This window comes from Streptomyces hoynatensis, assembly GCF_003626535.1.
Lineage (GTDB): Bacteria > Actinomycetota > Actinomycetes > Streptomycetales > Streptomycetaceae > Streptomyces > Streptomyces hoynatensis.
This window is the reverse complement of the sequence record NZ_RBAL01000008.1, coordinates 230687-287461: the sequence shown is the minus strand read 5'-3', so window position 1 is coordinate 287461 and position 56775 is coordinate 230687. Positions and strand designations below refer to the sequence as shown.

General features: G+C 74.9%; 48 protein-coding genes (2 of these 48 only partly in view). 23 read left to right on the top strand and 25 right to left on the bottom strand.

What is annotated here, in order from left to right:
* From D7294_RS16450 to D7294_RS16440, 3 genes are all read right to left on the bottom strand, one after another.
* On the bottom strand, nt 1-1937 hold the 5' portion of the coding sequence (locus D7294_RS16450) for a putative bifunctional diguanylate cyclase/phosphodiesterase (RefSeq protein WP_422070710.1). 229 nt of this gene lie to the left of the window's left edge; only the first 1937 of its 2166 coding nucleotides appear in the window; it begins with the start codon at nt 1935-1937; the stop codon falls past the left edge of the window.
* Complete coding sequence (locus D7294_RS16445; RefSeq protein ID WP_120680332.1) at nt 1934-2746, bottom strand: SAM-dependent methyltransferase; 813 nt, start codon at nt 2744-2746, stop codon at nt 1934-1936. Before D7294_RS16445 ends, D7294_RS16450 begins: the two co-directional genes overlap by 4 nt.
* Nucleotides 2747-2951: 205 nt before the next feature.
* Nucleotides 2952-4325: a transglycosylase family protein gene (locus D7294_RS16440; RefSeq protein WP_120680330.1), complete on the bottom strand. Its 1374-nt coding sequence runs from the start codon at nt 4323-4325 to the stop codon at nt 2952-2954.
* A gap of 199 nt (nt 4326-4524) precedes the next feature.
* Between D7294_RS16440 and D7294_RS31960 the strand changes: the two genes are divergently transcribed.
* Together D7294_RS31960 and D7294_RS16435 are read left to right on the top strand one after the other, a co-directional pair.
* A complete protein-coding gene (locus D7294_RS31960; RefSeq protein WP_158674639.1) occupies nt 4525-4701 on the top strand; it encodes a hypothetical protein in 177 nt (58 codons plus the stop codon).
* Nucleotides 4702-4869: 168 nt separating this feature from the next.
* Entirely contained in the window at nt 4870-7530 is a 2661-nt protein-coding gene (locus D7294_RS16435) for a class III lanthionine synthetase LanKC N-terminal domain-containing protein (protein ID WP_120680328.1), read from the top strand.
* Between the two features lie 89 nt (nt 7531-7619).
* Here D7294_RS16435 and D7294_RS16430 read toward each other — a convergent pair whose 3' ends face one another.
* On the bottom strand, nt 7620-8552 hold the full coding sequence (locus D7294_RS16430; RefSeq protein WP_120680326.1) for a phosphatase PAP2 family protein: 933 nt from the start codon (nt 8550-8552) through the stop codon (nt 7620-7622).
* Between the two features lie 511 nt (nt 8553-9063).
* On the opposite strand from D7294_RS16430, the gene D7294_RS16425 reads away from it, so the two are divergent.
* The 6 genes from D7294_RS16425 to D7294_RS16400 all read left to right on the top strand — a co-directional run bounded on the left by D7294_RS16425 (nt 9064) and on the right by D7294_RS16400 (nt 16980).
* Nucleotides 9064-10251, top strand: coding sequence for an ROK family transcriptional regulator (locus tag D7294_RS16425; protein WP_120680431.1), 1188 nt, complete (start codon nt 9064-9066; stop codon nt 10249-10251).
* Between the two features lie 736 nt (nt 10252-10987).
* Nucleotides 10988-12517, top strand: coding sequence for a sugar ABC transporter ATP-binding protein (locus tag D7294_RS16420; protein ID WP_120680324.1), 1530 nt, complete (start codon nt 10988-10990; stop codon nt 12515-12517).
* Nucleotides 12514-13566, top strand: a complete 1053-nt coding sequence (locus D7294_RS16415; RefSeq protein WP_120680322.1) for an ABC transporter permease — start codon at nt 12514-12516, stop codon at nt 13564-13566. Before D7294_RS16420 ends, D7294_RS16415 begins: the two co-directional genes overlap by 4 nt.
* Before the next feature lie 129 nt (nt 13567-13695).
* Nucleotides 13696-14760, top strand: coding sequence for a substrate-binding domain-containing protein (locus D7294_RS16410; RefSeq protein WP_120680320.1), 1065 nt, complete (start codon nt 13696-13698; stop codon nt 14758-14760).
* A gap of 28 nt (nt 14761-14788) precedes the next feature.
* A complete protein-coding gene (locus D7294_RS16405) occupies nt 14789-15973 on the top strand; it encodes a Gfo/Idh/MocA family protein (RefSeq protein ID WP_120680319.1) in 1185 nt (394 codons plus the stop codon).
* A gap of 5 nt (nt 15974-15978) precedes the next feature.
* Nucleotides 15979-16980, top strand: coding sequence for a sugar phosphate isomerase/epimerase family protein (locus D7294_RS16400; RefSeq protein ID WP_120680429.1), 1002 nt, complete (start codon nt 15979-15981; stop codon nt 16978-16980).
* Between the two features lie 50 nt (nt 16981-17030).
* On the opposite strand, the gene D7294_RS16395 is transcribed toward D7294_RS16400, so the two are convergent.
* Nucleotides 17031-17537, bottom strand: coding sequence for a gluconokinase (locus D7294_RS16395; RefSeq protein WP_120680317.1), 507 nt, complete (start codon nt 17535-17537; stop codon nt 17031-17033).
* A gap of 489 nt (nt 17538-18026) precedes the next feature.
* Between D7294_RS16395 and D7294_RS16385 the strand changes: the two genes are divergently transcribed.
* The 4 genes from D7294_RS16385 to D7294_RS16370 all read left to right on the top strand — a co-directional run bounded on the left by D7294_RS16385 (nt 18027) and on the right by D7294_RS16370 (nt 22617).
* Nucleotides 18027-19190 (top strand): MBL fold metallo-hydrolase, encoded by a 1164-nt coding sequence (locus tag D7294_RS16385; protein ID WP_120680427.1) that lies wholly within the window; start codon nt 18027-18029, stop codon nt 19188-19190.
* A gap of 109 nt (nt 19191-19299) precedes the next feature.
* Nucleotides 19300-20637 carry an L-fuconate dehydratase gene (locus D7294_RS16380; protein ID WP_120680313.1) on the top strand — a complete coding sequence of 446 codons (1338 nt, stop codon included), beginning with the start codon at nt 19300-19302 and terminating at the stop codon, nt 20635-20637.
* Between the two features lie 100 nt (nt 20638-20737).
* Nucleotides 20738-21763 carry an aldo/keto reductase gene (locus tag D7294_RS16375; protein ID WP_120680311.1) on the top strand — a complete coding sequence of 342 codons (1026 nt, stop codon included), beginning with the start codon at nt 20738-20740 and terminating at the stop codon, nt 21761-21763.
* Complete coding sequence (locus D7294_RS16370) at nt 21760-22617, top strand: amidohydrolase family protein (RefSeq protein ID WP_241562406.1); 858 nt, start codon at nt 21760-21762, stop codon at nt 22615-22617. The genes D7294_RS16375 and D7294_RS16370 overlap by 4 nt, the downstream gene beginning before the upstream one ends.
* On the opposite strand, the gene D7294_RS16365 is transcribed toward D7294_RS16370, so the two are convergent.
* The 9 genes from D7294_RS16365 to D7294_RS16330 all read right to left on the bottom strand — a co-directional run bounded on the left by D7294_RS16365 (nt 22606) and on the right by D7294_RS16330 (nt 32442).
* Nucleotides 22606-22950: a DUF3140 domain-containing protein gene (locus D7294_RS16365; protein ID WP_120680309.1), complete on the bottom strand. Its 345-nt coding sequence runs from the start codon at nt 22948-22950 to the stop codon at nt 22606-22608. The two genes, D7294_RS16370 and D7294_RS16365, sit on opposite strands and share 12 nt — an antisense overlap.
* Nucleotides 22951-23156: 206 nt before the next feature.
* Entirely contained in the window at nt 23157-23906 is a 750-nt protein-coding gene (locus tag D7294_RS16360) for an HhH-GDP family DNA glycosylase (protein WP_241562405.1), read from the bottom strand.
* A 22-nt stretch (nt 23907-23928) separates the two neighbouring features.
* Complete coding sequence (locus D7294_RS31955; RefSeq protein WP_158674638.1) at nt 23929-24072, bottom strand: hypothetical protein; 144 nt, start codon at nt 24070-24072, stop codon at nt 23929-23931.
* Between the two features lie 431 nt (nt 24073-24503).
* Nucleotides 24504-26792 carry an alpha-xylosidase gene (gene yicI, locus D7294_RS16355; RefSeq protein WP_120680307.1) on the bottom strand — a complete coding sequence of 763 codons (2289 nt, stop codon included), beginning with the start codon at nt 26790-26792 and terminating at the stop codon, nt 24504-24506.
* Nucleotides 26789-28306, bottom strand: coding sequence for a GH1 family beta-glucosidase (locus tag D7294_RS16350; RefSeq protein ID WP_120680305.1), 1518 nt, complete (start codon nt 28304-28306; stop codon nt 26789-26791). Before D7294_RS16350 ends, yicI begins: the two co-directional genes overlap by 4 nt.
* Nucleotides 28307-28340: 34 nt before the next feature.
* Nucleotides 28341-29165 (bottom strand): carbohydrate ABC transporter permease, encoded by an 825-nt coding sequence (locus D7294_RS16345; protein WP_120680303.1) that lies wholly within the window; start codon nt 29163-29165, stop codon nt 28341-28343.
* Nucleotides 29162-30118 carry a carbohydrate ABC transporter permease gene (locus D7294_RS16340; protein ID WP_120680301.1) on the bottom strand — a complete coding sequence of 319 codons (957 nt, stop codon included), beginning with the start codon at nt 30116-30118 and terminating at the stop codon, nt 29162-29164. Before D7294_RS16340 ends, D7294_RS16345 begins: the two co-directional genes overlap by 4 nt.
* 7 nt (nt 30119-30125) lie before the next feature.
* Nucleotides 30126-31364 (bottom strand): sugar ABC transporter substrate-binding protein, encoded by a 1239-nt coding sequence (locus D7294_RS16335; protein ID WP_120680299.1) that lies wholly within the window; start codon nt 31362-31364, stop codon nt 30126-30128.
* Between the two features lie 28 nt (nt 31365-31392).
* The gene (locus D7294_RS16330; RefSeq protein ID WP_120680297.1) at nt 31393-32442 is read right to left on the bottom strand and encodes a LacI family DNA-binding transcriptional regulator; all 1050 of its coding nucleotides are present in this window, start codon (nt 32440-32442) and stop codon (nt 31393-31395) included.
* 574 nt (nt 32443-33016) lie between these two features.
* Here D7294_RS16330 and D7294_RS16325 point away from each other — a divergent pair.
* Nucleotides 33017-34267 (top strand): YeeE/YedE family protein, encoded by a 1251-nt coding sequence (locus D7294_RS16325; RefSeq protein WP_120680295.1) that lies wholly within the window; start codon nt 33017-33019, stop codon nt 34265-34267.
* Nucleotides 34268-34383: 116 nt separating this feature from the next.
* Here D7294_RS16325 and D7294_RS16320 read toward each other — a convergent pair whose 3' ends face one another.
* On the bottom strand, nt 34384-35184 hold the full coding sequence (locus tag D7294_RS16320; protein ID WP_120680293.1) for an alpha/beta fold hydrolase: 801 nt from the start codon (nt 35182-35184) through the stop codon (nt 34384-34386).
* Nucleotides 35185-35321: 137 nt separating this feature from the next.
* On the opposite strand from D7294_RS16320, the gene D7294_RS16315 reads away from it, so the two are divergent.
* The gene (locus D7294_RS16315; protein WP_120680291.1) at nt 35322-35915 is read left to right on the top strand and encodes a TetR/AcrR family transcriptional regulator; all 594 of its coding nucleotides are present in this window, start codon (nt 35322-35324) and stop codon (nt 35913-35915) included.
* Nucleotides 35916-36021: 106 nt separating this feature from the next.
* On the opposite strand, the gene D7294_RS16310 is transcribed toward D7294_RS16315, so the two are convergent.
* Nucleotides 36022-36597, bottom strand: coding sequence for a TetR/AcrR family transcriptional regulator (locus tag D7294_RS16310; protein WP_120680289.1), 576 nt, complete (start codon nt 36595-36597; stop codon nt 36022-36024).
* A gap of 194 nt (nt 36598-36791) precedes the next feature.
* On the opposite strand from D7294_RS16310, the gene D7294_RS16305 reads away from it, so the two are divergent.
* A complete protein-coding gene (locus D7294_RS16305) occupies nt 36792-38249 on the top strand; it encodes an MFS transporter (protein ID WP_241562404.1) in 1458 nt (485 codons plus the stop codon).
* A gap of 58 nt (nt 38250-38307) precedes the next feature.
* On the opposite strand, the gene bioD is transcribed toward D7294_RS16305, so the two are convergent.
* The 3 genes from bioD to bioB form a co-directional block, all read right to left on the bottom strand.
* Nucleotides 38308-39030, bottom strand: a complete 723-nt coding sequence (bioD, locus tag D7294_RS16300) for a dethiobiotin synthase (protein WP_120680287.1) — start codon at nt 39028-39030, stop codon at nt 38308-38310.
* A gap of 125 nt (nt 39031-39155) precedes the next feature.
* Complete coding sequence (locus D7294_RS16295) at nt 39156-40463, bottom strand: adenosylmethionine--8-amino-7-oxononanoate transaminase (protein WP_120680285.1); 1308 nt, start codon at nt 40461-40463, stop codon at nt 39156-39158.
* On the bottom strand, nt 40456-41517 hold the full coding sequence (bioB, locus tag D7294_RS16290) for a biotin synthase BioB (protein ID WP_120680283.1): 1062 nt from the start codon (nt 41515-41517) through the stop codon (nt 40456-40458). Before bioB ends, D7294_RS16295 begins: the two co-directional genes overlap by 8 nt.
* Nucleotides 41518-41751: 234 nt before the next feature.
* Here bioB and D7294_RS16285 point away from each other — a divergent pair, with 234 nt between their 5' ends.
* A complete protein-coding gene (locus D7294_RS16285; protein ID WP_120680281.1) occupies nt 41752-42969 on the top strand; it encodes an 8-amino-7-oxononanoate synthase in 1218 nt (405 codons plus the stop codon).
* Between the two features lie 138 nt (nt 42970-43107).
* Nucleotides 43108-43890, top strand: coding sequence for an SAM-dependent methyltransferase (locus tag D7294_RS16280; RefSeq protein ID WP_120680419.1), 783 nt, complete (start codon nt 43108-43110; stop codon nt 43888-43890).
* A 20-nt stretch (nt 43891-43910) separates the two neighbouring features.
* Here D7294_RS16280 and D7294_RS16275 read toward each other — a convergent pair whose 3' ends face one another.
* On the bottom strand, nt 43911-44798 hold the full coding sequence (locus tag D7294_RS16275) for an LLM class F420-dependent oxidoreductase (RefSeq protein WP_120680279.1): 888 nt from the start codon (nt 44796-44798) through the stop codon (nt 43911-43913).
* Between the two features lie 511 nt (nt 44799-45309).
* Between D7294_RS16275 and rho the strand changes: the two genes are divergently transcribed.
* Complete coding sequence (gene rho, locus D7294_RS16270; protein ID WP_120680277.1) at nt 45310-46530, top strand: transcription termination factor Rho; 1221 nt, start codon at nt 45310-45312, stop codon at nt 46528-46530.
* 33 nt (nt 46531-46563) lie between these two features.
* Here rho and ligD read toward each other — a convergent pair whose 3' ends face one another.
* The gene (gene ligD / locus D7294_RS16265) at nt 46564-47580 is read right to left on the bottom strand and encodes a non-homologous end-joining DNA ligase (RefSeq protein ID WP_241562419.1); all 1017 of its coding nucleotides are present in this window, start codon (nt 47578-47580) and stop codon (nt 46564-46566) included.
* A gap of 164 nt (nt 47581-47744) precedes the next feature.
* Here ligD and D7294_RS16260 point away from each other — a divergent pair, with 164 nt between their 5' ends.
* Together D7294_RS16260 and D7294_RS16255 are read left to right on the top strand one after the other, a co-directional pair.
* On the top strand, nt 47745-48812 hold the full coding sequence (locus D7294_RS16260) for an ATP-dependent DNA ligase (protein ID WP_120680273.1): 1068 nt from the start codon (nt 47745-47747) through the stop codon (nt 48810-48812).
* 168 nt (nt 48813-48980) lie between these two features.
* Nucleotides 48981-50021, top strand: coding sequence for an amidohydrolase family protein (locus D7294_RS16255; RefSeq protein ID WP_120680271.1), 1041 nt, complete (start codon nt 48981-48983; stop codon nt 50019-50021).
* Between the two features lie 42 nt (nt 50022-50063).
* Here D7294_RS16255 and D7294_RS16250 read toward each other — a convergent pair whose 3' ends face one another.
* Nucleotides 50064-50471, bottom strand: a complete 408-nt coding sequence (locus tag D7294_RS16250) for an HIT family protein (protein ID WP_120680269.1) — start codon at nt 50469-50471, stop codon at nt 50064-50066.
* 53 nt (nt 50472-50524) lie between these two features.
* Between D7294_RS16250 and D7294_RS16245 the strand changes: the two genes are divergently transcribed.
* The 3 genes from D7294_RS16245 (at nt 50525) to D7294_RS16235 (ending at nt 53486) form a co-directional block, all read left to right on the top strand.
* Nucleotides 50525-51631: an NAD(P)-binding domain-containing protein gene (locus D7294_RS16245; RefSeq protein ID WP_120680267.1), complete on the top strand. Its 1107-nt coding sequence runs from the start codon at nt 50525-50527 to the stop codon at nt 51629-51631.
* Nucleotides 51632-51931: 300 nt separating this feature from the next.
* The gene (locus D7294_RS16240) at nt 51932-52750 is read left to right on the top strand and encodes an SAM-dependent methyltransferase (protein WP_174248360.1); all 819 of its coding nucleotides are present in this window, start codon (nt 51932-51934) and stop codon (nt 52748-52750) included.
* A gap of 196 nt (nt 52751-52946) precedes the next feature.
* Nucleotides 52947-53486: an NUDIX domain-containing protein gene (locus D7294_RS16235; protein WP_241562403.1), complete on the top strand. Its 540-nt coding sequence runs from the start codon at nt 52947-52949 to the stop codon at nt 53484-53486.
* Between the two features lie 12 nt (nt 53487-53498).
* On the opposite strand, the gene D7294_RS16230 is transcribed toward D7294_RS16235, so the two are convergent.
* The 3 genes from D7294_RS16230 to D7294_RS16220 form a co-directional block, all read right to left on the bottom strand.
* Nucleotides 53499-54599, bottom strand: coding sequence for a type III polyketide synthase (locus D7294_RS16230; protein WP_120680261.1), 1101 nt, complete (start codon nt 54597-54599; stop codon nt 53499-53501).
* 80 nt (nt 54600-54679) lie between these two features.
* Nucleotides 54680-55915 (bottom strand): cytochrome P450, encoded by a 1236-nt coding sequence (locus D7294_RS16225; RefSeq protein ID WP_120680259.1) that lies wholly within the window; start codon nt 55913-55915, stop codon nt 54680-54682.
* 184 nt (nt 55916-56099) lie between these two features.
* On the bottom strand, nt 56100-56775 hold the 3' portion of the coding sequence (locus tag D7294_RS16220) for an ROK family transcriptional regulator (RefSeq protein ID WP_120680257.1). It continues 611 nt past the right edge of the window; only the last 676 of its 1287 coding nucleotides appear in the window; its start codon lies beyond the right edge, outside the window; it ends in the stop codon at nt 56100-56102.

Genomic DNA, 56775 nt, shown 5'->3' with positions numbered 1-56775 from the left:
AGCTTCAGGGTGCTGGCCGGCAGCCGCCGCAGGTTCGCGAGGTTCGAGTACCCGGTGCCGAAGTCGTCCAGGGCGATGCCCACGCCGAGTTCGGCGAGCTGGCGCAGCGGCCGCAGCTCGTTCTCGTCGGCCCTGATCATCGCCGTCTCGGTCACCTCCAGGCACAGCGAACTCGGCGGCAGCCCGGCCTCCTCCAGCACCGCCACCGTGTCCTCGACCAGCTCCGGGTGGTGCAGCTGGCGCGGCGAGAGGTTGACGTTCACCTTCAGTGGCCGCGCCCCGCCGATGCCGCGGACCTGCCACTGGCAGGCCTGCCGCACGGCCTCCTGGAGCACCCAGCGGCCCAGCGGCACGATCAGCCCGGTGTGCTCGGCGAGCGGGATGAACCGGTCGGGGCCGAGCACCCCGTGCCGCGGATGGCTCCAGCGCACCAGCGCCTCCGCGCCCTCCAGGCTCCCGTCCTGCATCTTCACCAGCGGCTGGTACTCGATGAAGAACTCGCAGCCCTTCAGCGCGGCGGGCAGGTGGTGGGTCAGGTGGTGGCGGCTGATGGCCCTGGCGTCGGAGTCGGGGTCGGCCAGGGCGTAGCGGTTGCCGCCCTCCGCCTTCGCCCGGTACATCGTGATGTCGGCGCTGCGCAGCACCTCGGCCGCGGTCAGGTGGCGCGTGGGGCCCTCCACCACGCCGATGCTCGCCCTGACCATCAGCTCGCGCCCGCCCACCTCCACCGGGGTGGCCAGCGCGTCAAGCGCCCGCTCGGCCAGCTCGGTGACGGCCTTCGGCGAGGGCGGGTCGACGACCAGGGCCACGAACTCGTCGCCGCCGATCCTGGCCAGCATCTGCCCCGGGCCCGAGGCGCAGCCGTGGAGCCGCTCGGACACCGCGATCAGCAACTGGTCGCCGACGGCGTGCCCAAGGCTGTCGTTGACCGCCTTGAACCCGTCGAGGTCCAGGTAGCACAGGCCGAGCCTGGCGCAGCCGGAGCCGGGGGCGAGGGCCTGCTCGAGGCGCTCGAAGAACAGGGAGCGGTTGGGCAGGTCGGTCAGCGCGTCGTGCGTGGCCTGGTAGCGCAGCCGCAGGTTGAGCAGGCGCCGCTCGGAGACGTCCTCCATCATGGCCAGCATGTAGCGGGGCTTGCCCTCGGCGTCGCGCAGCAGGGACACCGTCAGGTTCGTCCACAGCACGGTGCCGTCGGTGCGGCCGTACGCCTTCTCCACCTGGAAGTGCTCCCGCTCCCCGCGCATCAGCTCCCGCTGCATGCGCCACATGTCGGGGGAGTCCTCCGGGTGCGTCCAGTCCAGCAGGTTGCGGCTGCGGACGTGGTGGTCCGAGCCGCCGAACATCTGGGTCAGGGCGTGGTTGGTGTCCAGGATGTTCCCGGCCATGTCGGCGATGCCGATGCCGAGCGCCGCGTCCTTGAACACGGCCCGGAAGCGGGTCTCGCTCTCGTGCAGGGCGCGCGCGATCTCGGTCTGGGCCGCGAGCGCGGCCCTGGACATCGCCTCCTGCTCGGTCCTGGTGCGCTCCTGCAGCGCCTTGGCGAAGCCGGCCGAGATCGTGTGCTGGAGGCGGGTGCAGCGGATGCGGCCCTCCTCGACGGGGAGTTCGGCGGCGTCCGCGCAGTACAGCAGCAGATAGGCGTCGATGACGCCGAGGATGCGCGGCAGCGAGTCGGCCGCCGTGCAGTGGGCGGCCACCAGCTCGGCGCCCACCTCCCGCCCGGGAGCGGGGTCGAAGGGCCTGGAGTGCAGCGCCTCGGTGAGCCGTACGGTCAGCCGCAGCAGCAGGTCCTCGAACTCCTGGCGGGTCATGGAGGTCGCGGTCGCCGGGTAGACCGCGCGGCACCAGATCCGCGCGAAACGCGCCATTCCGTCGGGCGGTTCCGCGCAGCCTTCGGTGCCGGGCGGGGCGGAGCGCCCCGAGGGCGAGGGTGTCACGCTTTGAGTCCTACTCCCGCGTAGCCTGCGTACACGATGGGGTCCTCCTCGTCGAGCGGCCCGTCAGGGCGCCAGTCCGGCATCGCCACCAGCCCCGGGTCGACCAGGTCGAAGCCGTCGAAGAAGCGGGCGACCTCCTCCCCGGAGCGCATCACCAGCGTGTTGCCGCCGCTGCGGTAGAGCTCCGAGAGGCCCGCGCCCTGTTCCGGGGTCGCGGGCGAATCCTCGGTGGAGGCGTGGCTGAGGACGAGGAGGCTGCCCGGGGCCAGCGCGTCGCGCAGCTCCGCGAGCCTCTCGTGCGGCTTGTCCTCGTCGTGGAAGAAGTGCAGCACGGCCACCAGCAGCAGCGCGACCGGCCGGCCGAGGTCGAGCAGCCGCCCGGTCTCCTCGCTGTCGAGGATGCCCGCCGGGTCGTTGAAGTCGGCCGCGAGGACGCCGGCGCGCGGCACGTCGGCGAGCACCGCCTTGCTGTGCGCGACGGCCACCGGATCGTTGTCCACGTACAGGACGCGGGCCTCGGCACTGGCCGCCTGCGCCACCTCGTGCACATTTCCGAAGGTGGGAATGCCGGAGCCGATGTCCAGGAATTGGGTCACTCCGCGCTCCACCGCGTACCGGACGGCGCGGCGCATGAAGGCACGATTCGCCTGAGCGATCTTGGGCAGTCCGGGAAGCAGCCCGATCGCCTTGCGGGCCGCCTCGCGGTCCACCTCGAAATTGTGTGATCCGCCGAGGTAGTAGTCGTACATTCGCGAAATGCTGGGCAGGGACAGGTCGATGCCCTGCGGCGCCCAGGCGGGTCGTTCCATCGGCGTCTCCAATGTCCCCTGCATATGCGCGCATTGATGTCGGCCCGACGAGGGTAACGACTTGGCCACGGGCGAGGGAAGGAAGCCAGGGGGCCACCTCGCGCGGCCAGGGGGTTACTTGGGCATCTGTCATGATTCTTCGCCGCCGCGCCCGATGGCATCAAGCCAGCGGCTGGCCGAATTGCCACCGGCCGGGCGCCCCGGCTCACACCGAGACGCCGTGCTCCCGCAGGTACGCCAGCGGATCGATGTCGGTGCCGAACGCCGGGCTGGTGCGGATCTCGAAGTGCAGGTGCGGTCCTGTCGCGTTGCCCGTGGCGCCCGAGCGGCCGAGCCGCTGCCCGCTGCCGACCGGCTGCCCGGCCGAGACCGAGATGGCCGAGAGGTGGGCGTACTGGCTGTACCGGCCGTCGGGGTGGCGGACGATGACCTCGTAGCCGTAGGAGCCGGCCCAGCCGGCGGACACCACCTCGCCGGCGGCCACCGCCCGCACCGAGGTCCCCGTGGAGACGGGGAAGTCCACGCCCGTGTGGTAGCCGAGGGACCAGGAGCCCGGCTCGTGGTAGGGCGTGCCGATGGCGGCCTCCACCGGGGCCGTGTAGGCGGGGGCCTGCCGGTCGGCCGGCTCCTCCTCCCGCTCGCCCTGGGCGTGCGCCGCGCGCTCCTCCTCCTGCCGCTCCTCGGCCCTGGCGGCCTCACGGGCCGCCGCCTCCTCCTCGGCCTGCCGGGCCTCTTCGGCCTGCCGGGCCTCCTCGGCCTCCCGCTCCTCCTCCGCGGCGCGCTCCTGCGCGGCCTCCTCGTCCCGGGCCTGCTCCTGGTCCGCGGCCGGGTCCTGCGGGTGCCCCGCGGCCTCCTCCGTGCCCCCGTCCGCCGCCGGCTCGTGGCCGGTGGCCGGGGCGTGCAGGGCGAGGCGCTGCCCGGGGAAGATGAGGTCGGGATCGCCGCCCACCGTGCGGCGGTTGAGCTCATAGAGCGACTGCCAGCCGCCGCGCACCTCGTGGGTGGTGGCGATGCCGAACAGGGTGTCGCCGCGCACCACCTCGTACAGGTCGCCGTCCTGGCGGGCGGGCGCCTCGGCGTCCCGCGCCGCCGGGTGCGCGTCGTGCGCGGCGGGGCGCGTGTCGGCGGCCTGGCTCGCCTGCTCCGCCCCGGCGCGCTCGTGCTCCGGGCCCGCGCCGGGGGAGACCTCGGGCGCGCCCCCGCCGCGGGTCAGCCCGGCCTCGCCGGAGCAGGCGGGCCAGGCGCCGGGACCCTGGCCGGCCAGCACCCGCTCGGCGATGGCGATCTGCTGGTCCCTGGTGGCCAGGTCGGCCCGCGCGGCGTATGCGGTGCCGCCGTACGCCTCCCAGGTGCTCTGGGCGAACTGCAGCCCGCCGAAATACCCGTTGCCCGTGTTGATGTGCCAGTCGCCGCTGCTTTCGCACTCGGCGACCTGGTCCCAGGTGTCGGCGGAGGCCGCGGAGGCGTGGGCCGCGCTGATCAGCGGGAGCGCGAGGCCGGCCCCCGAGGCGGTGACGGTCAGGGAGGCGCGCGAGACGGCACTGGGCCGATAGCGGCGGTGACGTCCACGTGTGGTCATGGGCGGGTCCCTCCCCGAGCCGGCGGCTACCGTGCATTCCCGTCAGATTATGTCGTGATCACGGGAGTTGTGCGGCGGATCAACGATATGGGTGCCGAATCCAGGCGGCAAGAGGTGGCTTTATCGCGTCGTTGGTTCCGTGCGTCCCCGGTGTTACGGTCGCCCCGTTCGCAGGGAACAACCGCAGCGAGGAGCCGTCATGGAAGCCTTGTCCGATCTTGTTCCGCGCCAGGCCGGGGATTTCCCGGTCGAACCCCGCGTCGTCTTCGATTCCGTGGAACAGGCGGCCCACGCCGCCGATCGCTGTCCGGTGAGTTGCGTCTGCACCGCCTCCACGGCGAACTGCTACGCGACCGGAAACAGCTACTGGGCCTGAGGCCCGCGGGCACGGCGGGAAGGGGCACGGCCGGGGCGCGTGGCCGTGCGGCCACGCGGCGGCCGACGGCGGGGCAGGCCGGGGCGGCCGGACCCGGCGAGCCATGGCAGGCCGGGGAAACGGCCATGGCCCGGAGGGCCGGAAAAGCGGCGGCGAGGAGGCGGGGCGGTGCCAGGCTGGGAGGGCCGGGACGGCCGCGATGGCTGGGACGGCGAAGAACTCGTCCGGCGGGCGCTTGCCGCGGCCGGCTCCCCGGACGGCGCGCGCCCCGGCGCACACGCCGGGGGCACCGAAAGCACCGGAGGCACCGGAGGCACCGGGCAGGCCGGGTACGCCGTGCACGCGGGGCAGGACTGGGTGACCGTCGCCCCCGCCGGCGTGCCGCTGCCCGCGCACGGGTGGAAGCTGCACGTCTCCTCCCGGGCGGCGACGTTCCCCGCCCTCGCCGCGCGCCTGCTGCCGTGGCTGCTCGCCGAGCGCTGCCACTTCAAGCTGGCCCGCTCGGAGGAGGTCCTCGCCCGGATGAACGGCGGGCGGCCCGCCCCGGCCGGGGTCGGCAAGGCCGTGACCGTCTACCCGCCGGCCTCCCGGGTCCGCCGACTCGGTCTCGACCTGGCCGAGTTGACCCGCGGGCACGCCGGGCCGCGGGTGCTCAGCGACCGGCGGGTGGCCCCCGACGCCCCCGTCTACTACCGGTACGGCCCCTTCGCCCCGCGCTGGTACGCGGGGGAGCGCGGCTCGCTGGCCATCGGCGTGCCGGGTCCCGACGGCGCCTGGTTCGACGGGGTGGCCACCCTGGACTACCGGCAGCCGCCGTGGGCGCGCGACCCCTTCGGGGGCGACGCGGCGGCCGAGCCGGAGACCCTGGGCGGGCGCTACCGGGTGACCCGCGGGATCTACCAGGCGGCGCACGGCAACGTCTTCCGCGCCGTGGACCTGAGCCGGGGCCGCGGGGTCGTGGTGAAGCAGGCCAGGGCGCACGTGGCGGAGAACCGCGCGGGCGGCGACGCCCGCGCCCGATTACGCAACGAGCGCCGGGTGCTCGCCGCCTGCCGCGGCGTGCCGGGAACCGCGGCCTTCCTCGACCACTTCGCGCACGGCGAGGACGAGTTCCTGGTCACCGAGGACGTCGGCAGCACCAACCTGCTGCACCACGTCCGGCTGCACGGGGCCCTGCCGCCCGCCGCCCTGCGGGCGCTGGCCGGGGAACTCGCCGGCACGCTGGCCGCGCTGCACCGGGCGGGGGTGATCGTGCGCGACCTCACCCCGCGGAACGTCGTCCTCGGCCACGGCCGCGCCCACCTCGTCGACTTCGGGCTCGCCGCGCTCGACGGGCGGTACTTCCCCGGCGGCACCCCCGGCTTCGTGCCCCCGGAACAACTGGCAGGCCGGCCCCCGCGGCCCGCGGACGACTGCTTCGCGCTCGGCATGACCCTGGGCTTCGCCGCCACCGGGATGACCCCGCCGGCCGAGATCCCCGGCCGGGACCTGGCCGCCCGCCGCATGCTCCAGTCCCTCGCCGCCCGCCCGCCGGGAGCCGCGCGCGAGGCCGCCCTGCGCGCCGTCGGCGGGCTGCTCGACGCCGACCCGGCGCGGGCGGCGGGCACCCTCGCGGAACTGGCTCTGGGGGCCTGGCCCGCCGGTCACGGCGCCGGGTGGGCCCCGCCGCCCCCGCCCGCCGTCGGGCCACGGACGGCCGCCGCCCTCCGGGACCGCGTCCTCGACCTGCTGCTGACCCGGCTCGCGGCCCGGCGGACCGCCGAGGCCGAGGGCACCATCGACGCGGTGGACGCCGGGGTCTACACCGGCAGCGCCGGCATCGGCCTGGAACTGCTGCACCACCTCGGGCACCCGGGCGTCGCCGAGGCGCTGCCGGGACTCGTCGCCCACGCGCGCCGGGCCGCCGGGCGGGTCGGCCTCGCGGAGGGGCTGCTCGCCGGGACCACCGGGATCGGGCTCTTCCTCGCCCGGGCCGCCGCCGCGGGCTTCCCGGCCGCCCCGGTGACCCCCGCCGCGCCGCCCGAGCCGCACGACGACGTCTTCAGCGGCACCGCGGGCGTGGGCCTGGGCGCATTGCTGCTCGCCGACGTGACCGGCGATCCCGGGCCGCTGGCGCGCGCCGTCCGCCGGGCCGAGGACCTCCTCGCGCGCGAGGCCCCCCGCCTCGGGGTGACGGCGGACACCGGGCTGCCGCCAGGCGCGGGCGTCGACCCCACCTTCGGCTACGCGCACGGCAGCGCGGGCATCGCCGACTTCCTCACCGGGCTGGCCGCGAGGACCGGCGACCCGGAGCTGACCCGGGCCGCGCTGACGGCGGCGCGCCGGCTCGCCGCGCGGGCCGAGGCGCTGACCGCCGCGGCCTGGCGGCCCTCGGCGGTGCCGGTCACCGCCTCCTGGTGCCAGGGCCTGGCCGGGGCGGTGCGCGCGCTGCGGCACGCGTCCTCGGTCCTCGACGCCCCGGAACTGGGCCGCACCGCCCGGGCCGCGGCCGCCGCCTGCGCCGCGTGGGTGCCCAGGATGGAGAACCTCGGCCAGTGCTGCGGCGCCGCCGGCGTGGGCGGCGCGCTGCTCGACCTGGCGGCGGACGAGGGGGGCGAGCGGTGGCGGGAGGCCGCCGAGGGCGTGGTGCGCCACCTGCTGGTGCGCAGCCACGGCCCGGACGAGGCCCCGGCCATGATCAGCCTCGAAGGACAGGACGCGCCGCTGTCGTTCGGCATGGGATACGCCGGGCTGCTGTCCTTCCTGCGCCGCTTCGACCTGCCGGGCGCCTGCGATCCGCTCTCGCCCGCGGGCCGCTGGTCACCGCCGCCGCCCGCCCCGCCGCGGTGAGGCGGCGCGGGCGGCCGATGCCCCACCTGCCGGGCAGGCCGGGCCGCGGGCCCACGAAGCGGCGCCGGCACAGGCCCCGGGGCCGTGGCTCAGGTGGCCGTGGAGCGATGCTGGACCTCCTCGGCGGGCCGGGCGGCGCCCGGCGCCCCCGGCCGCGGGATGACGCGGCCCGCCACCTCGCTGCGGCCGGGCAGCTCCGCCCGCGCGTCGGGTACGGGCCGCGGCCTGCCCTGCCGCACCACCTCGGGCCTCGGCCGCGGCGGCTCGGCCACGGGCGGCTCGGCGCGCGGCGGCCTGAGGGCGAGCAGGATGACGCCGAGCAGCGTGGTGGCCACCGCCCCGTCCATCCAGTAGTGGTGCCCGGTGCCCACCACCGTGGTCAACGTCATCAGCGGGTGCAGCAGCCACAGCCACCGCCAGCGGGTCCTGGTGGAGACGATCAGCCCGATCGCGATCGCCAGCGCCCAGCCGACGTGCAGCGAGGGCATGGCCGCGAACTGGTTCGCCATGGAGTGGGCCTCGGGCTTCCCGTACACCGCGGGGCCGTAGACCATGCCCGTGTCGATCATCCGCGTCGGGCGGAACAGCCGCGGCGGCGCCAGCGGCAGCAGCAGGTGCAGGACCAGCGCGGCGCTGGTCAGCCAGGTGAGCACCCAGCGAATCCAGACGTAGTACCCGGGGCGGCGCCAGTACATCCAGCACAGGAAGATCGCCATCGCCGGGAAGTGGACGGTGGCGTAATAGACGTTGATGCCGTGGATCACGGCCTCGCTGTGCAGCAGGAACTGCTGCACGCCGGCCTCGCTCGGCAGGTGGAGGGCGCGCTCCAGGTCCCAGATGCTCGCCGCGTTGTCGTACGCGTCCGCGAACTGACCGTTGGCCGCGCGTCTGCCGAACTTGTATGCCGAGTAGAGCGACGCCACGAGGAGCAGTTCCCGGACGAGCGGAGGTCTGGACGAGAGCGCGGGCCGCTCCCGGACTCGCGTGACGAAAGCTCGCCCCAGCACTGTTGTGCTTCGCATAGGCAGTATTCCCGAATGGCAGGGTCAGCGGACCGCGGTGAGGAAACGCGAGGACTTCTCGGCGTTCGCGTTTCGATCTTCAGTTCCCCGACGTGAGTTTACGGGGTTGTCACCTGCGCGCGGCACCGGTTTGCCACGCCAGGCGGCGTCTGAGGAGCTTCTGGCCCGATCCGCAAGGAATAAACGGGCCACCTCGGCAGGGCCGTTCGAAGGCCGGCCCGTGCCTCGTCCCGCTGGTGGGAGGGCTGCCGCGGCCGGGCGCCCGGCGCCGCGCCGCCGGTCACCGGCGTCCCGCGGACCGCCCGGCCCGCACCCGCCGACCCGGGCGCGTCCCGGCGCGCCGCGCCCGCCGCGCCCCCTGCTTTGTCCTCGGCGTGGAGAAAGTTGCGCTCATCCATGCGCTACTTCTTCCCGCGTCGACCGGCCGCTGCTACATTCCCGAGCCAAGCCCGGCACGGGAACCGTGCGCGGGGGCCGATGCCGACGCTGGCGGGAGGGGCACGTGAGGCGCATGACCGCTCGGCCCGCGAACGCCCACCAGGCGCGGCTGCTGCGCCTGCTCCGCGACGGCGGGCCGAGTTCCCGGGCTCAACTCGGGGACCAGATCGAGCTGTCCCGCTCCAAGCTGGCGGTCGAGGTGGACCGGCTGCTGGAGACCGGGCTCGTGGTGGGCGACGGCTTCGCCGCCTCCCGGGGCGGCAGGCGCTCGCACGGCGTCCGCCTGGCCCCGGAACTGCGCTTCCTCGGCGTGGACATCGGGGCGACCTCGATCGACGTGGCCGTCACCGGGCCGGAATTGGAGATCCTCGGCCACCTCACGGAGCCGATGGATGTGCGGGAGGGCCCGGTCGCGGTCTTCGAGCGGGTGCTGTCGATGGCAGGCAGGCTGCGCGAGAGCGGGCTCGCCGGGCACTTCGACGGCGCCGGGCTCGGGCTGCCGGGACCGGTGCGCTTCCCCGAGGGCGTGCCGGTCGCCCCGCCGATCATGCCGGGCTGGGACGGGTTCCCCGTCCGGGAGGCCCTCGGCCAGGAGCTCGGCTGCCCGGTCATGGTCGACAACGACGTGAACCTGATGGCCCTGGGCGAGCAGCACGCGGGCGTCGCACACGCGGTCCAGGACTTCATCTGCGTCAAGATCGGCACCGGCATCGGCTGCGGCATCGTCGCGGGCGGCACCGTGCACCGCGGCGCCACCGGCAGCGCGGGAGACATCGGTCACATCCAGGTCGAGCCCGAGGGCCGCCCCTGCCCGTGCGGCAACCGGGGCTGCCTGGAGGCGTACTTCGGGGGCGCCGCCCTGGCCAGGGACGCGGAGGCGGCCGCCCGCGAGGGGCGTTCCGCCGCGCTGGCCGCGCGACTTGCGGCGGCGGGCAGCCTCGGCGCGGCGGACGTGGCCGCCGCCGCGGCGGCGGGCGACGTGGCCGCGCTCGACCTCATCCGGCAGGGCGGGAACCGCACCGGGCAGGTGATCGCCGGGCTCGTCAGCTTCTTCAACCCGGCGCTCGTCGTCATAGGCGGCGGGGTCACCGGCCTCGGGCACACCCTGCTGGCCACCATCCGCACCCAGGTCTACCGGCAGTCCCTGCCGCTGGCCACCGGCAACCTCCCCATCGTGCTGGGCGAGCTGGGCCCCGTCGCGGGCGTCACCGGCGCGGCCCGCCTCATCAGCGACCACCTGTTCAGCTACACCCCGACCTGACCCGGGCGCCACCGGCCACCCGGCCCCGGCCGCCCCGCGTGCCGGCCCGCACCCGGACCACCCGCACCCGACCGCACCCGACGGCACCCGCGCCGCCACCCCCGTACCGGCAGCACCACCCGCAGCAGGCGCCGCGGCGCACCGGCACGGCAGCACGCACCGGCAGCACGCAGGCACCCGACAGCGCACAGGCACCACCGGCACGCAGGCAGCACAGCACACAGGCCCCGCTGCGCGTACCGCGGCAGGCACCGCACCACGCACGCACCGCAAGCACGCCCCGCAACACGCCTCTTCCGCACCGACGGCACCACGCGCCTCACTCGCACCACCTGCACCACCCGCACCACCCCCGCGCACCGCCCCGCTGCACCACCCGCACGTCGCGTTCCCGCCCGCGCACCACGGCGGAGCGGGCGGGCCCGCCGCGCACGCCCCGCGGGCCGGGCAGCGGGGGCGCGCCCGGCGAAGGACCGCACCACCCGGCACGTCCCACGGCACGAACAGCACCGAGCTCCGAGCACCACCCAGGAACGAGCACGTCGCGGCACGGCACGTCCCAGGGCGCGCCGCGCCACGTGAACGCCCCGCACCACGGCCGCACCACCCCGCGGGCGCCCAGGCGCCCCGGCCTCGCCCGACACGCGGCCGGAACGCACAGACCCGAGCAGCAGCGGGCCACCGTCCGCGCCGCGAACCGGCGCGGACGGGGCGGCCCACCCCCAGGAGGCAACCCATGGCAGGCGCGTCACCGCCGATCCTGACCCTGTCCCAGATCACCAAGTCCTTCCCCGGGGTCCGCGCCCTGGACGGCGTCGACCTCGACGTACTGCCCGGCGAGGTGCACTGCCTGCTCGGGCAGAACGGCGCCGGCAAGTCCACCCTCATCAAGGTGGTCTCCGGCGCCCACCGGCCCGACGGGGGAGAGATCAGGTGGCTCGGCGAGCCGGTGCGCCTCGGCTCGCCGAGCGCCGCCACCCGCCTCGGCATCGCCACCATCTACCAGGAACTCGACCTGGTCGAGGGGCTCTCGGTCGCCGAGAACGTCCACCTCGGGCACGAGACCTCGACCGCGGGCTTCCTGCGCCGGGGCGCCGCCACGGCCGCCACCGCCCGGCTGCTCGCCCGCCTCGGCCACCCGGAGATCGCGCCGGACCGCCTGGTCGGCACGCTCCCGGCCGCCGGGCGGCAGATCGTCAGCATGGCCAGGGCCCTCTCGCACGAGGTCCGGCTGATCGTGATGGACGAGCCGTCCGCCGTGCTCGACCCCGACGAGGTGGCCAACCTCTTCCGGATCATCGAGGGCCTGACCGCGGAGGGCGTCGCCGTGGTCTACATCTCCCACCGCCTGGAGGAGATCCGCCGCATCGGCGACCGCGTCACCGTCCTCAAGGACGGCCGCGCCGTCGCCCGCGGCCTGCCCGCCGGCGCGACGCCCACCCGCGAGATCGTCGCCCTGATGACCGGCCGGGAGGCCGACGCCGCCTTCCCCGAGCGGCCGGCCGCGCCGGGCCCCGCGGCCGGCCCGGCGGCCGATCCGGTGCTGCGCGTCGAAGGGCTCGCCCGCCGCGGCGAGTTCGAGCCCCTCGACCTCACCCTGCGGCCCGGCGAGATCGTGGGCCTGGCCGGCCTCGTCGGCTCGGGCCGCTCGGAGATCCTGGAGACGATCTACGGCGCCCGCCGCCCCACGGCGGGCCGGGTGCTGGTCGACGGCCGCCCGCTGCGGCCGGGGAACGTCGCCGCCGCCGTCCGCGCCGGACTCGGCCTCGCCCCCGAGGAGCGCAAGGCGCAGGGCCTGTTCCTGCTCGACTCGGTCGCCCGCAACGTCTCCGTCGCCTCCCTCGGCCGCTTCGCCAGGGGCGGCTGGCTCGACCGCTCCGCGGAGCGCGCCGCCGCGCGGGCCCGCGCCCGCGAGCTCTCCCTGCGCCCCGACAACCCGGACGCCCCCGTCCGCACCCTCTCCGGCGGCAACCAGCAGAAGGCCGTGCTCGCCCGCTGGCTGCTGCGCGGCTGCCGGGTCCTGCTGCTCGACGAGCCCACCCGCGGCGTGGACGTCGGCGCCAGGGCCGAGCTCTACGCCCTGGTCAGGCGGCTGGCCGCCGAGGGCGTGGCGGTCCTGCTGGTCTCCAGCGAGATACCCGAGGTCCTCGGCCTGGCCGACCGGGTGCTCGTGCTGCGGGAGGGGCGGGTGGTGCACGCCGCCGACGCCCGGGAGCTCAACGAACACCGCGTCCTCGACCTCGTCATGGAAGGGAGCCCGGCATGACCCAGGGCGCCACCTCGGAACCCGCATCCGCCCGGCAGGCCGGGCCCGCACCGGCCGAGCCGCCGGGGCGCGCCCGCGCCCTCGGCCCGGGGGCGCGCGCCGCGCTCGGCGGCCCGGCCGGGATACACAGCCTCTCGCTCCTCGGGGTGCTCGCCGTCCTGGCCGTCATCGGCGCCGTCACCGCCCCCGACCAGTTCCTCAGCACGAGCAACCTGCAGCTGATCCTCGTCCAGGCCTCCGTGATCGGCGTGGTCACCGTCGGCATGACCTTCGTCATCATCGGCGGCGGCATCGACCTCTCGGTCGGCGCGATCGTCGCCCTGGCCTCGGTCTGGTGCACCACGGTGGCCACCCAGGAGTACGGGATGGCGGGGATGGTCTTCTGCGCCCTCGCCGTGGGCCTCGGCTGCGGCCTGGTCAACGGCCTGCTGATCGCGTACGGCCCGATCGTGCCCTTCGTCGCCACCCTGGCGATGCTGGCCTCGGCCCGCGGCTTCGCCCTGCAGATCACCGACGGCCGCACCCAGATCGTCACCGTGGACTCGGTGCTCACCCTGGGCGACCACGACTCGTACGTGCTGGGCGTGCCGCCGCTGGTCCTCTTCTTCGCCGCGGTCACCGCCGCCGGGTGGGTGCTGCTCAACCGCACCACGTTCGGCCGCCGCACCGTCGCCATCGGCGGCAACCCGGAGGCCGCGCGGCTGGCCGGTATCCCGGTGCGGCGCCAGCGGCTGATGCTGTACGCCCTCTCCGGGCTCTGCTGCGGCATCGCCGCCTTCATGCTCGTCGTCCTCAGCGGGTCGGGACAGAACACCAACGGCAACCTCTACGAGCTCAATGCGATCGCCGCGGCGATCATCGGCGGCACCGTCCTCAGCGGCGGGCGCGGCACCATCGTCGGCTCCGTGCTCGGCGTCCTGGTGTTCACCACCATCACCAATCTGTTCGCGCTCAACAATTTGCAAACGGAAGTACAGCAGATTGCCCAGGGCGCCATCATCGTGGCCGCCGTGCTGCTCCAGCGCCGCACCCACCTCGCCGCCCCCTGAGCGCCCCGGCCCGGCCGCGCCCCGCGGCCCCCGGCCTTCCCGGCGTTCGCCACCCGGCGCCGCCTCCCATGCATCCCCGTACGCACACCCCACCACCCCTACCCCATCCCCTTTTCGGAAAGGTCGGTCATGAGTCCCACACCCGCGGCACCGAGACCCACCCGCAGGAACCTCCTCTTCGGCACGGCAGCCGCCTCGGCCGGGGCGCTCCTGACCGGTTGCACCAGCAACAGCTCCTCCTCCGGCGACGACGAGCGGGAGGGCCAGAGCCAGGCGGCCGTCGCCGACGACAGCCCGGGGCGCCCGGTCACCATCGGCTTCGCCGGCCCCCAGGCCGACCACGGCTGGCTCAACGCCATCAACGAGAACGCCCACCGCAGGGCCGAGGAGTACGAGGACGTTACGCTGAAGACGACCGAGGGCTCCAACGACACCGCTCAGCAGATCGGGCAGATCGAAACCCTCATCAACAGTGAGGTCGACGTGCTCGTAGTACTGCCCGCGGACGGCCGGGCCCTGACCCAGGTGGCGCTGACCGCCATGGAAGCCGGCATACCGGTCGTCAACCTCGACCGGATCTTCGACACCGCCCAGGCCTACCGGTGCTGGGTCGGCGGCGACAACTACGGCATGGGCCTGAACGCGGGCCACTTCATCGGCGAGCGGCTGAAGGACGTGGAGAACGCCAAGGTCGTCGAGCTCGCCGGCCTGGACAACCTCGAACTGACCCGGCAGCGCACCCAGGGCTTCGACGACGCACTCGCCAACTACCCGAACATCGAGAAGGTGGCCCGCCAGGCCGCCGAGTTCACCGTCGAGTCGGGTCAGGAGGTGATGTCGGGGCTGCTCCAGGCCGTCCCCAGCTTCCACGCCCTGTGGAACCACGACGACGACCAGGGAGTCGGCGCCGAACGCGCCATCGAACAGGCCGGCCGGGACGAGTTCTTCATGGTGGGCGGCGCCGGCTCGCGGCACGTCATGGAGGCCATCCAGGCCGACGACAGCGTCGTGAAGGCCACCGTCCTCTACCCCCCGACGATGGCCGCCTCCGCCATCGACCTCGCCCGGGCCCTCGGCCAGTCCAAGGGGATCAGCGGCCTCGCCGAGCTGGAGATCCCCACCTCCATCACCCTCTATTCCGCCGTGGTCACGAGGGACAACGTCGAGCAGTATCTGCCGACCGGCTTCAACTGACAGGGAACTTCGACTGACAGGGAACCAGATGCCGCATTCCACCACCGCACCCACTCTCGGCGTCGGCATGGTCGGCTACGCCTTCATGGGCGCCGCCCACTCCCAGGGCTGGCGCACCGTCGCCCGCGCCTTCGACCTGCCGCTCACCCCCGTGATGGCCGCCGTCTGCGGCCGCGATCCGGAGGCGGTCGCGGCCGCCGCCGGGCGCCTGGGCTGGGCGGCGGCCGAGACCGACTGGCGCGCCCTGATCGCCCGGGAGGACGTGCAACTCGTCGACATCTGCACGCCGGGCGACAGCCACGCCGAGATCGCCATCGCGGCGCTCGAGGCGGGCAAGCACGTGCTGTGCGAGAAACCGCTGGCCAACAACGAGGCGGAGGCCCAGGCCATGGTCGAGGCGGCCCGCGCCGCCCGGGACCGCGGCCAGGTCGCCATGGTCGGCTTCAACTACCGCCGCGTCCCCGCCCTCGCCCACGCCAGGCGGCTGATCGCCGAGGGCAGGCTCGGCAGCCTGCGGCACCTCCGCGCCACCTACCTCCAGGACTGGGGCACCGACCCGGCCGGGCCCCTGGTGTGGCGGATGCGCAAGGAGAAGGCGGGCTCCGGCGCCCTCGGCGACCTCGGCGCGCACGTCGTCGACCTCGCCCAGTACCTCACCGGCGAGCCGATCACCGGGGTCTCGGCGCAGGTCGAGACGTTCATCAGGCGGCGCCCGCTGCCCGGGGACCCGGAGCGCACCGGCGAGGTCACGGTGGACGACGCGGCGCTGTTCACCGGCCGCCTGGCCTCGGGCGCGCTGGCCTCCTTCGAGGTGAGCCGCCTGGCGGCCGGCCGCAAGAACGCGCTGACGATCGAGGTCAACGGCGCCGAGGGCTCCCTCTCCTTCGACCTGGAGCGGCTCAACGAGCTGGAGTTCCACGACCACACGCTGCCCGCGGCCGAGGCCGGGTTCCGCCGCATCCTGGTCACCGAGCCCGACCACCCCTACCTGGAGGGCTGGTGGCCGCCGGGGCACGGCCTGGGCTACGAGCACACCTTCACGCACCAGGCCAGGGACCTGGTGCGGGCCATCGCGGAGGGCGGCCGGCCGGCGCCCGGATTCGCCGAGGGACTCCAGGTACAGCGCGTCCTGGCCGCCGTCGAGGAGAGCGCGCGCAACGACTCCGTCTTCACCCCGGTACCGCTTCCCGCGCGGGACGAGCAAGGAGAATGAACGCCATGCCACGCAACTTCACCCTGTTCACCGGCCAGTGGGCGGACCTCCCCCTGGAGGAGGTCTGCAGGCTGGCCCGCGACTTCGGCTACGACGGCCTCGAACTCGCCTGCTGGGGGGACCACTTCGAGGTGGACCGCGCGCTGGCCGAGCCCGGCTACGTGGCCGGGCGCCGGGCCCTGCTGGAGAAGTACGGCCTGAAGTGCTGGGCCATCTCCAACCACCTCGTCGGGCAGGCCGTCTGCGACCACCCCATCGACGAGCGCCACCAGGGCATCCTGCCCGCCAGGATCTGGGGGGACGGCGAGCCCGAGGGCGTGCGCACCAGGGCCGCCAAGGAGATCGCCGACACCGCGCGGGCCGCGGCGGCCTTCGGCGTGCAGACCGTCGTCGGCTTCACGGGCTCCTCGATCTGGCACTTGGTGGCGATGTTCCCGCCGGTGCCGCCCGGCATGATCGACCGCGGCTACGAGGACTTTGCCGAGCGCTGGAACCCCATCCTCGACGTGTTCGACGCCGAGGGCGTCCGCTTCGCGCACGAGGTGCACCCCAGCGAGATCGCCTATGACTACTGGACGACCAAACGCGCCCTCGACGCGGTCGGGAACCGGCCCGCCTTCGGCCTGAACTTCGACCCGAGCCACTTCGTGTGGCAGGACCTCGACCCGGTCGGCTTCCTCTACGACTACCGGGACCGGATCTACCACGTGGACTGCAAGGAGGCCAGGCGCAGGCTGGACGGCCGCAACGGCCGCCTCGGCTCCCACCTGCCCTGGGGCGACCCGCGGCGCGGCTGGGACTTCGTCTCCGCCGGCCACGGGGACGTGGCCTGGGAGGACGTCTTCCGCATGCTGCGCGCCATCGGCTACGACGGGCCGATCTCCGTGGAGTGGGAGGACGCGGGAATGGACCGCCTGGCCGGCGCCCCCGAGGCCCTCGCCCGCCTGCGCGCCTACGACTACCCGCCGCCGACCGCCTCCTTCGACGCGGCCTTCGGCAAGGACTGACGCCGCCGCCACCCGCGCCCGGCCCCGGGCGCGGGTGGCGCCGCGCTCCCTCAGGCGCGGGACAGCCGCTCCAGTGCCTCACCCACCAGCTCCGCAGGCGCCGCCCCCACGTCCATGGCCGTGCCGAACTCGTCCGCGCCGAGCGGCTCCAGCGTCTCCAGCTGCGAACGCAGCAGCCCCGGCGGCATGAAGTGCCCTTGGCGGGCGGCGATCCGCTCCTGAAGCAGTTCCCTGCTCCCGGTCAGGTGCAGGAAGAAGACCCCAGGCGCCGCCTCGCGCAGCACGTCCCGGTAGGTGCGCTTCAGGGCCGAGCAGGTCACCACCCCGCCCGAGCCCTCCGCCTCCCGCTCGCGCAGCCACCCGCCGATCGCCGCCAGCCAGGGCGTACGGTCCGCGTCGGTCAGGGGGATGCCGGCGGACATCTTCGCGATGTTGGCCTCGGAGTGGAAGTCGTCGGCCTCGGCGAAGGGCACCCCGAGGCGCTGGGCGAGCTCCCGGGCGACGGTGCTCTTGCCCACGGCCGAGACGCCCATGACGACGACGGTGGAGTAAGACATGAGGCAACTATCCGGCCCGCGGATGCGTTTTCCCAAACGCGGCGGGACGCCCCTACCGCGGCCACCCCCCGCACGCTGGGACGGCTCGCTGACAGTGAGGGGCTGTCACTCCGATGAATTACAGTGGCGACATCCGCGTTCTGGGAGGTTCACGTGTCCGAGCCGTCCTCGTCCACGTCGTCCGAGCAGTCGTCCGAGCAGTCGTCCGAGCAGCAGCCGTCCACGCCCCCCGGGCAGCAGTCCGCGCCCTCGGGCCCGCCCGCCGCGGCGCCTTCCGCGGGGCCCGCTCCCGAGCCCGCCTCCGAGTCCTCCGGGCTGCCCGCCGCGGCCCCCGTGCCGGCCTCCGCTCCCGGGCCGGGCCCGGCGCCCGCGGCGGCGCTCGCCGACGCGCCCGCCGCCGCGCCCCCCTCGGGCACCCCCACCGCCCCGCCCGCCCCGGCCGCGCGCCCGGCCGCCCCGGCCGCCGGGGTCCGCGCCCGGCGGCCCTCCCTGCTGTCGCGGCTGCGGCCGGCCTCCTTCGGCGCCGAGCCCACCGGGGAGCGGCTGGCGCGCGTGCGGCGCTCGCCGCAGTTCCGCGACGGTGCCTTCCGCAACGAGCTGCCCGTCGGCGCCGCGGGCAGCCCCCGCCAGATCGTGCCCATGATCCGCGACGCGCTGCGCCGGGCCGACCGGGTGCGCCGCAAGCCCGCCCGGGCGCTGCCGATCGTCCGGCCCCCGGCCGCCGCCGCGGCCGAGCCACCCGCCTCCGGGCTGCGGCTGACCTGGCTCGGCCACGCCACGGTGCTCGCCGAGATCGACGGGCACCGGGTGCTCTTCGACCCGGTCTGGGGCGAGCGCTGCTCGCCGTTCGCCTTCGCCGGCCCCAAGCGGCTGCACCCGGCCCCCGCCCCGCTCGCCGCGCTCGGCCCCTACGACGCGGTCGTCATCTCGCACGACCACTACGACCACCTCGACATGCCCACCGTCCGCGCCCTGATCGCCTCCGACGCCGTCTTCGCCGTCCCGCTCGGCGTCGGGGCACACCTGGAGCACTGGGGCGTCCCGGCCGGCCGGATCAGGGAGCTCGACTGGTACGAGACGACGCGCGTGGGCGGGCTGACCCTCACCGCCACCCCGGGCCAGCACTTCTGCGGCCGCGGCCTGCGCAACCTGGGCCGCACGCTGTGGGCCTCCTGGGCCGTGGCGGGCCCGGGGCACCGGATCTTCCACAGCGGCGACACCGGGTACTTCCCCGGCTTCGCCGAGATAGGCAGCCGCCTGGGCCCCTTCGACGCCACGATGATGCAGATAGGGGCCTACAGCGAGGCCTACTGGCCGGACATCCACATGACCCCGGAGGAGGGCGTGCGGGCCCACGTCGACCTCTCCGGCGGCACCCCGCACGGCGTGCTGCTGCCGATCCACTGGGGCACGTTCAACCTGGCGCTGCACCCGTGGGACGAGCCCGCGGAACGGACGGTGGGCGAGGCGAGGAACGCGGGGGTGACCGTGGCCGTGCCGCGCCCCGGCGAGTCCTTCGAACCGGACCTGGGGCTGCCCCTCGACCCCTGGTGGCAGACGGTCGCGGCGCGCCCCTCAGGCGGCGGGACGCGCGGGCCGGGGGAGGCCGGCGGCACGCCCGGGGCCACCCTCGGGGCGCGCCGCGGCGGCTGACGGCCCGCCGGCCGAAGAAGACGAGCCGGGCGAGATCGTTTACTTGTGTGGGATGAAGTGCGGCTCTAGTGTTCCCAGAGCCGCACTCACCCCGCGCGAGAGGCCAGCGATGTCCGCAAGTTCGCCCAGGATCACCGCGATCGACGCCCACGACATCAGGTTCCCCACCTCACGAGAGCTCGACGGCTCGGACGCGATGAACCCGGACCCCGACTACTCGGCCGCCTACGTGGTGCTGCGCACCAGCTCCGGCTCCGAGCTGGCGGGCCACGGCTTCGCGTTCACCATCGGCCGGGGCAACGACGTCCAGGTCGCGGCGATCAGGGCGCTCGCGCCCTACGTCGTGGGGCGGCACGTGGACGAGCTGTGCGCCGACCCGGGCGGGCTGTCCCGGGCCCTGGTCGGGGACAGCCAGCTGCGCTGGCTCGGCCCCGAGAAGGGCGTGATGCACATGGCCATCGGGGCGGTGGTCAACGCCGCCTGGGACCTGGCGGCGCGGCACGCAGGCAAGCCGCTGTGGCAGTTCCTCGCCGAGGCCGACCCGGAGTGGCTGGTCTCCCAGGTCGACTTCAGGTACCTGACCGACGCGCTGACCCCCGAGGAGGCCCTGGGCCTGCTGCGCCGCGGCCGGGAGGGCGCCGCGGTGCGGGCGGCCGAGCTGCGGGAGCGCGGCTACCCGGCCTACACCACCTCGCCCGGCTGGCTCGGGTACTCCGACGGCAAGCTGACCCGCCTGGCCACGGAGGCGGTGGCGGCCGGCTTCACCCAGATCAAGCTCAAGGTGGGCGCCGACCTGGAGGACGACATCAGGCGCCTGCGCGCGGCCAGGGCCGCCGTCGGCCCCGACATCAGGATCGCCATCGACGCCAACCAGCGCTGGGACGTCGGCCAGGCCATCGACTGGGTGCGGGCGCTCGCCGAGTTCGACCCGTACTGGATCGAGGAGCCCACCAGCCCGGACGACGTCCTCGGCCACGCCGCCATCCGCCGCGGGGTCGCCCCGGTGCGGGTCGCCACCGGGGAGCACGCGCAGAACCGGATCGTCTTCAAGCAGCTCCTGCAGAGCGGGGCGATCGACATCGCGCAGATCGACGCGGCCCGCGTCGGCGGCGTGAACGAGAACCTGGCCGTGCTCCTGCTCGCCGCGAAGTTCGGCGTCCCGGTCTGCCCGCACGCCGGGGGAGTGGGGCTGTGCGAACTGGTCCAGCACCTGGCCATGTTCGACTTCGTCGCGCTCAGCGGCACCACGGAGAACCGGGTCATCGAGTACGTGGACCACCTGCACGAGCACTTCGCGGACCCGGTGCGGATCGAGGGCGGCCGCTACGCGGCGCCGGTCGCGCCCGGCTTCTCCGCGGCGATGCTGCCCAGGACGCTCGCCGAGTTCGCCTATCCGGGCGGCGAGTTCTGGGCGGCCGACCTGGCCGCCCAGGCCGGCCCCGCGTAACGGCCGGGGCCGGGGCGGCACCCGGCGGCGGTACCGGGCCGGGGCCCTGGCCCGGCGAGCACGTGAACGCGGCACCGAGAACTCGGGAGGCGACAAGTTCATGACGGCAGTAGGCAGGCAGCTGCGGCACCGGGAGCTGGGCGGCAGCGGGGTCGAGGTCAGCGAGCTCGCGCTGGGCGGCGCGCCCCTGGCCGGGTACGGCGCCCCGGTGCGCGAGGAGGACGCCAGGGCGGCCGTCGAGCGGGCCTGGCAGCTGGGGGTGCGCTGCTTCGACACCGCCCCGCACTACGGCATCGGCCTCGGCGAGCGGCGCCTCGGCGCGGCGCTGGCGGACAAGCCGCGCGCGGAGTACACCCTCTCCACCAAGGTCGGCCGCCTGCTGATACCCAACGAGGGCGCGGCGCTCGAAGGCGACGACGCGGCCGAGGGCTTCCCCGGGCTGCCCGCCACCCACCGCAGGGAGTGGGACTTCAGCGCCGCCGGGGTGCGCCGGAGCCTGGAGGAGAGCCTGGAGCGCCTCGGCCTGGACCGCGTCGACCTCGTGCTCATCCACGACCCGGACGACCACGAGGAGCAGGCGTTCCGCGAGGCGTACCCGGAGCTGGAGCGGATGCGCGCCGAGGGCACCGTCGGGGCGATCGGCGCGGGCATGAACCAGGCCGCGATGCTCACCCGCTTCGTCCGCGACACCGACGTGGACGCCGTCCTGCTCGCCGGGCACTACTCCCTGCTCGACCAGGACGGGCTGGCCGAGCTGCTGCCCGCCGCCGCCGCGCGGGGCAGGAGCGTCATCGTCGGCGGGGTCTACAACGCGGGGCTGCTCGCCGACCCGCGCCCTGGCGGCACCTACAACTACGGGCCCGCCCCGGCGCCGATGGTGGCGAAGGCCCTGCGGATCAAGGAGGTCGCCGCCCGGCACGGGGTTCCGCTGCGGGCCGCCGCGCTGGCCTTTCCCTACGGCCACGAGGCCGTCGCGACCGTCCTGGTCGGGGTCAGGTCGGCGGCCGAGGCCGAGGACGCGCTGCGGATGTTCCGCCACCCGGTGCCGGCCGCCCTGTGGGAGGAACTGCGCGCCGAGGGCCTGCTGCCCGCCGAGGCCCCGGTGCCGGGGGAGGAGCGGCCGTGAGACTGATCGACGCCCACCACCACCTGTGGGACCTCTCCGTCCGCGACCAGGACTGGATCACCGGGGAGGCCATGGCCCCGCTGCGGCGCGACTTCTCGCCTGCCGACCTCGCCGCCGAGCCGGGGACGGGCGAGCTGACCGCGACGGTGGTGGTGCAGACCGTCACCGTGCCGGGGGAGACGCCCGAGCTGCTGGCCCTGGCCGACAGCGCCGAGGGCCGGCTGATCGCCGGGGTGGTCGGCTGGCTCGACCTCACCGACCCGGGGGTGACCGACGCGCTGGCCGCCCTGCGCGAACGCCCCGGCGGGAGGTACCTCGTCGGCATCAGGCACCAGGTGCAGCAGGAGCCCGACCCGCGGTGGCTGCTGCGGCCCGACGTGGCCCGCGGCCTTGCGGCCGTGGCCGCCGCCGGGCTCGCCTACGACCTGGTGATCCTGCCGCACCAGCTTCCGGCCGCCGTCGAGGCGGCCGCCAGGTACCCGGGGCTCACCTTCGTCCTGGACCACCTGGGCAAGCCGCCGATCGCCTCCGGGGAGATCCGGGACTGGGCGGCCGACCTGCGCCGCCTCGCGGCCCTGCCCAACACGGTCTGCAAGCTGTCCGGGATGGTCACCGAGGCCGACTGGCGGCGCTGGCGGGTGGCCGACCTGAGGCCGTACGCGCAGACGGCGATCGAGGCGTTCGGCCCGGAGCGGCTGATGTTCGGCTCCGACTGGCCGGTGTGCCGCCTGGCCGCCTCCTGGGAGCGGGTCCTGGCCACCGCCCGCGAACTCACCGCCGGGCTGGGCCCGGCCGAGCGGGAGGCGGTGTTCGGCGGGACCGCGGAGCGGGTGTACCGGCTGTCAGCTCGCTGAGCGCAGCGGGTCGTGCCCCAGGGTCATCAGCCGGTAGCGCCAGTCGGGCTCCGGCATCGAGGCCCTGGGGCCGGCCTCGCGCTCCGTGCGCACCGTGTCCACCACCTCGTACATCAGGCTGATGTCGGCGTCGGTGAGGTCCATCTGCCGCTTGCGCAGGATCGCGAGGACGCCGCGCCCTTGCTCGTCGCCCGCGTCCTCCGGGGGCACCTCGGTGTCCTCGCCCGCGCTGCTCGTGCGCAGCCACGCGGCGAGCTCCTGGGACGTCATGTTCACGGCGTTGTGGAACTCGTCCCACAGCGCTTCGAGCTCCAGGGCTTCGATATCGGCCATGGTTCGGCCTCCAGGATCTGTTCGACTGAGTTCGAGAGCGCGCGGCTCTGAACGCCGGTGGGGGTCGTGGGGGATTATCCGGGCGAGTCCCCGCGGCCGGGCCGGGGCAAACGCGCGATCCGGTCGCGTTCGCCCGCTTGGGGGCGGCGGCGCCTGGCCGGTTCCGCCCCGGATGCGGCGCGGGCCGCGCCCCCGCGCGTGCGGGCTCAGGCGCCCGCGCGGACCTCCTCGGCCAGCGACCTGTCCAGCGCCACCCGCACCAGGCCCGCCGTCAGCCGCGGCACGTCCTCGTCGGCGACCAGGCCGGCCAGCGCCTTGGGCGAACGCGGCAGGCCCACGCGCGCGGCGCCGTCCTGCGCCTTGCGGTCGATGTAGGGCGCGTACTCCGGCCAGACGGCCTGCGCCTCGCGCAGGAAGATGTCCACGCCCATCGGGCCGATGCCCGGCAGCTCACGCAGCCTGCTGCCGAGCTTCCCGTCCTCGCGCATCCTGCGCAGGTCGCCGCCGAAGCGGTCGAGGAGCAGGCCGGCCTCGTCCCCGAGCTGGGTGGCCGTCCGCTCGTCGTAGCGCCGGTAGTGGCCCACGCCCAGCGCGTCCACCCGCTGCTGCCAGCTGGCCTCCGCCATCCGGCGCGGATCGCGCATCCCGGCGTCGAACAGCGCCCTGGCCGCGTCCACCGCCACCTCGGCGCGGATGCGCGCCGAGAGCAGGTGGGCCAGCACGAGCAACTGGTAGAGCGGCGCGGGCGTGTCGCGCAGCCGGATGCCGGCCTGCCGGGCGTACGTCTGCCCGCAGCGGTCGAGCAGCGCCTGGGCGGTGCGCTGCTGCTTCGTCTGCGTCGTCTGCTTCGTACCGGCTGCGCCGCCGGCGCCGCCGGCCTTCCGCTGCCGCGCCGCGGAGCCGCCCTGGGTCCTCGCCCCGTTCTTCCCCCCGTTCTTCCGCGTCTTCCCGGTCATGTCGCTGTCACCTTCGACCCGTTCAGTCCGTCTCCGGCCGTTGTTCGTCGGGGTGCGGGCCCTCCGGTACGGCCCACCGGCCGCGCATCGGCATTCCCCACCGCTCGGTGGCCTCCTGCGGGTCGGTGGCGCGGGCCTCGGACTGCATGCTGCCTGCCTCGGGCATCAGTAATCACCTCGGCAACCACGAGTTCCCCGTGGCCCGGGGACAAAACGGGTGCTCTCCCTACAGTGAAAGGAGTACCGTGCGGGCCGCAGGCCATGACTTTTCCCGGCCTCGCCCCGCCTCACCGGCGGCTTCGCGGCCCCCCAGGGGGACCGGGCGCCCGAGCGGAAACGGCGAGGCCCACCCCTCCCTGAGCGGCACCCCGTGCCAGGTTCACTCCCGTCCTACCCCGCGGCGCGCGGGCGTATTCCCCGGGACTCCCCACTTTTTTGGCACGGCGTGACAGCGCTGCGCGCGAGCAACCCACGTGTGCCGAGCCCGCCCGCGGGCCGGGGTCGGCCCTGACGCGGGGCCGCCCCCGGCGGTCCGTGGGGGCGGGGCCGGGGGCGGCGGGGCAGGGCCGGCCGCCGGGTGGGCGGCCGGACCCCCGCTCAGGGAAGGGACAGGGTCAGCTCCGTGGCGCCCTGCGGGGCCGTGACCGGCTCCGCGTAGCCCTCGGGGCCGGCCAGGACGACGTGCCAGGGGCCGGGGGCGTTCTCCGCGGTGACGGTGATCTCGCTCCCCGTCCTGCGGGTGCGGAAGGTCGCCGCGGTGCCGCCCTCGGGCGCGGGCACCCGCGTGATCACCTCGGCGCCATCGGCCAGGGCGTGGACGCGCAGGGTGACGTCCCGGGCCCAGGCGTACTCAGGCCGCTCCTCGTCCGCGCCGAAGGGGAGGACCGAGCCGGGGCGCGCCAGCAGCGGCAGGCTGTCGAAGCCGAACCGCTCGCGCCGCCAGCCGGGACCCCGGACCTGCTCGCCGGTCAGCAGGTGCGTCCAGGTGCCCTCGGGAACGTAGTACTCGACGGTGCCGTCCTCGGTGAAGACCGGCGCGACCAGGAGGTCCTCGCCGAGCATGTACTGCCGGTCCAGGGTGTGGCAGGCCGGGTCGTCGGGGAACTCCAGCAGCATCGCCCGCATCACCGGCGAGCCGGACTCCCCGGCCTGCTGGGCGGCCCGGAACAGGTAGGGCATCAGGCGGTGCTTGAGGCGGGTGAAGTCGCGGGTGACGGCGACGGCCTCCTCGTCGTAGTTCCACGGCACCCGGTAGGAGCCGCTGCCGTGCAGCCTGCTGTGCGAGGACAGCAGGCCGAACTGGACCCACCGCTTGAACACCGCGGGCGTCGGGGTGCCCTCGAAGCCGCCGATGTCGTGGCTCCAGAAGCCGAAGCCCGACAGGCCGAGGGACAGGCCGCCGCGCAGGGACTCGGCCATGGCGCCGAAGGTGGACTCGCAGTCGCCGCCCCAGTGGACGGGGTACTGCTGCCCGCCGGCGGTGGCCGAGCGGGCGAACAGGGTGGCCTGGCCGACGCCGCGGGCCTGGGTGAGGACCTCGAAGACCGTCTCGTTGTACAGGCGGGTGTAGTAGTTGTGCATCCGCTCGGGGTCGGAGCCGTCGTGCCAGACCACGTCGGTGGGCACCCGCTCGCCGAAGTCCGTCTTGAAGCAGTCCACGCCCTGGTCGACCAGGGCCCGCAGCTTCGCGGCGTACCAGGCGCGGGCGTCGGGGTTGGTGAAGTCCACCAGGGCCATGCCCGCCTGCCACATGTCCCACTGCCACACGTCGCCGTTGGCCTTGCGCACCAGGTAGCCGTGGTGCCTGGCCTCGGCGAACAGCGGGGACTTCTGGCCGATGTAGGGGTTGATCCACAGCGAGACCCGCAGGCCGTGGTCCTCCCGCAGGCGCCGCAGCATGCCCTCCGGGTCGGGGAAGACGTCCGGGTCCCAGGTGAAGTCACACCACTGGTACTCGCGCATCCAGAAGCAGTCGAAGTGGAAGACGCTCAGCGGGATGTCGCGTGCGGCCATGCCGCGCACGAACCCGGCGACGGTCTCCTCGTCGTAGTCCGTGGTGAAGGAGGTGGACAGCCACAGCCCGAAGGACCAGGCCGGCGGCAGGGCGGGGCGCCCGGTCAGCGCGGTGTAGCGGTCGAGGATCTCCTTGGGCGTCGGGCCGTGGATCACCAGGTACTCAAGCGACTGGCCCTCGACGCTGAACTGGACCTGCCCCACCGCCTCCGAGCCGATCTCGTAGGAGACCTTGCCCGGGTGGTTGACGAACACGCCGTAGCCGCGGTTGGTCAGGTAGAAGGGGACGTTCTTGTACGCCTGCTCGCTCGCGGTGCCGCCGTCCGCCTGCCAGATGTCCACGCTCTGGCCGTTCTTGGTGAAGGGCGTGAACCGCTCCCCGAGCCCGTAGACCAACTCGCCCACCCCGAGCGACAGCTGGGCCAGCGAGTGGTGCTCCCCCTCGGGGGTGGTGGCGAAGCCGGTGCCGCGCCTGCCCACCGAGGTCAGCGTCCGCTCCCCGGCGGTGAAGTCGAGGCGCCAGGGGGCCGCGGTGTCCACCCGCAGGCTCAGCGAACCCGCGGAAAGCTCCACGACCGAGCCCTCGGTGCGGGTCTTCGCGCGGTGCCCCGGGTCGGCGTGCACCGGGAAGTGCGGGCCGCGGTCGGCCTCCCCGGCGAGGTGCGTGGCGCGGACGCCGATGACGCCCTCGGCAGGCGAGAAGCACTCCACCGTCAGCAGCGGGCTGTTGAGGGTGTGGCCCCGGCTCTCCACCCGGCGCACCGGGGCGTAGAGGGTGAGCCGGTCGTCCTCGACCCTGGCGTCGTCTACCTGGGCGGCGAAGGACGCCTTGACGCCCTCCCGCAGCAGCCAGTAGCCGTCGGTGAACTTCACTGTGTCTCCTGCTTGTGGTGCTTGATCAGGTCCCGGTACCAGCGATAGCTGTCCTTGGGGAGGCGTTCGAGCGTGTCGTAGTCGACGCGGACGATGCCGAAGCGCTTGTCGTAGCCGAAGGCCCACTCGAAGTTGTCCATCAGCGACCACACGTAGTAGCCGCGGACGTCGACGCCCGCCTCGATGGCGTCGGCCAGCGCGTGCAGATGGTCGCGGAGGTAGGCGACGCGGTCGGCGTCGTGCACCTGCCCGTCCGCGGCGAGAACGTCCTCCTCCGCGGAGCCGTTCTCGGTGATGACCACCGGGGGCAGCTCCGGGTAGCGGGCCTTCAGGTCGACGAGCAGGTCGGTGAGGGTGTGCGGCACCACGGGCCAGCCCATGGCGGTGTGCCTGACGTCGCCGCGCCAGCTCTCCTCCGCGCGGATGTCCACGGCGGTGCGGGTGGCCGGGTCGGCGTTCCGGTAGGGGGCGTCGGCGATGGTGATGGGCCGGTAGTAGTTGACGCCGACCCAGTCCAGGGGCGCCCCGATCAGCTCCAGGTCGCCCTCCGCACGCCAGGAGCCGTCGGCGAGTTCGCCCCAGGTCTCCGCCTCGTGGCGCGGGTAGCGCCCGGCGAACAGCGGGTCGAGCCACACCGCGTTGTGCAGGGTCTCGGCGCGCCGGACCGCGGCCAGGTCGGCGGGGGAGTCCGAGGCGGGCAGCAGCCGGTCGGGGTTGAGCGCGATGCCGATCTCGCGGGCCCCGCCGGCGCGCAGCGCCCGCACGGCGAGCCCGTGCGCGACCAGCAGGTGGTGGGCGGCGGCCAGCGCGCCCCTGCCCTCCCGCGCGCCCGGCGCGTGCCGGCCGACGGCGTAGCCGACGAAGGCCGCGCAGAACGGCTCGTTGAGGGTCATCCAGCGGGTGACCCGGTCGCCGAGCCGGTCCACGACGAGCGCGCTGTACTCGGCGAAGCGCTCGGCGGTCTCCCGCACCCGCCAGCCGCCGCGGTCCTCCAGGGCCTGCGGCAGGTCCCAGTGGTAGAGGGTGGCGGCGGGGTCGACGCCCCGGGAGAGCAATTCGTCCACCAGCCGGTCGTAGAAGTCCAGGCCCTCCGGGTTGGCCTTGCCCGTCCCGGTGGGCTGGATGCGCGGCCAGGCGATCGAGAAGCGGTAGCTGTCCACGCCGAGGTCGGCGAGCAGCGCCACGTCCTCCCGGTAGCGGTGGTAGTGGTCGCAGGCGACGTCGCCGGTGGCGCCCTCGGCGACGCGGCCGGGCTCGCGGCAGTAGGTGTCCCAGATCGAGGGGCCGCGTCCCCCCTCGTCGTGGGCGCCCTCGATCTGGTAACTGGCGGTGGCCGCGCCGAAGAAGAAGCCGGCGGGGAACCGGGGCAGGGAGGTGCTCCCCGGGTCGGGCGCGGCGCCGGGGCCGGCCGGGTCAGGACCCGCGGCCGAGGGGGAGGCGGCCGGGGAGGAGGCGGGCACGGAGGCGGGCGCGCGGCCCGTGGTGGGCCCGGAAACGGGCTCGGTGGCAGTCATATGCGGTGGCAGACTCTCGTCGCTGGTGCTGGTCTCACTTGATCGAGCCGCCGGCGATCCCGGCGGCGATGTACCTCTGGGCTACGACCAGCAGTATCGCCGCAGGCACCGCCGAGAGGACAGCGGTGGCCATCACGGCGCCCCAGTCGCTGACGTGCGCCCCGATGAACTCGTAGATGCCCAGCGTCACGGGCCGCACGTCGTCGGTGGTGTTCAGCGTCAGCGCGAAGATGAAGTCGGCCCAGGCGAACAGGAAGGTGAACAGGCCCGCGGTGATCAGGGCGTTCCTGCTCATGGGCAGCACGATCCTGACGAAGGCGGTGAAGCGGTTGGCGCCGTCCACCATCGCCGCCTCCACCACCTCGCCGGGGATGGACACCATGAAGGCCCGCAGCAGCACCACCGAGAACGGCAGCCCCAGCGAGGCGTCCGCCAGGATCAGCCCCAGGTAGGAGTTGACCAGGTGCAGGTCGGCGTAGGCGCTGTAGAGGGCGTTGGCCACCACGATCCCGGGCACCATCTGCGTGATCAGCGTGCCGAACACGATGGGGCGGCTGCCGCGCAGCCGGAACTGGGCGAGCCCGTACGCGGCGGGGGCGGCCAGCGCCAGCGCCACCACGACCGCGCCGAGCGAGACCAGCAGGCTGGTCACCAGGGAGCCGCCCTGGGTGTCCAGCGCCTTGCGGAAGTTGTCCAGGCTGGGCGAGGTGGGCACGACGTCCACGTTGGCGATGCTGGAGTGCGGCTGGAGCGCGGTGCTGAGCATCCAGTACACCGGGAACAGCATCACGGCCAGGATCAGCAGCGCGGCCACGGTGTTCCACGCGCGGCGCGCCCCGGAGGTCCGGGTCCTGTTCATCGGGTACCTCCGTTGCCGAGGTCGGCGCGGTTGACGCGCAGGTAGAGCACCGCGAAGACGGCGCTGATGAGGATGAGGACGTTGCCGACCACGGCGCCCTGGCCGAAGTCGAGCTGGAGGAAGGACAGCTGGTAGGTGAGCGTGCCCAGGGTCTGCGTCGAGTCGGCGGGGCCGCCGCCGGTCAGCGCCAGGATCAGGTCGAGGATCTTGATCGTCGACATGAAGCCGAGCACGAGCACCACGGTCACCACCGGCCGCAGCATCGGCAGGGTCACGCTGCGGAACGTCCGCCACGGGCTCGCCCCGTCCAGGGCCGCCGCCTCGTACAGGTCGCGCGGGATCTCCTGCAGGCCGCCGTAGAGGATCACCATGTTGAAGGGCACGCCGATCCAGATGTTCACCAGGATCGCCGAGAGCAGCGCCACGCTCGGGCTGCTCAGCCACGGCACGCCGTCGCCCGACAGGTGCAGCGTCTCCAGGAAGCTGTTGAGGACGCCGTGGTCCTCGTCCATGATCCGCCGCCAGACGACCGCGGACACCACCATCGGCACCAGCCAGGGCAGCAGCAGCACCGCGCGGATCACGCCCGACAGGTGGAAGCGGCGGGAGAAGAAGACCGCCAGGGCCAGCCCGATGGTGAACTGCCCCACGAGCGAGCCGACCGTGAACAGGATCGTCTGCCACAGGGCGTCGCCGAACAGGTCGTTCTCGAAGACCCGGTGCCAGTTGTCCAGGCCGTTGAACGGGGCCTCGCCGGTGAAGTAGGTCCGCGGCGTGTACTCCTGGAAGCTCATCAGGACGTTGCGGACCAGGGGGTAGCCGAAGAAGACGAGCAGGTAGACCAGGGCGGGCAGCACGAAGAGCCACTGGTGGAACCTGCGGCGCCCCGCTCCGCGCGGCCTGGGGGCGCGCGCGGGGGCCTCGGGCCGCGCCGGAAGGGTGCTGGTGGTCATCGGGTCCTCACTCTCCCGCCGTCGCCTGCTGCTGAGCCCGCTCCAGCGCCGCCTCGGGGTCCGACCTGCCGGTGAGCACCGACTGGAACGCCCCGGCCAGCGCCGTCTCCACCTTCGGCCAGCCCGTGCCGACCTCGCCGGTCCGCGAGCGGGCCGTGAGGACCAGGTCGGCGAAGGCGGCGAGCTCCGGGTTCTCCTCCCGGTAGGCCTGCGCCGCGTCCGCCCGGGTGGGCACGTTGTTGACCCGCTCGCCCCAGGCGAGCTGGTTCTCCTCGGAGTTGAGGCAGTTGAGGATCTTCGCGGCGTTGCTCTCCCGCTCGGGGTGGTCCTCGTTCTTCGGGATCGTCATGACCGTGCCGCCGATCGGCGGCACCGGGTCGTCGCCCGCCTGCGGCACCGGGATGCTGGCCACCGCCCAGTCCACGTCGTCCTGCGCGCTGAGCACCGGCACCTGCCAGGGCCCGTTGACCATCATCGCGGCCCGGCCCGAGAGGAACTGGTCGTTGACGTCCTGCTGGTTCCAGTTGACGACCGAGCGCGAGGCCGAGCCCTCGTCCACCAGGTCCTTCCACAGTTCGAGCGCGGGCGCCCCGGCGCCGTCGTCCAGGTGCGCCTCGTCGCCGCCCGCGGTCCAGAAGAACGGCAGGAACTGGTAGACACCGTCCGCGTTGGGGCTGGCGCTGAACGCCATGCCGTAGGTGTCGCCCTGGGTGAGCGCGGCGGCGTCCTCCTTCAGCTCCTCCCAGGTGGTCGGCGGCTGGAGGCCCGCGTCGGCGAGCAGCTGCGTGTTGTAGATGAGCGCCAGGGAGTTGACCGAACGGGCCACCCCGTACTGGGTGCCGTCGAAGGAGCCGAGGGCGTTGCCGCTGTCGGACATCGCCGAGGTGTCCACCCCGGCCTCGTCCAGCGGGCGCAGCCCGTCGGTCTCGGCGAACTGGGGCAGCTCGGAGCCGTCGAGCTCCAGGATGTCGGTCAGCGAGTCGGAGGAGGCCATCCGCAGGGCCTTCGAGGAGACCTGGTCGGCGGGCACGCTGATCTGCTCCACCTTCAGGCCGAGCGGCTCGGCGCAGCGGTCGAAGAAGTCCTGGTTGGCCTCGTGCTCGGCGGTGTCCGTGGCCGAGTTCAGGACGGTGACCGTGTCGGGGTCGGGCTGTGCGGCGCATCCGGTCAGCCCGAAACCGAGCACGGCCCCGGCCAGGGCCAGCGCGGTGGCGGGCTTGGCTATGCGCCCGGTGGGAGAGGGCATGGCGTCTTCTGGTCTCCGTTTCGGCGGCTCAGGCGGGCGAGTACGGGGTGCGGGCGGCGGGCGGGGCCACACGGGGGCCCTGGGCCATCCGCGGCGGGATCAGTTCGTGGGGGACCGGGTGGGGGACCCGGGTGGGCGGCGGCGGGGTGATCGCCTCGACGGCGAGCTGGGACACCGCCTCGGCCATCTGGCCGACCGGCAGGTCGATGCGCGGCAGGGCGCGCAGCGCCGGCTCGTCGGGCAGGCTGCCGACGAGCACCACGGCGAGGTCGTCCGGCACCCTGAGGCCGAGCGAGGCCACCTCGTCGAGGAGCAGCGGCAGCAGGATCAGGTGCTGCACCACCAGCGCGGTGGGCCGCGGCCGGGCGCTGAGCACCCGGCGCAGCCGCTTGAGCAGGTCGTCCGGGTCGCCCGAGGAGTGGTGCACCCGGATGTCGGCGCCGGTCTCGGCGGCGGCGGCCCCGGCGCCCTTGAGGCCGTGCATGGCGTAGCCGCGCCTGGCGGCGATCTCGTGGTCGGCCGAGGCCCAGAACACGATCCGCTCGTGGCCCGCGGCGACGGCCTCGCGCAGCGCGAGGGTGACCGCCGCCTCCCAGTCCAGGTCGACCCACGGCAGCTCGGCCTCGTCCCGGTCGTTGCCGTGGCCGAGGAGGGCGGTGGGGAAGTTCAGCGCGCGCAGCGCGGCGATGCGCGGGTCCTCCTCGCGGACGGCCATCAGGATCGCGGCGTCGGCCAGGCCGCTGCTCGCCACCCGGCGCAGCCCCGCCACGCCGTCCGGCTCGGTCATCAGCAGCACGTCGTAGCCGTGGGCGCGGGCGGCGTCGCTGATGTCGATGGCGAACCTGCCGTCCATCGCCCGGTACTTGCCCGGATCCCTGGGCACCGCGAGGACCAGTACCTCGCTTCGCGCGCTGCGCAGCGTGCGGGCGCTGGCGCGCGGGTGGTAGCCGAGCTCCTCGATGGCCGCCTGCACGGCGCGCCGGGTCTCCTCGGAGATCTTCCGGGAGCCGCTGAGGACGTAACTCACGGTGCTGGGCGCCACCCCGGCCCGTTCCGCGACATCCTTGATGGTGGCCATCGCCGCTCCCTTGCGGTGCTTGCGCTGCGTTGTCGAATCGTTTCGTCGAATCGTTTCGACGAACTGATGCTCGGGATGTTAGACGCGTTTCGGGCGACTCGGCAATACCCGCCGGGACACGAGTTCGCCGGGCCCCGGGTCCGGGGGCGGGGGTGGGAGGGCGCGGGGGGCCGGCCCTAGGATGGGAGGCATGTCCGCACCCGCCCGCTTCCTGTGCCTCGCGCTGTTCGCGAGCTCGGCGTGGTGCGCGGACGACGGCCTCTGTTGCCGCTGACCCCTTCCCCGGCCGTTTCCCCGGGTTCCCCCCGGGCTCCCCGGCGGCTTCCCGGCCCGGCTCACCCTCCGGCGCGCCCGCCCCGTGCGGCCCCGCCCCTCGCGGCCACGGCCGCGCCGCCCCGGCGCCGCCCCGCGCCCCCGGTGCACGCCGGCGCCGCCCCTCCCGGCCGCTCTCCGAAGCGCCCCCGCGCGCCTCCCCCCTCCCCCCACCGACCACGGAGTTCTCGTGACCACGCAATCCTCCCCGGCCCCCTCTCCCGCGGCGTCCCCTTCGGCCCGGGGCGGCAGGCCAAGGCCGGTGCCCGCCGCGCTGTTCGCCCCCGCGCCGACGAGCGCGCCGCGGCCCGAGGCGCCCCCGGCGCCGCCCGTGCGCCGGGGCCCGCTCCTCCTCGCCGGGGCGCTCGCCGCGGCGCTGACCGCCTGGGTCTTCGCCGCGCACGGCGGCAAGCCGGGCGTCCTGCTGCTCCTCGGACTCGGCCTCGGCTTCGCGCTCTTCCACTCCAGGTTCGGCTTCACCTCCGCCTGGCGGCAGCTGATCGCCGTCGGCAACGGGGCCGGGCTGCGCGCCCACGCGCTGCTGCTCGGCACCACGGCCACCCTCTTCGCCCTCGTCATCGGCACCGGCACCGGCCTGTTCGGCTCCCGGCCCGCGCCCTCGGCCGGGCCGCTCGGGGTGGCCCTGCTGATCGGGTCCTTCCTCTTCGCCGTCGGCATGCAACTCGGCGGCGCCTGCGCCTCCGGCACCCTCTTCGCCGTCGGGGCCGGCCAGACCTCGATCGTGCTGACCCTCGGCGGCTTCGTCGCCGGTTCCACCCTCGCCGCCTGGCAGTTCGACCTCTGGCACGACCTGCCCGCCTACGACCCCTACCTGCTGTCGGACCACGTCGGCTGGTTCGGCTCCTGGGCCCTGACCCTCCTGGCGCTCGCGCTGATCGTCCTGGTCAGCCGCGTCGTCCAGCGCCGCCGCACGCCGCCCCCGATCGGCGCGGTGCCCAGCGCCAGGGGCGTGGCGGCGCGGCTGGTGCGCGGCTCCTGGCCGCTGGCCGCGGGCGCCGTGGCGCTGGCCGTGCTGGGCGCGGGCGTCCTGCTGGTCTCCGGCGGCGCCTGGGGGGTGACCAGCGCCTTCGCGCTGTGGGGCAGCAAGCTGGTGGGGGCGCTCGGCGGGCAGCCCGAGCACTGGAGCTTCTGGCGGCAGCCGGGCAACGCCGACATGCTGCACGGCGCGGTGCTCGCCGACAAGAACAGCCTCACCGACATCGGGATCATGGTCGGCGCCGCGGTCGCCGCCGCGCTCGGCGGCACCTGGGCCCTGCACCGGAACGTGCCCTGGCGCACGGCGGTCGCCGCCGTGGCGGGCGGCGTCCTGATGGGCGTGGGCGCCCGGCTGGCCGGGGGCTGCAACATCGGCGCCTACCTGGCCGGCATCGCCTCGGGGAGCCTGCACGGCTGGGTGTGGGGCGGGTGCGCCCTGCTGGGGACCTGGGCCGGGCTGCGGCTGCGCCCCGCGTTCGGGCTGCGCAACCCCCGGGCGGGGGACGGGATCTGCTGAGCCCCGGCCCCGGGCCGCGCCCCGGGCGGGCGGCGCCCCCGCCCCCGGGCCGCCGGCGCCGAGGGCCGTTCGCCGCGCGGGAGCCTCGGTCGGCAGCCTCCGTGGTCACCGCGCCCTCAGAGGGTGGCGAGGAACGCGGTGACCGCGGCGGCGAACGCCTCGGGGGCGGTGGTGGGGACGAGGTGGTCGGCGTCGAGTTCGACCGGCGTGGTGCCGGGGCGGCGCTCGGCCATGGCCAGGACCTGCTCGGCCGGGATGACGCCCCTGCTGCCGTGGATCAGCAGGGCCGGGCAGTCGGTGGCCGTCCAGTCCGCCCAGTGGTCGCCGTGGACCAGGTCCTCCGAGCGGTACATGTCCTGGGGGTGGAAGGGCAGCCGCCAGGTGCCGTCCGCGTTCTCCCGCAGCCGGTCGGCGAAGTAGGGCCCGGCCGGGCCCAGGCCCGCCAGCAGCGCCTCGCGGGTGGGCGCCTGGTAGGGCCGGCCGAGCAGGAAGGCGAAGGGATTCGGCCCTTCGAGGCCGAGAGACGCGGCGCCTTCGACGTTGATCAGCGCGCTGACGCGTTCGGGGTGGCGGGCGGCGAACTGGTAGGCGTTGACGGCGCCGAGGGAGTGGCCGAGCAGCACGACGCGGTCCAGCCCCAGGTGGTCCAGGAGCGCCTCGATGTCGGCCAGGTAGCCCGCACGCGCGTAGTCGGCGGCGCGGTCGGACTCCCCGTGGCCGCGCTGATCCGGGGCCGTCAGCCGCCAGCCGGGGCCGAGCGCCCGGGCGAGGGGGGCGAAGGAGGCGCCCTCGGACAGGTGCCCGTGCAGGGCGACGAGCGGGCGGCCGGTCCCGCCGAAGTCCAGGTAGGACAGCCGGCGGCCGTCGATGACGAGGTCGGCGCGGGTGGCGGTGGTGTGCGCGGCCGTGGCGTGCATGGGGAGGTCCCTTCGTTCGGTGGCGACGGGAAGGAGCGTAGCCAGGATTTGGGCAAATGCGCAAGACGCTTGCCTGAGGCGTGCGTCTGAGGCTTCCGCCTTGTGCCTCTGCGTCACCGCTGACTAGCCTCCTGGCCATGGGAAATCGCGAAGACCTGCTCGCCGGAGCCCGCCGCTGCCTGGAGGAGAAGGGCTGGGCGCGCACCACCGTGCGCGACATCACCGCCGCTTCCGGCGGCGTGAGCATGGCCGCCATCGGCTACCACTTCGGCTCCCGCGAGGCGCTGCTCAACGCCGCGCTCATCGAGGCCATCGACGAGTGGGGCACCCGCGTCGGCCGCACCCTGTCCGCCTTCGGCCAGGAGGGGGCCACGCCCGCGGAGCGGTACGAGGCGATGTGGGACCGGATCATCGAGTCCTTCTCGGCGCACCGCGCCCTGTGGCTCGCCTCGGTCGAGGCGGTCACCCAGGCCGAGCACTCGGAGGACCTGCGCCGCTACCTCGCCGGGGGGCTGGCCCAGGGGCGGCTCGGCCTGGCCGCCACCCTCGGCGAGGTGCCGGAGGACGAGGTCGGCGACGCCGAGGCGCGCACGCTGGGCGCCGTCCAACTGGCTCTGTTCTCCGGCCTGCTGACGCAATGGCTCGCCGACCCCGAACAGGCCCCCAGCGGGGCCGACGTCGTCGCCGGCCTGCGCGCGCTGGCCGGGCTCGTCGGGCCGGGGCGGCCCTGACGCCCCGCCGGGCGCGGGGGCGAGGTGACCCGGCGGCGGGAAAACGGCCGTCGCCGGGGGCGCGGCCCGGCTCCGCCGCGGACGGGCCGCGGCGCGGCCCGGCGGGTCAGGAGGTGTGGCGCAGGCCGGAGAGGGCGATGGACAGGACGCGCTCGCGCTGCGCCTCGTCCACGAAGGAGGCGGAGGTCAGGCCGCTGACCATGCGGATCATGTCGTCGAAGCCGGCGTCGCGGCGGACCTCCCCGGCCTCCTGGGCCCGGGTGTACAGCGGCGCCCCCGCCTCGTAGATCCTGGCGCGGGACGAGCGGAACATCTCCGAGTCCCGGTTGAGCGCCTCGTGCAGCGCCCGCTTGGTCGCGACGTAGGCCACGAAGCGGCGCGTCCAGGTCGCCAGCGCCTCCCAGGGCGGCAGTTCCGCCGCCTCTTCTGCGGCCCGGCACAGGCTCTCCACCTCGCTGACGTACACGCTGTCCAGCAGGTGCCCGCGGGTCGGGAAGTTCCGGTACAGGGTGCCGATGCCCACCCCCGCGCGGCGGGCGATCTCCTCAAGGGAGGCGTCGGTGCCGCGTTCGGCGAACGCCTCCCGGGCGGCGGCGAGCAGGGCGTCGTAGTTGCGGCGCGCGTCGGCGCGGTGCGGCGGCCGGACCGCCCGGTGCGCCGCGGGGGCTTCCTTCTCCGCCACCGGTTCCTCCTGTTTTCCCTGGTCCCGACTTGTACCGGAGGCCACCCTCCGTTATTGTGGAGGCATGCCTCAACTTTAGCAGGCATGCCGGCCACCCCTGCCGTGACGTCCCCAGGGGATGCGCCGATCTCCCGACGCGGCCCGCCTCGCGCCCGGCCCGTCCTCCTCTCTCGCCAACGGAAGAGACCACACACGTGACCACGTCCCGTCCCCGGCTGACGTTCGGGGTGCTCGCGGTGGGCGCCGGAGTCTTCTCGATGCTCCAGTCGCTCGTCACCCCCGCGCTGCCCACCATCCAGCACGAACTGCACTCCTCGCAGTCGACCACGACCTGGGTCCTGACCGCCTACCTGCTGTCCGCCTCCGTGTTCACCCCGATCCTCGGCCGCGTCGGCGACATGGTCGGCAAGAAGCGCACGCTCGTGGCCGCCACCACGGCGCTTGCCGTGGGCTGCCTGCTGGCCGCGCTCGCGCCCAGCATCGGCGTCCTCATCCTCGGCCGCGTCGTCCAGGGCGCGGGCGGCGCCGTCTTCCCGCTGTCCTTCGGCATCATCCGCGACGAGTTCGAGCCCGCGCGCATACCCGCGGCCGTCGGGGCCTTCGCCGCCGTGCTGGCCGTCGGCAGCGGACTCGGCGTCGTCCTCGCGGGCCCGGTGATCAGCGCCCTCGACTACCACTGGCTGTTCTGGATTCCCGTGGCCGTCGTCACCGCGGCCACCCTCGCGGCGCACCTGCTCATCCCCGAGTCCCGGGTGCGCACCCGAGGCCGCGTCAACTGGGCCGCGGCCGGGCTCCTCGCGGCCGGGCTGGTCGCCCTCCTGCTGCCCATCAGCCAGGCGACGAGCTGGGGCTGGGGCTCCGCCAGGGTCCTCGGCCTGCTGGCGGCCGCGGCGGTGCTGCTGGTGGCGTGGGTCCTCACCGAGGCGCGCTCGGCCACCCCGCTGATCGACATGCGCATCATGCGGCTGCCCGGCGTGTGGACCACCAACAGCGCCGCGCTGCTCTTCGGCGCCGGGATGTTCGGGGTCTTCGCCTTCCTGCCGCAGCTCGTCCAGATCCCACGCGAGGCCGGCTACGGCTTCGGCGCGAGCGTCACCGAGGCCGGCCTGCTGATGCTGCCCATGCTGGTCACCATGTTCGTCTTCGGCATCGTCAGCGGGCGGGTGCAGGGCGTCTTCAGCGCCAAGGCCCAACTCGCCACCGGCGCCGTGCTGTGCGGGCTGCCCTGCGCATCGCTGGCCGCCTGGCACGGCGAACGCTGGCAGATCGGGCTGGCCGCCGGGGTGTTCGGGGCGGGCATCGGCCTGGCGTTCTCGGCCATGACCAACCTCATCGTCGGCAGCGTCCCCCCGCAGCAGACCGGCGCGGCCAGCGGCATGAACGCCAACATCCGCACCGTGGGCGGGGCGATCGGCGCCGCGGTGATGAGCACCGTCGTCACCGGCAACCCGCGCCCCGACGGGCTGCCGCGCGAGGCCGGCTTCAGCCACGGGTTCCTCGTGCTCACCCTGCTGTGCCTGGCCGCCGCCCTGGCCGCCTGCCTGGTCCCGGCGGCGCGCCGCGCCCCGGCCCGCCAGGCCGCAGGCGGCGCGGCCGAGGCACCTCGCGAGTCCGGCGCGGAACGGGCCACGGCGGCCGTGGGCGAGGGCTGACCGCCCGCCCCGGCCGCCCGGGGCCCGCCCCGTCCGGGGTCCCGGCCCCGCCCGGGGGTCAGCCGCGGGAGCCCGCGGCAAACCGGCCGGACCCGCGGCCGTCGAGGGCGGGGGCGAGCCAGCCCAGGGCGCCGGAGCGGAAGTCCGCGAGCGGCAGGGCCGCGGCCCGCTCCGGAAGCACCCCGAGCAGCGGGGCGCCCGCGGCGGCGGGCAGGTCGTCCAGGTTGCAGCGGGCCGCCAGGCCGGGGCGCCGCGGCCAGCTGCCGATGACCAGGCCGCGGCAGTCCAGGCCGCGGGCCCGCAGCGCCTCCGTGGTCAGCGCGGTGGCGTTGAGGGTCCCCAGGCCCGCGGCCGTGACGACCAGGACCGGCGCGCCCAGCAGCCGCGCCGCGTCGGCGAGCGTCCCGCCGGTCTCGTCGAAACGCACCAGCAGCCCGCCGCTGCCCTCCACGAGCACCAGGTCGTGCTCCTCGGCCAGCGCCCCGGCCGCCTTCGCCACCTCGGCCGGGCGCACCGGCGGCAGCCCCGCCCGCCTGGCCGCCGTCTCCGGCGCCAAGGGCTCGGGGAAACGGGCGAGTTCGACCGCGTGCACGGGTCCGGCCAGCCGGGCCGCCTCGGCGGCGTCCCCCGGCTGACCCGCCGCCAGCCCGGTCTGCGCGGCCTTCAGCACCGCGACCGACCGGCCCGCGGCCAGCGCGGCCGCCGCGCAGGCCGCCGTCACCACCGTCTTCCCGATCTCGGTCCCGGTCCCCGAGACGAACAGGACCCGCCCTTCGGACACAGCACTCTCTTCCCGGCCGGCTCTTCGGCCCTCTTCGCGGTGGCGTCCCCACCCCGGTCTCCCCTGCTTCGCCCAGGTCACGGCCCCGCCGCCGATCGGCGATCGCGTGATCCGAACGACGCGGCCTATGCCGCCTCCGCCGCCGCGAGGGCGGCGTGGGCGATGCGGGCCACGTCCTCGTCCGGCGTGACATAGGGCGGCATCGTGTAGATCAGGTCGCGGAACGGCCGCAGCCAGACGCCGTTGGCCACCGCGGCCCGCGTCGCCGCGGGCAGGTCCACCTCGTGGTCGAGCTGGATCACCCCGATCGCGCCCAGCACCCGGACGTCGCGCACGCCCCGCAGCCCGCGCGCCGGCGCGAGCCCCGCGCGCAGGCCGCTCTCGATCCGCTTCACCTCGCCCGCCCAGTCGCCGTCGAGCAGCAGGTCGAGCGAGGCGCCCGCGACCGCGGTGGCCAGCGGGTTGCCCATGAACGTGGGCCCGTGCGCGAGGACCGGCGGCTCCCCGCGGGAGATCCCCTCCGCCACCCGCGGGGTGCACAGCGTCGCGGCCAGCGTCAGGTAGCCGCCGGTCAGGGCCTTGCCCAGGCACATGACGTCGGGAGTCACCCCGGCGTGCTCCGCCGCGAACAGCGCCCCGGTGCGGCCGAATCCGGTGGCGATCTCGTCGAACACCAGCAGGACCCCGTGCGCGTCGCAGGCCTCCCGCAGCACCCGCAGGTAGGCCGGCGAGTGGAAGCGCATCCCGCCCGCGCCCTGCACCACCGGCTCGACGATCACCGCCGCGAGTTCCGCGGCGTGCCGCGCGACCAGCTCCCGCAGCGAGGCCGCGTAGCCCTCGTCGGGCGGGGCGTCGAAACCGGGCGGCGGCGCCTCGGCGAACACCTGCCGCGGCAGCGCCCCGGACCACAGCCGGTGCATGCCGCCCTCCGGATCGCACACGGACATCGCGTGCCAGGTGTCGCCGTGGTAGCCGCCGCGCCAGGTCAGCAGCCGCCGCTTCGCCGGGCGGCCCAGCGAACTCCAGTACTGCAGGCACATCTTGAGGGCCACCTCGACCGCCACCGAGCCCGAGTCCGCGAAGAACACGTGCTCCAGGTCCCCCGGCGCGAGCCGGGCCAGCCGCGCCGCGAGCCGCACCCCCGGCTCGTGGGTCAGCCCGCCGAACATCACGTGGCTCATCCGCGCCACCTGTTCGCGCGCCGCCGCGTTCAGCACCGGGTGGTTGTAGCCGTGCACGGCCGACCACCAGGAGGCCATGCCGTCCACCAGCTCCTGCCGCCCCTCGGCCGGTTCGGCGAGCCTGAGCCGCACGCCCGAGGCCGAGCGCACCAGCAGCGGCGCGGCCGAGCCCGGCATCGGCCCGTAGGGGTGCCAGACGTGCCTGCGGTCCAGTGCCAGCAACTCCGCGGCGGCGGTGGCAGGTTCAGGCATTGGGCGGCAGCTCCGTCCCCGCCCCGCGGCGGCGCACCGCCACCAGGTCCGCCCGGTGGGCAGGCAGCGTGTGCTCCTCGGCCCCCTCCACCACGAAACCGGCGTCCGCGATCATCTCCAGGTCGGCCCGCCCCGCCTGCCCCTCGCTGGTGAGGTAGTCGCCCAGGAAGAGGGAGTTCACCATGTGCAGCGCGAGGGGCTGCAACGACCGGAGGTGCAGCTCCCGCCCCCCGGCCAGCCTGACCTCCACGTCCGGGCACACGAAGCGCACCATCGCCAGGATGCGCAGCGCGCGCTGCGGGGTGAGGTGCCACTCCTTGGCCAGCGGCGTCCCCTCGAAGGGGATCAGGAAGTTGACCGGCACCGAGTCCACGTCAAGATCCCGCAGCGCGAAGACCACGTCCACCAGGTCCTCGTCGCTCTCGCCCATCCCCGCGATCAGCCCGGAACAGGCCGAGAGGCCCGCCGACCTGGCCTCCCCGACGGTCGCCACCCGGTCGGCGAAGCCGTGCGTGGTGCAGATGCCCCCGTAGGCGGCCTCCGAGGTGTTGAGGTTGTGGTTGTAGGCGTGCGCCCCCGCCTCGCGCAGCCGCTCGGCCTGGCCCTCGGACAGCAGGCCGAGGCAGGCGCAGATCTCGACCTCGGCGTGCTGCTCCTTGATCGCCGCGATCGTCTCGGAGACCCGGCCCACGTCGGCGTCGGTCGGGCCCCGGCCGCTGGCCACCAGGCAGACCCGCTTGGCGCCCCCGGCCACGCCGGCGCCGGCCGCGGCCGCCGCCTCCTCCGGCTTCAGCCAGGTGTACTTCAGGATGCCCGCCTGCGAGCCGACGCGCTGCGAGCAGTAGAAACAGTCCTCGGGGCACAGGCCGGACTTGAGGTTGACCAGGTAGTTGAGCTTCACCCGGCGCCCGAACCACTTCCGCCTGACCCGGCCCGCCGCGGCCACCACGTCGAGCAGTTCCTCGTCCGGGGCCGCCAGCACCGCCAGTGCCTCGGCACGGGTGGGCGCTTCGCGGCGAAGTCCCTTGTCCACCAGGGTCGAAAGGAGGTCCATGAGGGCGATCCTCGCCCAGAGGCGCCCCCGTGGCCAAGGAGGAAACCTACAAGAGGCATCGGCAGGTTCGTTGGCGTCACCACATGCTGATGCGGCCCGCCCGGCCGCTACCGTGGAGGGCGTTTATCGGTAACTCACAATTCCCCGGCCCGTCCCGCGGCCGGCCGGCCTCCCGGTGGGGGCCCGGGAGGCGGGCGGCGGGGCACGGCGGGCAGGACGGGCGGGGAGGGCGCGGTGAGCACGGAGGACGCGGCAAAGGCGGCGGGTCCCGCACAGGCGGCGGGCCCGGGGCGGCCGGGCGCGGAGGTCTTCGACTGGGTCGACGCGGCGCGCCGGGAGCGGGAACGCGCCGGACTCGTCAGGGAGTTGCGCCCACGCCGGCCGGACGCGGAAACGCTCGACCTGGCGGGCAACGACTACCTCGGCCTGTGCCGCCACCCCGAGGTGAAGGCCGCGGCGGCCGACGCCGCCCTGCGCTGGGGCGCCGGATCCACCGGCTCCCGGCTGGTCACCGGGACCACCGCGCTGCACGCCCGCCTGGAGGCCGAACTCGCCGCGTTCTGCGGCTTCGAGGCCGGACTCGTCTTCGCCTCGGGCTACGCCGCGAACCTCGCCGCGGTGGCGGCCCTCGGCGGCCCCGGCGGGCTGATCGTCTCGGACGCCGCCAACCACGCCTCGCTCATCGACGGCTGCCGCCTGGCGCGTTCCGAGGTGGTGGTGGCCCCGCACGCCGACCCGGCGGCCTTCGCCAAGGCGCTCGACGGCCACCGGGGCCGCGCCCTGGTGGTCACCGACGGCGTGTTCTCGGTGGCCGGGGCCCGGGCCCCGCTGCCGGAGCTGGCCGCGGTCTGCCGGGCGGCCGGGGCCGGGCTGCTCGTGGACGACGCGCACGGCCTGGGCGTCCTCGGCGAGGGCGGCCGCGGCTCGCTCGCCGCGGCCCGGCTCGCGGGCGCGCCCGACGTGGTGGCCACGGTGACCCTGTCCAAGGCGCTCGGCAGCCAGGGCGGGGCGGTGCTCGGCCCCGCGCGGGTGATCCGGCACCTGGTGAGCGCCGCGCGGACCTTCATGTTCGACACCGGCCTGGCGCCCGCCTCGGCCGGGGGAGCGCTCGCCGCGCTGCGCCTGCTGCGCCGCGAGCCCGCGCGCCCGGCCCGCGTCCTCGCGGTGGCGCGGGAGCTGTACCGGCGGCTGGCGGACCGCGGCCTGCCGGCGATCGCGCCCGAGACCGCCGTCGTGGCCGTGGCCGCGCCCTCGGCCGAGGCCGCGGTGACCTGGGCGGCCGGCTGCCGGGCCGCGGGCGTGGAGGTGGGCTGCTTCCGCCCGCCCTCCGTGCCCCGGGGCGTCTTCCGGCTGCGCCTCACCGCCCGGGCCGACCTGACGGAGGATCAACTGGCCCGCGCCGTCGAGGCGGTGGCCGAGACCGCCCCCGCCGGGGCGCGCCGTGGCGGGTAGCGCCTCTTGGCGCTGCCGCGCGGCCGGACGGGGCCGGGCCGCGGCTCACCGGCCGGGCGGGAAAGCCGCGCCGGTGCCGGCGCGCGGGGTTACGTTGAGAAGGTGACGAAGGAGCGCCGGCCGGCCCCGCAGGAGCCCATCTCCAAGATCGACACCTCCGTGCCGCACTCGGCCAGGATCTGGAACTACTGGCTGGGCGGACACGACAACTACGAGGTGGACCGGGCCGCGGGCGACGCCTACCGCGAGGCGTTCCCCGGCATCGTCGACATCGCCCGCGCCTCGCGCGGCTTCCTCGCCCGCAGCGTCCGCCACCTCGCCCAGGAGGCGGGCGTACGGCAGTTCCTCGACGTGGGCACCGGGCTGCCCACCGTGGACAACACCCACCAGGTCGCCCAGCGGGTGGCGCCCGAGGCCCGCGTCGTCTACGTGGACAACGACCCGCTGGTGCTGCTGCACGCCCACGCCCTGCTCACCTCGACGCCCGAGGGCGTGACCCGGTACCTGGAGGCGGACCTGCACGAGCCGGAGAAGATCCTGGCCGAGGCCGGGCGCACCCTCGACCTCTCGCGGCCCGTCGCGCTGATCCTCAGCGGCATCCTGGGGCACGTCCCCTCCCACCGCGAGGCCTGCTCCCTCGTGCGGCGGCTGATGGCGGGCCTGTCCTCGGGCAGCTACCTGTCCCTCAACGAGGGGACCGACACCGACCCGGAGTACGTCGCCGCGCAGCGCGCCTACAACGAGTCGGGCGCCATCCCCTACCACCTGCGGCCGATGACGGAGATCGCCGCGTACTTCGACGGCCTCGACCTGGTGGAACCCGGCGTCGTGCAGGTCCCGCGCTGGCGCCCCGACCACGGGCCCGGCCGCCCGCGGCCCGCGGACATCGGCCAGGCCGGGGGAGTGGCCCGCAAACCCTAGCCGGGCCGCCTCGCCCCGCCTCAGGCGCCGGGCAGCTCCGCGAGGCGCGCCGCGGCGGGGGCGGCGTTGCGGGCGATCCACTCGGGCTGCCGCTCGGCCGGCGGCACCACCATCACGGTGCCGATGCCCAGCCTGGCGTACTCGGCCATCGCCGCGACGAACCCGTCCACGTCGCCCTCCTGCAGCAGCGGCCCGGCGTAGATGGCGGTCTTCTCGATGGTGGCGGGGTCGCGGCCGAGCGCCTCGCAGTGCCCCCGGAGCACCTCCAGCTTGTGCGCCACCTCGGCGGGCGTGGAGGCGAAGAGGTTGCAGGCGTCGGCGTACCCGGCGACCAGGCGCAGCGTCTTGTGCTCCCCGCCGCCCCCGATGAGGACGGGCGGGTGGGGACGGGAGACGGGGAGCGGGGAGCACAGCGTCTCGGCCAGCGCGTAGTGCCTGCCCTCGAAGGGGCCGTTGTGCTCCGGGTCCCACATCTGGAGGCAGATCCTGACCGCCTCCTCCAGCCGTTCGAAACGCTCGGCGAGCGGCGGGTAGGGCACGCCGAGGGCGCGGTGCTCCCGCTCGTACCAGGCGGCCCCGATGCCGAGCGTGGCCCGCCCGCCCGAGAGCACGTCCAGCGTGGTGACGATCTTGGCGAGCAGCCCGGGGTGCCGGTAGGTCACGCCGGTCACCAGCAGGCCGAGGCGGACGGTGGAGGTGCGGGAGGCCAGGTAGCCGAGGGTGGTGTAGCCCTCCAGCATCGGGTTCTCCACCGGATACATGTTGTCCATCTGGAAGTAGTGATCCATCGCGGAGAGCCAGGAGATGCCCGCCTCCTCGACCGCATCGGCCACCGCCGCCAGGCCCGGGGCGATGCCCTCCGGGCCGCCCTCGGCGGGGAACTCCGCCAGGTGAATGCCAAGCCGCATCTGTGCCCTCCGGTATCGCCGCTTCCCCGGACCGCGCCCACCGCGGCCCCGCCGGGCACGTTACGGCCTTGAGCCCACTCCACCGCAAGGCCGTCTTCCCCGGTGCACGCCGACGGGCGAGGGGTGTACGCTGGCCGGAGCAGGCGAGTTCGCCCTTCGGGTTTCTTCCCACGGCCCCCTCGCCGCCCGCTCCAAGCGGGCAGTCACCTCCGGCATCGGCGCGGCGCATTCGACGGCGGCTTTCCCGGTTCCTTCGCCTTCCGTGGCACCGCCTCGGAACGCTTGAGTCCCTGCCGCGTGCCCCCTCGCCGATCCGCGCCTTCGACGGGCGTGGGCCGCGGGCCGCGGCGGCCCGGGGCCGGCGGGCGCCCGGGCCGGGCGAAGTCCCGTGCGGGCGTGGGCCGTCGGCCGAGGCGCGCCGGCACCACCGCCCCTGCGCCTTCTCCCACTCTCCCCCTTCTCCCCTTCTCCCTTTCCTTGGCAGATATCCGTTTTCACCGCAAGGAGTCCCATGACCCTCACCCTTCACTCCACCCCGCAGGCCGCGGAACCCGCCGCGGAACCCGCCTCCCCCGCCCCCGAGATCCCGGAGGCCGGGCAGGTCACGGCCCGGGCCCAGGCCGTGAGCGGCGTCCTCGACATCACCGGGGGACAGGCGGTGCTGCGCCTGGAGAACTTCCTCCCCGGCCCCCGCGACCCGCAGGTTCCGCCCGCGCAGGTCCGCCGCCACGGGCTGCGCCCCGGCGACCTCGTCGAGGGCGAGCTCGCCGCGCGGCCGCCGGGGGAGCGGCGCGGCGCCCCCCGCCTGGCCCGGGTGACCGCGGTCAACGGCCAGGACCCCGCGACCGCGGCCGCCCGCCCGCACTTCGCCGACCTGGTGCCCCTGCATCCCGACGAGCGGCTGCGGCTGGAAACCGGCAGGAATCAGCTGGTCACCCGCGTCGTCGACCTGCTCGCCCCCCTCGGGAAGGGGCAGCGCGGCCTGATCGTCGCCCCGCCCAAGACCGGCAAGACGACGGTGCTGCGCGAGATCGCCGCCGGCATCGCCCACAACCACCCCGAGTGCCACCTCATGCTCCTGCTGCTCGACGAGCGGCCCGAGGAGGTCACCGACCTGGCGCGTTCCGTGCCGGCCGAGGTCGTCGCCTCGCACTTCGACCGGCCGGCCCACGACCACACCGCCGTGGCCACCCTCGCCGTGGAACGCGCCAAGCGGCTGGTCGAACTCGGCCGCGACGTCGTGGTCCTGCTGGATTCCCTCACCCGCCTGTGCCGCGCCTACAACCAGTCGGGCCGGGCCTCGGGCCGCGTCCTCACCGGCGGCATCGACGCCGCGGCCCTGCACCCGCCCAAGCGGCTCTTCGGCGCGGCCCGCAACATCGAGGGCGGCGGCTCGCTGACCATCCTCGCCAGCGCTCTCGTCGACACCGGGTCGCGCGCGGACGACTTCTACTTCGAGGAGCTCAAGAGCACCGGCAACATGGAGCTGCGCCTGGACCGCGTCCTCGCCGAGCGCCGCGTCTTCCCCGCCTTCGACCCGGCCTCCTCCGGCACCAGGCGCGAGGAACTCCTCACCACCCCGGCCGAGTCGGCCCTCCTGCACCGGCTGCGGCGCAGCCTGTCGGAACGCGAGCCGCGGCAGGCGGCCGAGCTGCTGCTCGACCGGCTGCGCGCCACCGGCTCCAACGCCGAATTCCTGCGCCGCATCGCCCTGACGGCCCCCGAGGGGTAGGGCCGGGCGGCCCCGCGATCCGAGGGGCGGGGCCTAGGCGCGGGGCGAGGAGGTGCCGCCGCGTCTGGCCCGGCTCGGCTGGACCCGCGTCGGCTCGCCCGCCACCTTGGGGTGTTCGGGCGGGTAGGGCAGGTCGCCGAGCCGGTGCTCGCGCTCGTCCCTGGCGGCGAGTTCGAGGGCCGCCTCCAGCCGGAAGGAGCGCTCCGCCATGTCGGCGTGCACGTCGCCCTCCGCGGCGTAGCGGCCGGGCATGCTGGCCAGGTCGAAGTCCTCCGGCTCCACCTCGGCCACCTCCGGCCAGCGCAGCGGCGCGGAGACCGTGGCCCGCGGGTGGCGACGGACGGAGTAGGCGCTGGCGATGGTCCGGTCCCTGGCCATCTGGTTGTAGTCGACGAAGACCTTGGCGCCGCGCTCCTCCTTCCACCAGGCGGTCGTGACCAGTTCGGGGTCGCGCCGCTCCAGCTCCCGGCCGATCGCGATGACCGCCCGCCTGGCCTGCGGGAACGTCCACTCCGGCGCGATGGGCACGAAGACGTGCAGCCCGCGCCCGCCCGAGGTCTTCGGCCAGCCGGTGAGCCCGAGCCCCTCCAGCACCTCCCGCAGCAGCCCCGCGGCGCGCACCGCGTCGGCGAACCCGCGGCCGGGCTGCGGGTCCAGGTCGATCCGCAGCTCGTCGGGGTGTTCGGTGTCCCGGCGGCGCACCGGCCAGGGGTGGAACGTCAGGCAGCCCAGGTTCGCCGCCCACAGCACGGCCGCCACCTCGGTGGGGCAGATCTCGTCGGCGTGACGGCCGCTGGGGAAGGAGATCCGGCCGGTGGGAATCCACTCGGGCAGGTTCTTCGGGGCCCGCTTCTGGTAGAACGACTCGCCCGTCACCCCCTCGGGGAAGCGTTCCAGGGTGGTGGGCCGGTCGCGCAGCGCCCGCAGCATGCCCTCGCCCACGGCCTGGAAGTACCGGGCGACGTCCAGCTTGGTGAAGCCCCGTTCGGGAAAGTAGACCTTGTCCGGGTTCGACAGCCGCACCGTGCGCGTGCCCACCGTCAGCTCCAGCGCGGCGCCCTTTCCGGCCCCGCCTCGCGCGCCCGCCCGGCGCCCCTCCCCGGCCCCGCTCGCGCCCTCGCCCTTCGTGCCGCCCATACCGCCACCGTAGGCCGGGGTACCCGGACGCGCCCGTCGGCGGGCGGGCCGGCCCCGGGGACCGCAGAATCCGGATCATGGACCTTCCGGTGATGCCCCCGCTTCGGCCGATGCTGGCCAGGGCCGTGGCCGAGATCCCGCCCGGGATGCACTACGAGGCCAAGTGGGACGGCTTCCGGGCCCTCGTCTTCCGGGACGGCGACGAGATCGAGATCACCAGCCGCACCACCAAGCCCCTCACCCGCTACTTCCCCGAGCTGGTGGAGGGCCTGCGCGAGCGGGTGCCTGGACGCTGCGTGCTGGACGGCGAGATCGTCGTGGCGCGCGGCCCCCGGCTCGACTTCGACGCCCTGCTGGAGCGCATCCACCCGGCCGAGTCGAGGGTGCGGCTGCTCGCCGAGCGGACCCCGGCCAGCTTCGTCGCCTTCGACCTGCTGGCCCTGGACCGCACCGCCCTGCTCGACGCCCCCCTGCACGAGCGGCGCGCCGCGCTCACCGCGGCCCTGCGCGGCACCCGGCAGCCGGTCTTCGTCGCCCCGGCCACCCGGGAGCTCGCGGTGGCGGAGCAGTGGTACCGGCAGTACGAGGGCGCCGGGCTCGACGGCGTCGTCGCCAAGCCGCCCGACCTGCCCTACCGTCCGGACGAGCGGGTCATGACGAAGGTCAAGCACGAGCGCACCGCCGACTGCGTGGTGGCCGGGCTGCGGCACCACCGCACGGGCCCCGTCGTCGGCTCGCTGCTGCTCGGCCTGTACGACGCGCGGGGGCGGCTGCAGCACGTCGGGGTCAGCGCGGCGTTCACCATGCAGCGCCGCCGGCAGCTGATGGAAGAGCTGCGGCCGCTGGTGATGGACTCGGCCGAGGGGCACCCCTGGGCGGACTGGGCGCGCGAGGAGGCCCACGCGGAGGGCAGGATGCCGGGGGCGCCCAGCCGCTGGAGCGGCGGCAAGGACCTGTCCTGGGTGCCGCTGCGGCCGGAGCGGGTCTGCGAGGTGGCCTACGACCACATGCAGGGCGACAGGTTCCGGCACACCGCGCGGTTCCGGCGCTGGCGGCCCGACCGGGAGCCGGACTCCTGCACGTACGCGCAGCTGGAGGAGCCGGTGAGCTACGACCTCGCGCAGGTCCTCACCGCACCCCGCTGAGCCCGCACCGGCCTCGGGTTCCGCCCTCGCCGGACCCCCTCTCCCCGGCCCGGGCGGCGCCCGCCCCACGAGATGGATTCCGGCGTTACCGCCTGAGGCATTCCAGCGGTACTAACGGTGTTAGGCTATCGGGGTTTTCAGCGGAAACATCTCTGTGGAGGTCCCGTCATGCCCGCTCGATGGCCCATCACCGCGCTGGAGGAGCACGTCGTCCTGCCCGCGATCCTGGAGGCGTGGCAGCGGCTGGGGGCGCCGGACCTGCCCTCCCGCGGCTTCGGCGACAGCCCCGTCGCCCGGCGGCTGCGCGACACGGGCGAGACGCGGCTCGCGCACATGGACGACCAGGGGATCGACGTGGCGGTGCTCTCGATCTCCACCCCTGGCGTGCAGGACCTGCCCGAGGCCGACGCCATCGCCGTGGCCCGCGACACCAACGACCAGCTGGCCGAGGTCGTGGCCCGCAACCCCGAGCGGTTCCGGGCGTTCGCGGCGATCCCCACCCAGTCGCCCGCCGCCGCGGCCGCCGAGCTGGAGCGCGCGGTCACCCGGCTGGGCTTCCCCGGCGCCATGCTGTACGGGCGCACCGGCGCCAGGCTCGCCGACGACCCCGCCAACGACGAGCTCTACGCCGCCGCCCAGCGGCTGCGGGTCCCCCTGCACTTCCACCCGCAGATGCCGGTGCAGGCGGTGGTGGACGCCTACTACGCGGGACTCGGGCCGGTGGGCACCGCCCTGGCGGGACCCGGGATCGGCTGGTACTACGACCTGGGCGTGCAGTACCTGCGGATGATCTTCTCCGGCGTCTTCGACCGGTTCCCCGAGCTCCAGGTGATCGCAGGGCACTGGGGCGAGGTCGTGCTCTTCTACCTGGACCACACCGGCTGCCTGGCCGAGGCGGGCGGCCTGGAACGCCCGCTCGCCGACTACTTCCGCCGGAACTTCTGGATCGCCGGCAGCGGCACCGTCAGCCCCCGCTACCTCCGCTGGACCGCCGAGGTCGTGGGGACCGAGCGGATGCTGTACTCCACCGACTACCCCTTCACCTACGGATTCCGCCCCGGCGGCTTCCCCTACGTGGACACCGGCGCGGGGGCCGCCAGGTCCTTCCTGGAGAACGCCCCCTTCACCGAGGAGGAGAAGGCCGGCATCGCGCACCGCAACTGGGAGCGCCTCGTCTCCCGCGCCCCGCTGCCCCGCCCGGCGGCCTGAGGGCCGGGGCGGCCGCGCCCCGGGAGGCCGCCGCGGAGCGGGTCAGAAGGCGTCCCGCACCCGGGCGGCGACCCGCGCCGCCTCCGCCTCGTCCGGATAGGGGTGCCGCGGCCAGAAGAAGCCGCGCAGGCCGTCCCCGCGGCGCCGCGGCACCACGTGGACGTGCAGGTGCGGCACGGACTGGCTGACCCGGTTGTTCTCGGCCACGAACGAGCCCTCCGCCGCCATCGCGCGCTCCACCGCCGCGGCCACCAGCCGCACCCGCTCGAAGAAGGGCCCCACGTCCGCGGCCGGCAGGTCGGTCAGCGTCGCCAGGTGCGCCCGCGGCACCACCAGCGCGTGCCCGGGGAACAGGGGCCGCGCGTCGAGGAAGGCCACCGCCACCCCGTCCTCGAAGACCCGGTGCGCCGGCGCCTCGCCGCGGACGATCCGGCAGAACACGCATGCCACGCCCTCCAGTGAACTACGGGAAGTTCCGGCGGGCGCGGCGGGTTCACACAGACATGGGCGACGTACGGGTGCTGGTGGTGGGAGCCGGACAGGCGGGCCTTTCCGCGGCCTACCACCTGCGCCGCCGCGGGCTGGCCCCGTGGCGGGACTTCGTGGTGCTCGACCACTCCCCGCACCCCGGCGGCGCCTGGCAGTTCCGCTGGCCGAGCCTGACCTTCGGCCGGGTGCACGGGCTGCACTCGCTGCCGGGACTCGCCCTGGCCGAGGTCGATCCGCACCCCGATCCCGAACGGCCCTCCGCCGAGGTGGTCGGCGGCTACTTCGCGGCCTACGAGCGGGCCTTCGACCTGCCCGTCCTGCGCCCGGTGCGGGTCACCGCGGTCCGGGAGGCGGGGGACGGGCGGCTGCGGGCCGAGACCACGGCCGGCGAGTGGACCGCGCACGCCCTGATCAACGCCACCGGCACCTGGGAGCGGCCGTTCTGGCCGCGGGTGCCGGGACAGGAGACCTTCCGCGGCCGGCAGCTGCACACCGCGCAGTACCGCGGCCCGGCCGGGTTCGCCGGCCGCCGGGTGGTGATCGTGGGCGGCGGGACCTCGGCCGTCCAGCACCTGCTCGACGTCTCCGAGGTGGCCGCCGGGACCACCTGGGTGACCAGGCGGCCGCCGGCCTTCCGGGAGGGCTCCTTCGGCGAGGTCGAGGGCCGGGCCGCCGTCGCGCTGGTCGAGGAACGGGTCAGGCGGGGGCTGCCGCCCGGCAGCGTCGTCTCGGTGACCGGGCTGCCGCTGACCGAGGCGCTGGCCCGCGCCAGGGAGCGCGGACTGCTCCACCGGCAGCCGATGTTCGAGCGCGTCACCCCGGACGGCGTGGCCTGGGCCGACGGGCGGACGCTGGCCGCGGACACCCTCCTGTGGGCCACCGGCTTCCGCGCCGCCCTCGGCCACCTCGCGCCCCTGCGGCTGCGCGAGGCGGGCGGCGGCATCGCGCTGGACGGCACCCGCGCGGTGCGCGACGCCCGGGTGCACCTGGTGGGGTACGGGCCCTCGGCGAGCACCATCGGCGCCAACCGCGCCGGGCGGTCCGCGGTCCACGAGATCCTCCGCCTGCCGGGCCCCGGGGCGCCGGCCGCCCTGGCGGAGGCGGGCCAACCGGCGGCCTGACCGCCGCCACCCTTGCCGATCCGGGCCCCCTCCCCGGCGCCCGGGCAGGGCGGCGGCCTGCCAAAACAGCTTTGTCGACGTAGTGATGAAAACGATCTATGATGCCGTCCTGTTATGTTCCTCCGCGAGCCGCTCACGCCAGGCGCCGCCGCGGACGGCCACCGCCACCGGGCGCCCTCCCGGCCGCCCCGGACGCCGCCCCGTCCGGTGCGCCGCCGCCCGCCGTCGGCGCCCGTGCCCGCCCCGCCGCGGACCCTTGGCGGCCCACCGCACCCGGCATCGCGACAGGAGAGACGCCCCGTGACCGACGACGCCCCCGTCATCGACACCTCGGTGCCGCACTCCGCCAGAATCTGGAACTACTGGCTCGGAGGCCGCGACCACTACGAGGTGGACCGCGCGGCGGGCGAGCGTTACCGCACCACCTTTCCCGGCATCGTCGACCTGGCCCGCGCCTCCCGCGACTTCCGCATCAGGTCCGTCCGCCACCTGGCCGGCGAGGCGGGCATCCGCCAGTTCCTCGACATCGGCACCGGCCTGCCCGCCGCGGGCAGCACCCACGAGACGGCGCAGGCCGTCGCCCCCGAGGCGCGCATCGTCTACGTCGACAACGACCCGCTGGTCCTCGCCCACGCCAGGGCGCTGCTCACCAGCGGCCCCGCGGGCGTCACCGACTACATCCACGCCGACCTGCGCGAACCCGCCGCCATCCTCGCCGCGGCGGTCCGCACCCTCGACTTCGGCGAGCCCGTGGGACTCATCCTCAGCGGGGTCCTCGGCCACATCGACTCCTACCGCCGGGCCCGCGCCATCGTCGCCGAGCTGATCGAGGCGCTGGCCGCGGGCAGCCACCTCTCGCTCAACGACGGCACCAGCGTCATCTCCCGGGCCATCCGCCGGGCCCAGCGGGACTACAACGCCAGCGGGGCGGTGCCGTACCACCTGCGCAGCCCCGAGGAGATCGGCGGCTTCTTCGCCGGGCTCGACCTGATCGAACCCGGCCTCGTGTCCTGCCCGCTGTGGCGGCCCGCGCGGGTTCCGGCCGTGGCGGAGGGCTGCGGGGAACCCGGCCCCGAGCACGCGGTGGACATCTTCGGCGGGGTGGGCCGCAAGCCCTGAGGCGGGCGGCGCGGGAGGACGGCGGAAGGCGGCGCAACGAAGCCGGCCCGGCGTGCGGCGACCCTCGCGTGCCAGCATGGGAGGGGCCGCGGGACGGGCCGGGGCCCGGGCGCACGAGGCGCCGGACACCCGAGCAGGCGAGAGGACGCCGCGGGAGACCAGCGGCGGAAACGAACGAGAGGCGGGTGCCGGCACGGTGGCTTACACACTCGGGCGCACGATCACACACTGCCCGTACTGCGGGGCGGCCTATGTGCCGGGAGCGGGCTGGCCCCGGGACTGCCCGGGGTGCGGGGAGACCAGCTGGGCCAATCCGATACCGGTCGCCGTGGCGCTGCTCCCGGTCGCGGGCGGCGCGGGCAGCGGGCTGGTCGTGGTCCGCCGCGCCATCGAGCCGTGCCTGGGCCGGCTCGCCCTGCCTGGCGGCTACATCGAGGTCGGCGAGACCTGGCAGCAGGCCGCGGTCCGCGAGCTGCGGGAGGAGACCGGGCTCGCGGCGGCGGCCGAGGAGGTCACGCTGTTCGACGTGCGCAGCGCGGAGCGGACGCTCAACCTCTTCGCCCTGCTCCCCGCCGTGGACGCCGCCGCGCTGCCCGCCCCGGCCGCCACCGCGGAGGCCACCGAGTGGCTGGTGCTCACCGAGCCGGCGGACCTCGCCTTCCCGACGCACACCGCGGTGGTCGACGCCTACTTCTCCGGCCGCCCCTCCGGCTCCCCGGTGGCCGCCCTGCCCTGAGCCGGCCGCCCGTCAGGCCACCCCGGCCCGTGCGGCGGCCCGCCTGCCGGGCTCGCCGAGCCGGGCGCTGCCGGTCCACCGGCCGAGGGCGATCTCGGCGGTGATGCCGGGGCCGAAGCCGGCGATCACCCCGCGGGCCGACTCGTCGGCGCCGCCGTCCTCGAAGAGCCGGTCGAGGGCGTCGAAGACCACGCAGCTGGCGATGTTGCCGCGCTCGGTCAGGGTGGCACGGCTGTAGCGGTACATCTCGGGGGCGACGCCGAGGAAGTGGCACAGGTCGTCCAGGATGCGCGGGCCGCCGGCGTGCACGATGTGGAAGTCGAGCCCCGAGACGTCCCAGGCGTGCTGGGAGGCGAGGGCGCGCATCGCGGGGGCGAGCATCTGCATCGTGGTGGGCACCCGCTTGTCCAGCAGGAAGTGGAAGCCGGTGCCCTTCACCGCGTAGGAGATCCAGTCCTCCGTGTCGGGCACCAGGTGGGAGCCGTTGCGCTCCAGGCGCACCCCGGCGCCGCCGTGGCCGCGCACCACGGCGGCGGCCACCGCGTCGCCGAACAGGCCGTTGGACAGCAGCGAGCCCACCCCCACGTCGATCGGCTGGTAGCACAGCGAGCAGAACTCGCAGGCCACGATCAGCACGTTGGCCGTCGGGTAGGCCAGGCAGAAGTCGTGGGCCCGGTTGATGGCCGAGCCGCCCGCCGCGCAGCCGAGCTGGGCGATCGGCAGCTGTCTGGTCTCGGTGCCGAAGCCCATCGTGTTGATCAGCCAGGCCGTCAGCGAGGGCATCATGAACCCGGTGCAGGAGACGTAGACGATCATGTCGATGTCGCCGACGCCGAGTCCCGCGTTGTCGAGGGCCCCGTAGACCACCTGCGGCACCCGGCGTTTGGCCTCGGCCTCGTAGATCTTGTTGCGCCGCTCGAAGCCCGGGTGCTTCAGGGTCTCGTCGATGGGCTGGACGATGTGCCGGGTGCGCACCCCGGTGTTCTCGATCAGGCGCAGCACCAGGCCGAGTTGCGGGTGGTCGGCGTGCATGGTGCGGGCGAGGCGCAGGGTCTCCTCTCTGGTGAGCACGTATTCCGGAACGGCGATGGATGGCCTGCACAGAGTTGCCATGATCCCCTCCCCATGCCGCGGTCGCGCACGCGCGGGCCGCGGCATCGATGGCTTACGCGTTGTTCAGTGGTGAATCCCGGTCACCAGGCGACCGGGAGCTCGTGGGGGTAGCGCCAGATCGACTCCGCGTTCCAGCGCACCTCGGCGGCCGGCACCGCGAGCCGCAGCCCCGGGAAGCGGCGCAGCATCGTGCCGAGCGCCAGCTGGATCTCCATGAGGGCCAGCGGCGCCCCGATGCAGTGGTGCGCGCCCCAGCCGAACGTCATGTGGGGCGAGGCGGGCCGCTCGAAGTCCAGCTCGTCCGGACGCTCGAAGCGGCCCGGGTCCCGGTTCGCCGCCAGGTAGGAGACGTGCACCGCGTCGCCCGCCCTGATCGTCACCCCGCCGAGTTCGACGTCCTCGGTGGCGATCCGGGGGATGCCGACCCCCTTGCGGAACGGGATGTAGCGCAGCAGCTCCTCCACGGCCTGCGGCAGCAGCTCCGGGCGCGCGCGCAGCAGGGCGAGCTGCTTCGGGTGCGTCAGCAGCGTGTAGGTGAGATTGCTCAGCTGGTAGGTGCTGGTGTCGTGGCCCGTCATCAGCAGCACCATCGCCATGACGGTCAGCTCGTCGGCGCCCAGCACGTCGTCCCCGTCCCTGGCCGTGGCCAGGGAGCTGATCAGGTCTTCGCCGGGCGACGCGCGCCGCCGCCTGGTGAGGTCGGCGAAGTAGGCCCGCAGCTCGGCCTTGGCCTGGACGGCAAGATCCTTGGTCTCGGCCGTGGTGGAGGCCATCGCCACCACGCGGCGGCGCAGCTCGGTGCGGTCGTCGGCGGGGATGTCGAGCACCTCGCAGATCGTCGTCAGCGGCAGCTGGGCCGAGAGGTGCTTGACCAGGTCGGCCGGCGAGCCGTGCGCGGTCATCTCGTCGAAGAGGCCGTCGACGATCCGCTGGGTGGTGGCCTTCATCGCCTCCACGCGCGGGGCGGTGAAGGCCTGGGAGACCAGGCGGCGCAGCCGGTTGCTCGCCGGCGGGTCGAGCAGGTTGATCGACTCGGACTGGACGATGGGCTCCGGCGTCATCCGCGGGAAGTCCCGCCCGGCCACGGCCGCCCGGCTGAACCTGCGGTCGGTCGTGACGGTCCTGACGTCCTCGTACCTGGTGACCAGCCAGGCCGTGCCCGAGCCGTAGGACATCCGGACGCGGGCCACCGGCGCCTCGGTCATCAGTTGCCGCAGCAACGGGTCGAATTCGAGCCCCTCGGCGAAGTCGAACGGGCAGTTCCACACGTGTTCCGAGGTGTCCACTCCGTCGCTCCCCTTCGTCGGCACGGCCATCGGCGATGGCCTCGCGCTGGACGACGGATGTGTCCCCGGCGGCCCAGGAGGTCATGTGCCGCGCCCGGGGAATTAACCCGTTAGGGGACCAAGGCGCCGCATGCGCTCACGGCGCGTGCCTCCTTGGGCCGGAACTCCCCGGCCGGCGGGCGTCGCACTCGCATACGCCCGGCGCGCTGGGCGCTCAGTACGCCTGGCGCACCACCGGCGGACCGCTCGGCTCCGCGTCCGCCAGGTTGTCCGGCAGCCGCAGGCCCTCGCGCAGCGGCACCAGTTCCGACTGCAGGACGAGGGCCGCGGCCCCGATGGCGGGGGCGGTGGAGGCGGACCTGGACAGGCGTACGCTCACCGAGTGCGTGTTGCGCGAGAAGAAGGCGCGGTCCAGCTCCTCCTGCACGACCGGGAGGTAGATCGAGCCGGCGATCGCCAGGCTCGGCCCGGTGAGCACCAGGTGGTCCAGGTCCATCACGTTGGCCAGGGTGCGGGCGGCGACCGCGAGGTGGCGCGCGGAGCGTTCGAGCAGGGCGCGCGCGGCGGCCTCGCCGCGCAGGGCGGCGCGCGTGACGGCGGCGAAGTCGGCGAGCCGGCGCGGCGTCTGGGCCGGGCCCCGGGTCAGTCCCGCGGCGCGGGCGAGCGCGGAGTCCGCGCGCGCCGCGGCGACCACGGCGGCCGGGCCCGCGAGCGCCTCGGTGCAGCCGCGGGCGCCGCACCAGCACTCGGGCCCCTCGATGTCCAGGCAGATGTGGCCGATCTCCCCGGCGTTGCCGCTCGCGCCGCGGTAGGTGATCCCGTTGACCATGAGGCCCGCGCCGATGCCGGTGCCCATGTAGACCGCGGCGAAGGTGGAGGCCCCGCCCACG

What these genes read in the sequence shown, in the direction of transcription:
- D7294_RS16445 (WP_120680332.1), bottom strand. Translation starts at nt 2,746, where the DNA reads ATGGAACGACCCGCCTGGGCGCCGCAGGGCATCGACCTGTCCCTGCCC.
- D7294_RS16440 (WP_120680330.1), bottom strand. Translation starts at nt 4,325, where the DNA reads ATGACCACACGTGGACGTCACCGCCGCTATCGGCCCAGTGCCGTCTCG.
- D7294_RS31960 (WP_158674639.1), top strand. Translation starts at nt 4,525, where the DNA reads ATGGAAGCCTTGTCCGATCTTGTTCCGCGCCAGGCCGGGGATTTCCCG.
- D7294_RS16430 (WP_120680326.1), bottom strand. Translation starts at nt 8,552, where the DNA reads ATGCGAAGCACAACAGTGCTGGGGCGAGCTTTCGTCACGCGAGTCCGG.
- D7294_RS16425 (WP_120680431.1), top strand. Translation starts at nt 9,064, where the DNA reads ATGACCGCTCGGCCCGCGAACGCCCACCAGGCGCGGCTGCTGCGCCTG.
- D7294_RS16420 (WP_120680324.1), top strand. Translation starts at nt 10,988, where the DNA reads ATGGCAGGCGCGTCACCGCCGATCCTGACCCTGTCCCAGATCACCAAG.
- D7294_RS16415 (WP_120680322.1), top strand. Translation starts at nt 12,514, where the DNA reads ATGACCCAGGGCGCCACCTCGGAACCCGCATCCGCCCGGCAGGCCGGG.
- D7294_RS16410 (WP_120680320.1), top strand. Translation starts at nt 13,696, where the DNA reads ATGAGTCCCACACCCGCGGCACCGAGACCCACCCGCAGGAACCTCCTC.
- D7294_RS16405 (WP_120680319.1), top strand. Translation starts at nt 14,789, where the DNA reads ATGCCGCATTCCACCACCGCACCCACTCTCGGCGTCGGCATGGTCGGC.
- D7294_RS16400 (WP_120680429.1), top strand. Translation starts at nt 15,979, where the DNA reads ATGCCACGCAACTTCACCCTGTTCACCGGCCAGTGGGCGGACCTCCCC.
- D7294_RS16395 (WP_120680317.1), bottom strand. Translation starts at nt 17,537, where the DNA reads ATGTCTTACTCCACCGTCGTCGTCATGGGCGTCTCGGCCGTGGGCAAG.
- D7294_RS16380 (WP_120680313.1), top strand. Translation starts at nt 19,300, where the DNA reads ATGTCCGCAAGTTCGCCCAGGATCACCGCGATCGACGCCCACGACATC.
- D7294_RS16375 (WP_120680311.1), top strand. Translation starts at nt 20,738, where the DNA reads ATGACGGCAGTAGGCAGGCAGCTGCGGCACCGGGAGCTGGGCGGCAGC.
- D7294_RS16365 (WP_120680309.1), bottom strand. Translation starts at nt 22,950, where the DNA reads ATGGCCGATATCGAAGCCCTGGAGCTCGAAGCGCTGTGGGACGAGTTC.
- D7294_RS16360 (WP_241562405.1), bottom strand. Translation starts at nt 23,906, where the DNA reads ATGACCGGGAAGACGCGGAAGAACGGGGGGAAGAACGGGGCGAGGACC.
- D7294_RS31955 (WP_158674638.1), bottom strand. Translation starts at nt 24,072, where the DNA reads ATGCCCGAGGCAGGCAGCATGCAGTCCGAGGCCCGCGCCACCGACCCG.
- D7294_RS16350 (WP_120680305.1), bottom strand. Translation starts at nt 28,306, where the DNA reads ATGACTGCCACCGAGCCCGTTTCCGGGCCCACCACGGGCCGCGCGCCC.
- D7294_RS16345 (WP_120680303.1), bottom strand. Translation starts at nt 29,165, where the DNA reads ATGAACAGGACCCGGACCTCCGGGGCGCGCCGCGCGTGGAACACCGTG.
- D7294_RS16340 (WP_120680301.1), bottom strand. Translation starts at nt 30,118, where the DNA reads ATGACCACCAGCACCCTTCCGGCGCGGCCCGAGGCCCCCGCGCGCGCC.
- D7294_RS16335 (WP_120680299.1), bottom strand. Translation starts at nt 31,364, where the DNA reads ATGCCCTCTCCCACCGGGCGCATAGCCAAGCCCGCCACCGCGCTGGCC.
- D7294_RS16330 (WP_120680297.1), bottom strand. Translation starts at nt 32,442, where the DNA reads ATGGCCACCATCAAGGATGTCGCGGAACGGGCCGGGGTGGCGCCCAGC.
- D7294_RS16320 (WP_120680293.1), bottom strand. Translation starts at nt 35,184, where the DNA reads ATGCACGCCACGGCCGCGCACACCACCGCCACCCGCGCCGACCTCGTC.
- D7294_RS16315 (WP_120680291.1), top strand. Translation starts at nt 35,322, where the DNA reads ATGGGAAATCGCGAAGACCTGCTCGCCGGAGCCCGCCGCTGCCTGGAG.
- D7294_RS16295 (WP_120680285.1), bottom strand. Translation starts at nt 40,463, where the DNA reads ATGCCTGAACCTGCCACCGCCGCCGCGGAGTTGCTGGCACTGGACCGC.
- bioB (WP_120680283.1), bottom strand. Translation starts at nt 41,517, where the DNA reads ATGGACCTCCTTTCGACCCTGGTGGACAAGGGACTTCGCCGCGAAGCG.
- D7294_RS16275 (WP_120680279.1), bottom strand. Translation starts at nt 44,798, where the DNA reads ATGCGGCTTGGCATTCACCTGGCGGAGTTCCCCGCCGAGGGCGGCCCG.
- rho (WP_120680277.1), top strand. Translation starts at nt 45,310, where the DNA reads ATGACCCTCACCCTTCACTCCACCCCGCAGGCCGCGGAACCCGCCGCG.
- D7294_RS16260 (WP_120680273.1), top strand. Translation starts at nt 47,745, where the DNA reads ATGGACCTTCCGGTGATGCCCCCGCTTCGGCCGATGCTGGCCAGGGCC.
- D7294_RS16255 (WP_120680271.1), top strand. Translation starts at nt 48,981, where the DNA reads ATGCCCGCTCGATGGCCCATCACCGCGCTGGAGGAGCACGTCGTCCTG.
- D7294_RS16245 (WP_120680267.1), top strand. Translation starts at nt 50,525, where the DNA reads ATGGGCGACGTACGGGTGCTGGTGGTGGGAGCCGGACAGGCGGGCCTT.
- D7294_RS16230 (WP_120680261.1), bottom strand. Translation starts at nt 54,599, where the DNA reads ATGGCAACTCTGTGCAGGCCATCCATCGCCGTTCCGGAATACGTGCTC.
- D7294_RS16225 (WP_120680259.1), bottom strand. Translation starts at nt 55,915, where the DNA reads ATGGCCGTGCCGACGAAGGGGAGCGACGGAGTGGACACCTCGGAACAC.